Source organism: Azospirillum oryzae (assembly GCF_008364795.1).
Taxonomy (GTDB): Bacteria; Pseudomonadota; Alphaproteobacteria; order Azospirillales; family Azospirillaceae; genus Azospirillum; species Azospirillum oryzae.
The window spans coordinates 1-56636 of record NZ_VTTM01000013.1 but is presented as its reverse complement, the minus strand read 5'-3'; the positions used below and the strand labels follow the sequence as shown (position 1 = coordinate 56636).

The 56636-nt window shown below is 64.1% G+C and carries 55 protein-coding genes (1 of these 55 running past the window's edge); 24 read left to right on the top strand and 31 right to left on the bottom strand.

Going from position 1 to position 56636, the window contains the following annotated elements; all coding sequences use genetic code 11:
* The 5 genes from dmeF to FZ938_RS25665 all read right to left on the bottom strand — a co-directional run.
* Positions 1-679, bottom strand: the 5' portion of a protein-coding gene (gene dmeF, locus FZ938_RS25680) for a CDF family Co(II)/Ni(II) efflux transporter DmeF (RefSeq protein ID WP_109154877.1). The gene continues 407 nt to the left of window position 1, outside the view; only the first 679 of its 1086 coding nucleotides appear in the window; the start codon lies at positions 677-679; its stop codon lies off the left edge, out of view.
* Positions 680-688: 9 nt separating this feature from the next.
* A complete protein-coding gene (locus tag FZ938_RS30715) occupies positions 689-865 on the bottom strand; it encodes a hypothetical protein (RefSeq protein ID WP_158282510.1) in 177 nt (58 codons plus the stop codon).
* Between the two features lie 10 nt (positions 866-875).
* The gene (locus tag FZ938_RS25675; RefSeq protein WP_109154876.1) at positions 876-1142 is read right to left on the bottom strand and encodes a metal-sensing transcriptional repressor; all 267 of its coding nucleotides are present in this window, start codon (positions 1140-1142) and stop codon (positions 876-878) included.
* Positions 1143-1243: 101 nt separating this feature from the next.
* The gene (locus FZ938_RS25670; RefSeq protein ID WP_109154875.1) at positions 1244-2293 is read right to left on the bottom strand and encodes a DMT family transporter; all 1050 of its coding nucleotides are present in this window, start codon (positions 2291-2293) and stop codon (positions 1244-1246) included.
* Positions 2294-2485: 192 nt separating this feature from the next.
* Positions 2486-3757 (bottom strand): type II restriction endonuclease, encoded by a 1272-nt coding sequence (locus FZ938_RS25665; protein WP_174757574.1) that lies wholly within the window; start codon positions 3755-3757, stop codon positions 2486-2488.
* A 122-nt stretch (positions 3758-3879) separates the two neighbouring features.
* On the opposite strand from FZ938_RS25665, the gene FZ938_RS25660 reads away from it, so the two are divergent.
* Positions 3880-4179 (top strand): DUF305 domain-containing protein, encoded by a 300-nt coding sequence (locus FZ938_RS25660; protein WP_486187578.1) that lies wholly within the window; start codon positions 3880-3882, stop codon positions 4177-4179.
* A 469-nt stretch (positions 4180-4648) separates the two neighbouring features.
* Here FZ938_RS25660 and FZ938_RS25655 read toward each other — a convergent pair whose 3' ends face one another.
* Together FZ938_RS25655 and FZ938_RS25650 are read right to left on the bottom strand one after the other, a co-directional pair.
* Complete coding sequence (locus FZ938_RS25655) at positions 4649-5557, bottom strand: SWIM zinc finger family protein (protein ID WP_109154873.1); 909 nt, start codon at positions 5555-5557, stop codon at positions 4649-4651.
* Between the two features lie 77 nt (positions 5558-5634).
* The gene (locus tag FZ938_RS25650) at positions 5635-7137 is read right to left on the bottom strand and encodes a DEAD/DEAH box helicase (protein WP_109154872.1); all 1503 of its coding nucleotides are present in this window, start codon (positions 7135-7137) and stop codon (positions 5635-5637) included.
* Here FZ938_RS25650 and FZ938_RS25645 point away from each other — a divergent pair.
* The 7 genes from FZ938_RS25645 (at position 7136) to FZ938_RS25615 (ending at position 12783) form a co-directional block, all read left to right on the top strand.
* Positions 7136-7849, top strand: a complete 714-nt coding sequence (locus tag FZ938_RS25645; protein ID WP_109154871.1) for an IS6 family transposase — start codon at positions 7136-7138, stop codon at positions 7847-7849. The genes FZ938_RS25650 and FZ938_RS25645 overlap by 2 nt on opposite strands.
* A gap of 272 nt (positions 7850-8121) precedes the next feature.
* Positions 8122-8802, top strand: a complete 681-nt coding sequence (locus tag FZ938_RS25640; RefSeq protein WP_098736711.1) for a winged helix-turn-helix domain-containing protein — start codon at positions 8122-8124, stop codon at positions 8800-8802.
* Positions 8786-10201, top strand: coding sequence for a sensor histidine kinase (locus tag FZ938_RS25635; protein WP_136706020.1), 1416 nt, complete (start codon positions 8786-8788; stop codon positions 10199-10201). Before FZ938_RS25640 ends, FZ938_RS25635 begins: the two co-directional genes overlap by 17 nt.
* Positions 10202-10205: 4 nt before the next feature.
* Positions 10206-10877 carry a DedA family protein gene (locus FZ938_RS25630; RefSeq protein ID WP_136706019.1) on the top strand — a complete coding sequence of 224 codons (672 nt, stop codon included), beginning with the start codon at positions 10206-10208 and terminating at the stop codon, positions 10875-10877.
* 84 nt (positions 10878-10961) lie between these two features.
* On the top strand, positions 10962-11570 hold the full coding sequence (locus FZ938_RS25625; protein WP_136706018.1) for a phosphatase PAP2 family protein: 609 nt from the start codon (positions 10962-10964) through the stop codon (positions 11568-11570).
* A 7-nt stretch (positions 11571-11577) separates the two neighbouring features.
* Positions 11578-12210, top strand: coding sequence for a DedA family protein (locus FZ938_RS25620; protein WP_246799106.1), 633 nt, complete (start codon positions 11578-11580; stop codon positions 12208-12210).
* 219 nt (positions 12211-12429) lie between these two features.
* Positions 12430-12783 (top strand): PepSY domain-containing protein, encoded by a 354-nt coding sequence (locus FZ938_RS25615; RefSeq protein WP_136706017.1) that lies wholly within the window; start codon positions 12430-12432, stop codon positions 12781-12783.
* Positions 12784-13025: 242 nt separating this feature from the next.
* Here the strand turns inward: FZ938_RS25615 and FZ938_RS25610 are convergent, their stop codons facing one another.
* The 3 genes from FZ938_RS25610 to FZ938_RS25600 all read right to left on the bottom strand — a co-directional run bounded on the left by FZ938_RS25610 (position 13026) and on the right by FZ938_RS25600 (position 15230).
* Positions 13026-13427 carry a hypothetical protein gene (locus FZ938_RS25610; protein WP_136706016.1) on the bottom strand — a complete coding sequence of 134 codons (402 nt, stop codon included), beginning with the start codon at positions 13425-13427 and terminating at the stop codon, positions 13026-13028.
* Positions 13428-13461: 34 nt separating this feature from the next.
* Positions 13462-14256, bottom strand: coding sequence for a COG4705 family protein (locus FZ938_RS25605; RefSeq protein ID WP_211101165.1), 795 nt, complete (start codon positions 14254-14256; stop codon positions 13462-13464).
* 755 nt (positions 14257-15011) lie between these two features.
* On the bottom strand, positions 15012-15230 hold the full coding sequence (locus FZ938_RS25600) for a transposase (protein ID WP_136706015.1): 219 nt from the start codon (positions 15228-15230) through the stop codon (positions 15012-15014).
* 300 nt (positions 15231-15530) lie between these two features.
* On the opposite strand from FZ938_RS25600, the gene FZ938_RS25595 reads away from it, so the two are divergent.
* Genes FZ938_RS25595 through FZ938_RS25580 form a run of 4 tightly spaced genes read left to right on the top strand, consistent with a single transcriptional unit; the run spans position 15531 to position 18661 of the window.
* Complete coding sequence (locus tag FZ938_RS25595) at positions 15531-16070, top strand: iron transporter (protein ID WP_109154158.1); 540 nt, start codon at positions 15531-15533, stop codon at positions 16068-16070.
* A complete protein-coding gene (locus tag FZ938_RS25590) occupies positions 15955-16428 on the top strand; it encodes a cupredoxin domain-containing protein (protein ID WP_343287128.1) in 474 nt (157 codons plus the stop codon). Before FZ938_RS25595 ends, FZ938_RS25590 begins: the two co-directional genes overlap by 116 nt.
* 29 nt (positions 16429-16457) lie before the next feature.
* The gene (locus FZ938_RS25585; protein WP_109154156.1) at positions 16458-17291 is read left to right on the top strand and encodes an FTR1 family iron permease; all 834 of its coding nucleotides are present in this window, start codon (positions 16458-16460) and stop codon (positions 17289-17291) included.
* A complete protein-coding gene (locus FZ938_RS25580; RefSeq protein ID WP_109154155.1) occupies positions 17246-18661 on the top strand; it encodes a 4Fe-4S binding protein in 1416 nt (471 codons plus the stop codon). Before FZ938_RS25585 ends, FZ938_RS25580 begins: the two co-directional genes overlap by 46 nt.
* Before the next feature lie 553 nt (positions 18662-19214).
* Here FZ938_RS25580 and FZ938_RS25575 read toward each other — a convergent pair.
* The 3 genes from FZ938_RS25575 to FZ938_RS25565 are packed head-to-tail and all read right to left on the bottom strand — an operon-like array spanning position 19215 to position 23143.
* Positions 19215-20546, bottom strand: a complete 1332-nt coding sequence (locus FZ938_RS25575) for a TniQ family protein (RefSeq protein ID WP_109154154.1) — start codon at positions 20544-20546, stop codon at positions 19215-19217.
* Positions 20547-20549: 3 nt separating this feature from the next.
* Entirely contained in the window at positions 20550-21476 is a 927-nt protein-coding gene (locus FZ938_RS25570) for a TniB family NTP-binding protein (protein ID WP_199231002.1), read from the bottom strand.
* Positions 21473-23143 carry a Mu transposase C-terminal domain-containing protein gene (locus FZ938_RS25565; protein WP_109154152.1) on the bottom strand — a complete coding sequence of 557 codons (1671 nt, stop codon included), beginning with the start codon at positions 23141-23143 and terminating at the stop codon, positions 21473-21475. Before FZ938_RS25565 ends, FZ938_RS25570 begins: the two co-directional genes overlap by 4 nt.
* 39 nt (positions 23144-23182) lie before the next feature.
* On the opposite strand from FZ938_RS25565, the gene FZ938_RS25560 reads away from it, so the two are divergent.
* Together FZ938_RS25560 and FZ938_RS25555 are read left to right on the top strand one after the other, a co-directional pair.
* Positions 23183-23470, top strand: coding sequence for a hypothetical protein (locus FZ938_RS25560; protein WP_136706014.1), 288 nt, complete (start codon positions 23183-23185; stop codon positions 23468-23470).
* Positions 23471-23489: 19 nt separating this feature from the next.
* On the top strand, positions 23490-24734 hold the full coding sequence (locus tag FZ938_RS25555; protein WP_149201208.1) for a tyrosine-type recombinase/integrase: 1245 nt from the start codon (positions 23490-23492) through the stop codon (positions 24732-24734).
* A 112-nt stretch (positions 24735-24846) separates the two neighbouring features.
* Here the strand turns inward: FZ938_RS25555 and FZ938_RS25550 are convergent, their stop codons facing one another.
* Positions 24847-25143, bottom strand: coding sequence for a hypothetical protein (locus tag FZ938_RS25550; protein ID WP_136706012.1), 297 nt, complete (start codon positions 25141-25143; stop codon positions 24847-24849).
* A gap of 445 nt (positions 25144-25588) precedes the next feature.
* On the opposite strand from FZ938_RS25550, the gene FZ938_RS25545 reads away from it, so the two are divergent.
* The 3 genes from FZ938_RS25545 to FZ938_RS25535 are packed head-to-tail and all read left to right on the top strand — an operon-like array spanning position 25589 to position 31000.
* Positions 25589-26386 carry an ImuA family protein gene (locus tag FZ938_RS25545; RefSeq protein WP_109154150.1) on the top strand — a complete coding sequence of 266 codons (798 nt, stop codon included), beginning with the start codon at positions 25589-25591 and terminating at the stop codon, positions 26384-26386.
* Complete coding sequence (locus tag FZ938_RS25540) at positions 26364-27848, top strand: Y-family DNA polymerase (RefSeq protein WP_343287127.1); 1485 nt, start codon at positions 26364-26366, stop codon at positions 27846-27848. The genes FZ938_RS25545 and FZ938_RS25540 overlap by 23 nt, the downstream gene beginning before the upstream one ends.
* Positions 27845-31000 (top strand): error-prone DNA polymerase, encoded by a 3156-nt coding sequence (locus tag FZ938_RS25535; RefSeq protein WP_109154148.1) that lies wholly within the window; start codon positions 27845-27847, stop codon positions 30998-31000. Before FZ938_RS25540 ends, FZ938_RS25535 begins: the two co-directional genes overlap by 4 nt.
* Before the next feature lie 332 nt (positions 31001-31332).
* Here FZ938_RS25535 and FZ938_RS25530 read toward each other — a convergent pair whose 3' ends face one another.
* The 4 genes from FZ938_RS25530 to FZ938_RS25515 form a co-directional block, all read right to left on the bottom strand.
* Positions 31333-31914 carry a hypothetical protein gene (locus FZ938_RS25530; RefSeq protein ID WP_136706011.1) on the bottom strand — a complete coding sequence of 194 codons (582 nt, stop codon included), beginning with the start codon at positions 31912-31914 and terminating at the stop codon, positions 31333-31335.
* Positions 31915-32025: 111 nt separating this feature from the next.
* The gene (locus FZ938_RS25525; protein WP_109154146.1) at positions 32026-32406 is read right to left on the bottom strand and encodes a hypothetical protein; all 381 of its coding nucleotides are present in this window, start codon (positions 32404-32406) and stop codon (positions 32026-32028) included.
* Positions 32407-32508: 102 nt separating this feature from the next.
* Positions 32509-32925, bottom strand: coding sequence for a hypothetical protein (locus tag FZ938_RS25520; protein ID WP_136706010.1), 417 nt, complete (start codon positions 32923-32925; stop codon positions 32509-32511).
* Between the two features lie 17 nt (positions 32926-32942).
* Positions 32943-33419, bottom strand: coding sequence for a hypothetical protein (locus tag FZ938_RS25515; protein WP_109154144.1), 477 nt, complete (start codon positions 33417-33419; stop codon positions 32943-32945).
* A gap of 55 nt (positions 33420-33474) precedes the next feature.
* On the opposite strand from FZ938_RS25515, the gene FZ938_RS25510 reads away from it, so the two are divergent.
* Positions 33475-33705: a hypothetical protein gene (locus FZ938_RS25510; RefSeq protein ID WP_109154143.1), complete on the top strand. Its 231-nt coding sequence runs from the start codon at positions 33475-33477 to the stop codon at positions 33703-33705.
* A gap of 444 nt (positions 33706-34149) precedes the next feature.
* Here FZ938_RS25510 and FZ938_RS25505 read toward each other — a convergent pair whose 3' ends face one another.
* On the bottom strand, positions 34150-38682 hold the full coding sequence (locus FZ938_RS25505; protein WP_109154142.1) for a strawberry notch-like NTP hydrolase domain-containing protein: 4533 nt from the start codon (positions 38680-38682) through the stop codon (positions 34150-34152).
* 486 nt (positions 38683-39168) lie between these two features.
* On the opposite strand from FZ938_RS25505, the gene FZ938_RS25500 reads away from it, so the two are divergent.
* Positions 39169-39705: a hypothetical protein gene (locus FZ938_RS25500; protein ID WP_109154141.1), complete on the top strand. Its 537-nt coding sequence runs from the start codon at positions 39169-39171 to the stop codon at positions 39703-39705.
* A 100-nt stretch (positions 39706-39805) separates the two neighbouring features.
* Here FZ938_RS25500 and FZ938_RS25495 read toward each other — a convergent pair whose 3' ends face one another.
* The 9 genes from FZ938_RS25495 to FZ938_RS25455 form a co-directional block, all read right to left on the bottom strand.
* A complete protein-coding gene (locus FZ938_RS25495; protein WP_109154140.1) occupies positions 39806-40588 on the bottom strand; it encodes an XF1762 family protein in 783 nt (260 codons plus the stop codon).
* A gap of 246 nt (positions 40589-40834) precedes the next feature.
* Positions 40835-41518 carry a hypothetical protein gene (locus FZ938_RS25490; protein WP_109154139.1) on the bottom strand — a complete coding sequence of 228 codons (684 nt, stop codon included), beginning with the start codon at positions 41516-41518 and terminating at the stop codon, positions 40835-40837.
* Positions 41519-41666: 148 nt separating this feature from the next.
* Entirely contained in the window at positions 41667-41897 is a 231-nt protein-coding gene (locus FZ938_RS25485) for a DUF4314 domain-containing protein (RefSeq protein WP_158282479.1), read from the bottom strand.
* The gene (locus tag FZ938_RS25480; RefSeq protein ID WP_109154137.1) at positions 41894-42859 is read right to left on the bottom strand and encodes a hypothetical protein; all 966 of its coding nucleotides are present in this window, start codon (positions 42857-42859) and stop codon (positions 41894-41896) included. Before FZ938_RS25480 ends, FZ938_RS25485 begins: the two co-directional genes overlap by 4 nt.
* 280 nt (positions 42860-43139) lie before the next feature.
* Positions 43140-43724 (bottom strand): hypothetical protein, encoded by a 585-nt coding sequence (locus tag FZ938_RS25475; protein WP_109154136.1) that lies wholly within the window; start codon positions 43722-43724, stop codon positions 43140-43142.
* Positions 43721-44137, bottom strand: a complete 417-nt coding sequence (locus tag FZ938_RS25470; protein ID WP_109154135.1) for a hypothetical protein — start codon at positions 44135-44137, stop codon at positions 43721-43723. The genes FZ938_RS25475 and FZ938_RS25470 overlap by 4 nt, the downstream gene beginning before the upstream one ends.
* Positions 44137-44877 (bottom strand): hypothetical protein, encoded by a 741-nt coding sequence (locus tag FZ938_RS25465; protein WP_109154134.1) that lies wholly within the window; start codon positions 44875-44877, stop codon positions 44137-44139. Before FZ938_RS25465 ends, FZ938_RS25470 begins: the two co-directional genes overlap by 1 nt.
* 109 nt (positions 44878-44986) lie before the next feature.
* Entirely contained in the window at positions 44987-45355 is a 369-nt protein-coding gene (locus FZ938_RS25460; protein ID WP_109154133.1) for a hypothetical protein, read from the bottom strand.
* A gap of 166 nt (positions 45356-45521) precedes the next feature.
* The gene (locus FZ938_RS25455) at positions 45522-46781 is read right to left on the bottom strand and encodes an ATP-dependent DNA helicase (protein ID WP_246458191.1); all 1260 of its coding nucleotides are present in this window, start codon (positions 46779-46781) and stop codon (positions 45522-45524) included.
* 641 nt (positions 46782-47422) lie between these two features.
* Here FZ938_RS25455 and FZ938_RS25450 point away from each other — a divergent pair.
* From FZ938_RS25450 to FZ938_RS25440, 3 genes are all read left to right on the top strand, one after another.
* Positions 47423-48031 (top strand): hypothetical protein, encoded by a 609-nt coding sequence (locus tag FZ938_RS25450; RefSeq protein ID WP_109154132.1) that lies wholly within the window; start codon positions 47423-47425, stop codon positions 48029-48031.
* A gap of 120 nt (positions 48032-48151) precedes the next feature.
* Complete coding sequence (locus FZ938_RS25445) at positions 48152-49336, top strand: ATP-binding protein (protein ID WP_109154131.1); 1185 nt, start codon at positions 48152-48154, stop codon at positions 49334-49336.
* A gap of 897 nt (positions 49337-50233) precedes the next feature.
* Complete coding sequence (locus FZ938_RS25440) at positions 50234-50701, top strand: hypothetical protein (RefSeq protein ID WP_109154129.1); 468 nt, start codon at positions 50234-50236, stop codon at positions 50699-50701.
* A gap of 54 nt (positions 50702-50755) precedes the next feature.
* On the opposite strand, the gene FZ938_RS25435 is transcribed toward FZ938_RS25440, so the two are convergent.
* Together FZ938_RS25435 and FZ938_RS25430 are read right to left on the bottom strand one after the other, a co-directional pair.
* A complete protein-coding gene (locus FZ938_RS25435) occupies positions 50756-51043 on the bottom strand; it encodes a hypothetical protein (RefSeq protein WP_109154128.1) in 288 nt (95 codons plus the stop codon).
* A gap of 91 nt (positions 51044-51134) precedes the next feature.
* Positions 51135-52190 carry a phosphoadenosine phosphosulfate reductase domain-containing protein gene (locus tag FZ938_RS25430; RefSeq protein WP_109154127.1) on the bottom strand — a complete coding sequence of 352 codons (1056 nt, stop codon included), beginning with the start codon at positions 52188-52190 and terminating at the stop codon, positions 51135-51137.
* Between the two features lie 191 nt (positions 52191-52381).
* Here FZ938_RS25430 and FZ938_RS25425 point away from each other — a divergent pair, with 191 nt between their 5' ends.
* A complete protein-coding gene (locus FZ938_RS25425; RefSeq protein WP_109154126.1) occupies positions 52382-52867 on the top strand; it encodes a Ros/MucR family transcriptional regulator in 486 nt (161 codons plus the stop codon).
* Positions 52868-52896: 29 nt separating this feature from the next.
* Positions 52897-55224, top strand: coding sequence for an SF1B family DNA helicase RecD2 (gene recD2 / locus FZ938_RS25420; RefSeq protein ID WP_425529379.1), 2328 nt, complete (start codon positions 52897-52899; stop codon positions 55222-55224).
* Between the two features lie 439 nt (positions 55225-55663).
* On the opposite strand, the gene tnpC is transcribed toward recD2, so the two are convergent.
* A partial coding sequence (gene tnpC, locus FZ938_RS25410) for an IS66 family transposase (RefSeq protein WP_149201207.1) occupies positions 55664-56636 on the bottom strand: 973 nt, incomplete at its 5' end.

The following is a 56636-nucleotide window of genomic DNA, read 5'->3' as shown; positions in this document are numbered from 1 at the left end:
CGAGGACGGAGGTCGCCGCGTCCGCCAGGACATGGACATAGGCCGACCGCATGTTTAGATCGTGCGCGTGGTGACCACCATGCCCATGCTCATTCCCATGTTCATGCCCGTGAGGATGGTCCTTATGGCCGCCGTCATGGCCGTCGGCATGATGGTGGTCGTGACGGCGGTGGTCTTCATGGGCACCGTGGTCGTGATGGTGCCCATGTCCGTGGTGATGGTGCTCACCGCCCAGCAGCCAGGCGCTCCCGAGATTGACGGCGAGGCCCAGAACCGCGATTGCGATGGCCTCGCCGTAAGCAATGGGCACCGGGTTGACGAGACGCTCAACGCTCTCGTAACCGATCAGCAGGGCAATCATCGCCAGGATGATGGCGGAGGCGAAGGCCGCCAACTCGCCGAGCTTGCCGGTACCGAAGGCGAAGCGCTCGTTGCGGGCATGACGACGGGCGTAGACGTAGGCGAGTGCCGAAATGCTGAGCGCCGCCGCGTGCGTCGACATGTGCCAGCCGTCGGCGACCAGGGCCAGCGAGCCGAACACCGTACCACCAACGATCTCGCCGACCATCATGACCAGGGTCAGCGCGACCACGATCCAGATGCGCCTCTCGTTGCGGTCGTGATGCTCGCCGAGGAACTCGTGCCGGTGCGTCCACGTGTCGATGGAATGGGAGTGCATGACGGGGTCCTAGTGAAGCAGGGAAGGCCGGGTCCAGAAGTCCACCGTCACCGCCGCTTCGGAGGCCGGAACATTGGGATGGTGGAACCGGAAGATGACGAGGCCGGCTTCGCGGGCGTGGCCTTCCGGCTCGCCCCGCGCAACCAGTTCGGCGAAGACGCGCTCAACGGCGGCGCGGCAGCACATGGTCAGGCTCCTACAGGTACTTGGCGATTTCCCGCAGCTTGACGAGACGATCGCGGTCCTCGCGCGGCATCGGACCGACGATCTCTTCGAGATGATGGTCGATGTGATCCAGGATGAGGACGCTCTTCGCCTTCTCGAGGGCCTTGATGACGGCCTGAAGCTGCTGGGCGATGTCGATCCCGTCACGCCCGTCCTCGACCATGCGGGTGATGGTGGCGAGATGGCCCTCGGCCCGCCGCAGGCGGTTCTTCAGATCGGGGTTGTTGGCATGGCTCATGGCCTGACTCCTATCCCCCTGGAGGGGATGAGTCAACCATGCCTATGCACGGCGTGCAACCCGGTCCGCCATCCATGGGAAAGCGGAAGGCTCTTCCTTCCTTAATGCGTGTGGCGGTGGTGGATGTCGGGGTCGTGCCGGTGGGTATGGACAAGCGGCCGGTGCCTGTGCGGATGGCTGTGCGGCTCCGGCCCTTCCCAACCCTCATGTTCATGCTGGTGATGCTCGTCATGGACGTGGCGGTGCTCATGATCCATCGGTTCGTGCCGGTGTTCATGTTCATGCCGTTCGATGAGATGGAGGTACAGCCCGACGCCCATCAACGCGGCGGCGACGACAAAGCGCGTGGTGACCGGTTCGCCAAACGCCAGGATCGCGACGGTGGCACCGGCAAAGGGGGCCAGCGAGAAGTACGCTCCGGTCCGCGCCGATCCCAGATGGCGCAGCGCCAGCACGAACAAGGTGAGCGAGACGCCGTAGCCAAGGAAGCCGACCACCGCCGCCGCGAGGAACGCACCTGCGGACGGCAATGTGCCGCCGATGGACCAGGCGAGGATCACGTTGACCGTCCCAGCGACGGCGCCCTTGAGCATGGCGATCTGGAGCGGGTCGGCGCTCGACAGCTTGCGGGTCAGGTTGTTGTCGATGCCCCAGGCCAGACACGCCCCGGCGATGGCCAGCGCCCCCCAGCCGATCCCCTCCGGGCCGCCGCTCCACGACAGCAGCAATGCCCCGGCGAGGATCGCCGCCGCCCCGAGGGCGATCCGCCGGTCGACGTTCTCGCGGAACACGACCCAGGCGATGCCGAGCGTGAAGAGACCCTCCAGGTTCAGCAGGAGCGAGGCGGTCGAGGCGGGCGTCGTGCTCAAGCCCACCATGAGCAGAATGGGCCCAGTAATGCCTCCAGCCGCGATCACGGCGACCAGCCAGGGCAGGTCCCGAAGCGTCAACGGCGCCTCCGACGACGGCCCAGCCCACAGCCGGCGCACAGTGTGGAGCACTGCCAGCCCGACGCCCGAAGCGAGGTAGAGCAGACCGGCGAGCATCCACGGAGTGATGTCGCCGAGCAGCGCCTTCGCCAACGGCGTGCTGGCGCCAAAGAGCGCAGCCGAGAGCAGCGCGTAGGCGATACCTTGCCAGCGGTGGGTCATGTCAGTTCCCCCCAGACGACATCAACCGGAACAAGGTGGAGATGGCCACCGCCGTTTTCGACCTGAATGGTCGTATGGCCAATACCGCAACGCCCCGGCTCGGCAGTCGCGAGTGACGCCAGCAGACCAAGGCCCACCACCTCGCCATGGCAAAGGGCGAGTTCAGCCACTAAAGCCGGAACTATAATCCGCTCAGACCAGGGTGCGGGCGATGGCGTTGATCGCTTTCATGCCAGTGCCGAAGCGGGCGATGGATTCTCGGTGGCTCTCGAGTTCGCCGTATGGCAGGTAGCGCACCTGGAGGTCGGCGACGCGGCTGAACGCCGGTCGGGTCAACTGGGCGCGGACCTCGTCCTCGCGGCCGTTCGGCGCCACCAGGAACATCCCTTCCAGGGCATGTGCCTCGGTGCCGAGTGCCAGATCGAGCATGCGGACGACGCCCGAGTAGATCGAGGTCGAGTGCTCGACTTCGAAGGCAGCGGCAACATGGGCCTTGCCCCGGTCGAGCCACAGGACGTCGATGAGCCGGATGGCGTCGGCACCAGGCGCTTTCTCGATCGCCTCCGGCAGCCGCTCAAGGCAGCCCTCGCCGAGCTTGCCGCCGTCGTAGGCCCGGCTGCGGTCGTTGGAGGCGATCCATACATCGTAGCCCAGCGCCTTGCCCAGATCACGCAGCCAACCCTGGATTTCGGTGTGCGTGCGGTCACCCTCGCGCTCGGCGGCCGCAGCCTTGGAAGCCTTGGCGCTCTCCTCACGCACCTTGGCGAGGTCGGCTTCCCACACGGTGCGGGCGGCAGCATCGTTGGTGCGCGGCGGCGCGGCGTAGCGTGCGGAGCCGACGTCGAACAGCAGTCCGCCGATGGCCCCGAGATCGTTGGACAGCAAGTCGCGGTATTCGGCGTTCAGCGCCAGGATGCCCTGGCGCATCGCCAGGAACTCGTCCCACCGGCCGAGCTTTACCTTGGCGCCGGTCAGAGCGTTGTAGCCGTTGACGATGGCCGTGTTGAAGGTCGGCACCAGGGTCGGGTGCAGGAAGTACAGGAGGTTCGCCACCGCCGGCCCAAGCCCCTTGATCTGCTTGGCGTCGATCTGCCGGATGGCGGCGAGGATTTGCGCCTCAACGTTGCAGCAGACGCAGGCGTCGAGTAACCGCCCGAAGGCGCGCTGGTTGTCCGGGTTCTCATAGATGTCCGGGATGCGCAGCTTGGGTTTCCACAGGAAAGCGTGGTCCGCTCCCTTGAAGATCTGGCGCTGCTCGGCGATCGAGTGAACCACCGTCTCCAGCGACGAGCCGCGATAGACGTTGCCGAAGGTGCCGGCCTCGATGTCGGTTACAACCTGCTGGATGCCGCGGCGGATTGAGCGGAAGTTCTTCACCCGCTCGTTCCACAGAAACCAGGTCCGGTACGTCGCGCCGGTATCCTCACGCCAGCGTTGGATCAACGCGCGCATCGGGTCGGACAAGGAAAGCTCCTTCGCTCAAGGTGATTGAACCCAGAGTAAAGCAGCACCCCCTCCATCGCAACTCGGGGGAGACCTCATAATTGGTTACGGCCGTGCACCAGGGAACGCAGGCACATCAGGGCATGATGCAAAGGGGCTTGATGTCCAACTCCCCGGGCTCCCAGGCGATGATGGGGGCGATGCAGAAGATGCAGCAGTCCATGATTGCGCAGCCCATGACCGGCGATATTGATCACGACTTCGCCTCCATGATGCGGAAGCATCACCGGGGGGCTGTCGACATGGCGCGAGCCGAACTCCAGAACGGACGCGATCCTGAGTTTCAGAAGATGGCGAGGAAGATCATCACGGACCAGGAGAAGGAGATCCGGCAACTCGACCGCTGGCTCGCCCGCCATCCGGGCAAGCCGCCTCAGAGCTGATGGCGGCGACTTATCTGATGTCTCCGCATTGGTCCAGGTGGAGAGCTCGGACGAATTTCAGGGCGCGTTCGGTTCCAGCGATCCAGGGATCGGGTCAAACCTCGCGCACGCCTTCTTAGGGGGGCGGCGACGCTTAGTCTGCTCACGCTTGCTGATGGCCGCAAGCCGCACCTCGACGTAGGAGGAGAAGTTCAGCCGCTCCCCATGCGGGTGCTGGACCGAAACTTCCACACTTTCAGGGCGTCCTCCGCTCGGTTCTGGGGTCAAACGTCGATCGGTGGAAGCCCCAACTCTCGGTGGTTGCGCGCCCCAGACTTGAACCTGCGAACCTACCCGGGCCAGATCGCCGGTTGGTCCCTCGACCAGTCCGCTCACTAGAGCGATCCTGGAGGCCAACCTCGCGGTGCCACCTCTGGTGCGATGGGCGATCGCATCGGATGCACCGCCACCGGCCGCCTCGACACAATGGTCACGGCTCGTAGATGTCCGCGGGGTCCCACACGGCCCCTCGTTTGCGGCGTCGGGGGCGTTGATCGGCCTGCGGCGCCGCGGCTGCCCCCGATGCCGCTGGCACCTCCTTGACCTTCCTGCGCGACCTCACCTTCTTGGCGGCGTCCTGCGGTGACACCGCGTCCGAGACCGCCATTGCCGGCGCACCACTGTCCCGGCGTCGCCTCGTCGCACGCGGCTTGGACGCCGCTGCATCTCCGCCCAGCGGTGGCAGGCTTTCCCCTCCAGCCATGTCGAGGCCAAACAGTACCGAAAGATCCTCATCCGCAAGAATGTTCGCAGCCGCAGGCTCGATGCTGGTCAAAGGTACTGCCGGGTCCACGCTGGCCAGCAGGTCCTTCTCGTCCACATCACGCAGCCGGAACAAAAGCTCGGGCGTTTCATCCAGCCGCGCCCCGATGCCATAGAGGGCCGCCGCGACGTGCTTACACATCCACGCCGCGTCAGGGCAAGTGCACGAGAACCGGATTTCCGAGGGCGTGGGGAACAGCCCAGTTTCCTGACGGCAGAGTCGCTCCATCACCGCTTTGGAAAACCGCCCCTGGAGCAATTCGACCAGGGTGTCGATCCCGCCGGCGCATCCCTGGCACAGTGACTGCCACCGGGCCTCGGGCAGTGTCGTGATGCTGATGGTGACCGTGTAGATCGCCGAGCCGCTGACCATCGCCTTCACCTGCCGTGGCGCGATCTGCAGATCAACCACCGAGCCGTTGCGCACATAGGTGCGGCCGCGAAGCAGGCGATTCTCGTAGTCGCGATAGCTCTCCAGGTTATCGCACCACGCCTTGCCCCAGAAGGTCCGGGCGATGGTGCGCCCCTCGATCCGCACCGGTGAAACCGGATGCCCCTTCTTGCGCAGTTTTGCCATCTCGCGCTCCGCCCGTCGACGGCGTTCGGCGACCGGGACATACGGCGCCCATCCTCCATACCCATATCCCATCGGCGTCACTCCCTCGTCGCGGCGTTCAGATCAAGGGCCACCAGCCGCAGCAGGTCCTCATTTGCCATCTCGGTAAGAATGATCTCATCCGAGCCAGCGAGGAGATCATCCGACAGCCGCTTCTTCGATTCGATCAAGGCCTCGATCCGCTCCTCGACCGTGCCCTGGCAGACGAACTTGTGGACCAGCACGTTCTTCTTTTGGCCGATGCGGAAGGCCCGGTCGGTCGCCTGGTTCTCCACCGCCGGGTTCCACCAGCGGTCGAAATGCACGACGTGCGATGCCGCCGTCAGCGTTAGGCCCGAACCGCCGGCCTTTAGCGACAGGATGAAGAATGGGATCGTCTCGTCCTTCTGAAAGGTGTCGACCAGCGCCTTGCGGTTCTTCACCGCCGTATCGCCATGCAGCACCAGTCCGGGTCGCCCGAACACCCCGCCCAGGAACGACGCCAACGGCGCCGTCACCTCGCGGAACTGGGTGAACACCAGCATCTTCTCCTGGCGGGCTGCCACCACCGAAGCGATTCCTCGCAGGCGGGCCCATTTGCCGCTGTCCTCCTCGGCCCAGGCGTTGTCGCCGAGCCACTGCGAGGGATGGTTGCAGATCTGCTTGAGCCGCATCAGCGTCGTCAGCACGACGCCTTTGCGCTGGATGCCCTCGGCCTCCTGCAGCGCGTCCGCCAAGTCGGAGACTGTTTGAGCGTAAAGAGCAGCCTGCTTACGGCTGAGCGCGCAGTAGGCGGAAACCTCCGTCTTGTCGGGCAGGTCAGCGATGACGGAGCGGTCCGTCTTCATGCGCCGCAGAATGTATGGGCGCACCAACTCCCGCAGGGGGCCATAGGGATTGTGCGCCCGTTCGGCCAGGGTTTTTGTGTAGCTCTTGAACTGCTTGGCCGTTCCCAGCAGGCCCGGATTGATGACGTCGAAGATCGACCACAGATCGCCGAGATGATTCTCGACCGGCGTGCCCGTCAGCGCGATGCGCGCCCCCGCTTTGAGAGCCTTGGCCGCCTTGGTCTGCTTGGCGGTCGGGTTCTTGATCGCCTGCGCCTCGTCCAATACGATGAGACGCCAGTTCGTCCTGGCCAGTGCCGGCACGCGCAGCAGAGTGCCATAGCTGGTGATTACCAAGTCAATCCCTGCGAACTCATCTGGCGTTATCTGCCTGACCTGATCCGCCGGCATGGCGGACGGGTGGACGATCTTCGCCCTCAGGCTGGGCGCGAAACGCTCGATCTCCGCGGTCCAGTTGGCGAGCAGGGACGCCGGCGCCATCAGGAGACTAGGCTGGCCCTCGGCGTGCTGTTGGCGCTGGACCAGCAGCAGGGAGAGAACCTGGATTGTCTTGCCGAGCCCCATGTCGTCGGCAAGGCAGGCGCCCAGCCCAAGCCCAGAGAGCAGGTGTAGCCACTGCACGCCGGCTCTCTGATACGGGCGCAGCTTCCCCTGCAAAGGTACCGTCAAGTCCACAGTGGCGGTGCGGCTGGGGTACGGGTATAGGGTTGCCATGACGACGCCTCGTGACCCCCGCTACGTCGGCTACCGCTTCCCCGCCGAGGTTATCGCGACGGCGGTGTGGCTCTACTTCCGCTTCCCCTTGAGCCTGCGTATGGTCGAGGAGATGCTGGCAGCTCGCGGCATCACCGTGAGCCATGAGACGGTGCGGAAATGGGCCTTGAAGTTCGGCCGCGAGATCGCGGATCGGTTGCGTCGGCGGGCGCCACGCGGGGACGATAAATGGCACCTCGACGAGGTCGTCCTGACCATCGCCGGCAAGAAACATTATCTGTGGCGGGCTGTCGACCGCGATGGCTTCGTGCTCGATGTGCTGGTGCAGGGCCGGCGCGATGCCAAGGCGGCCAAGCGCCTGCTCCGCAAATTGCTGAAAAAGCAGGGCCGCGCGCCGCGGGTGCTGGTGACCGATAAACTCAAGTCCTACGCCGCGGCCAAGCGGACCATCATGCCGGGGGTGGAGCATCGCCAGCACAAGGGCATCAACAACCGGGCCGAGAACTCGCACCAACCGACCCGGCGACGCGAGCGGCAGATGAAGCGCTTCAAATCGGCCCGACAGGTGCAGCGCTTTCTGTCTATCCATGACCCGATCGCCAACCTCTTCCACCTCCGCCGCGACCAACGCCCCGCCTCCGACTACCGCGCCGCCCGCGCTCAGGCCTTCGCCACCTGGGCCGAAGTCGCCGGTGCGCCGCTGGCCGCTTGATCCTCCGATCTCTGGGCATCCGTGGCCGAAATGCGCCAGCCATAAGGTCGGTGCCAACGAGTTGACGGTGCCCATAGAGGGGCAGATGTCCCTCGTGAAATGATAGCGGGAAAGTTGAAGGAGCTGTTCATTCCATCCGCCTCGGGAGGTGCCCAGGTTACAAATCCGTATAGAATCAGTGACCGCCCATTAAGACGACTTCGACTATCTTGTTTGACCGGCTGTGAGGATCAGAGACGGACATTTCGAGGAGGGATCGGGGGGCTGCGCCAATGAAGATATTGATCATTGAAGACGATCCGGAAACGGCGGGCTATCTCCAGACCGGTCTGCGAGAACAGGGGCACAGCGTTGAATGCGTGGGCAACGGGCGCGACGGCCTGCTTCTCGCCGCGGGACAGCCGTTCGACGCTTTGGTCGTCGATCGGATGCTGCCGGGCCTCGATGGACTCTCGGTGCTGAAAACCTTGCGCGGTGCGGGAGTGAAAACGCCGGTGCTGTTGCTCACCGCCCTCGGTGGGATCGGCGACCGGGTGGAGGGGCTGGAGGCTGGCGGCGACGACTATCTGGTCAAGCCCTTCGCCTTTGCCGAGTTGCTGGCCCGTCTTAATGCTCTGGTGCGGCGTCCGCCGCTGAACGACGTCCCCACGGTGCTCCGGGTGGCCGACCTCGAAATGGACCTCCTGAAACGCTCCGTGACCCGAGGAGGCGCATCCATCGATCTGCAACCGCGCGAGTTCCAGCTGCTGGAGTATCTGATGCGCAATGCCGGGCGCGTGACGACCCGCACGATGCTGCTGGAGCATGTCTGGGACTTCCACTTCGACCCCAAGACCAACATCGTCGAAACCCACATCAGCCGCCTGCGGGCCAAAGTGGACCGCGGCCGCAGCAGAGAGCTGATCTGCACGGTACGCGGGGCCGGATACACCCTGAATGACGACCCTGCCTAGACTGTTCCGGACCGCCAGTTTCCGGCTGGCCGCCGCCTTCGCTCTCATCTTCGCGGTGTCGGCGCTGATACTGGGGGGAGTGGTCTATTGGACCACCCACGCGGCGTTGGAACAGCAGATGAACAGCCGGATCATGGCCGATCTCGACCGGCTCCGCGGTGAATTCCAGGCCGGCGGGCAGGCGCAGCTCGCTGCCGAGGTGCGGCGCACCGCTGGCCGTCCCGGCGCGCTGCATGAACTCGTCGCCGATGCAGGCGGCGCCATTCTGGCCGGCGATATGACGACGGTTCCTCAGCCGGGCTGGAGCACCATCGAACCGCACCGGATGCCCAGCGACGAGAGCGAACTCGTGGGGATCCGCACCCTGACGGTCCGGCTGCCGGACGGCACGCTGCTGGCGGTCGGTGACGATCTTGAATGGATAGAGGATGCCGACGAGGCGATCTTCCACGCATTTTCCGTCGCGGTGCTGGTAACGCTCGGGCTTGGGGTCGCCGGCGGCGCTCTGTTGAGCGTGGCTTTCCTGCAGCGGGTCGATGCCATCTCGCGCACGGCGGAGGCGATCATCGCCGGTGATTTGGCCAGCCGCATCCCGGTGCGGGGAACCGGCGACGACCTCGACCGGCTCTCGGATACGCTGAACCGCATGCTCGGCCGCATCGCCGATCTGATGGAGGGGTTGCGGCAGGTGTCCAACGACATCGCCCACGATTTGCGCACTCCGTTGGCGCGGCTGCGCCAGCGTCTGGAGCGGGTGCGGGCGACCGCCGCATCGACCGACGACTACGCGGTCGCAGTGGACGCGGCCCTGGCGGAAACCGACACGCTGCTGGAGACCTTTGCCGCGCTGCTGCGCATCGCCCAGATCGAGGGCGGCGCTCGACCGCCGGTTCGCGACCCGGTGGAGCTTCACGTCATCGTGGAGACAGTGGTCGAGGCCTTCACGCCCTCGGCCGAAGAGGACGGCAAGGTCCTGGTCAGTCCACGGCTCGACCCGGCGGTGGTTGCGGGCGACCGCGAATTGCTGACCCAAATGCTCGTCAATCTCGTTGAGAACGCCATTCGGCACACCCCGGCCGGAACGCGCATCGAGGTGGCTCTGGCCGCCGGTCCAGGAGTGGCGCGGCTGACGATCGCCGACGACGGTCCCGGTGTGCCGGCGGAAGAGCGCGGACGCATTTTCCGCCGCTTCTACCGGCTGGAGCGGAGCCGCACCACCGATGGCAGCGGGCTTGGTCTCAGTCTGGTGAAGGCCATCGCGGACCGTCATGAGGCGACGGTGTCCGTGACGGACAACGGCCCGGGCCTGCGGGTCTCGCTTGACTTCAATCTCCGTGACGGCTTGTCGGCCCGGCCGGCCGGGGAATGCCCCCCGGTCACGGCGCAGCATTCGAGGTGACGCGATGTCTCTCCCGCTCCACGGCCTGATTCCCCAACTTCTGACCGGTTACGGTTATTGGCTGATCGCTGGCGTGGTTGCGCTGGAGAGCATGGGTCTGCCCCTGCCGGGAGAGACGACGCTGATCGCCGGATCGATCCTGGCGGCGGCCTCCCCCGATTTCCGGATCGAGTTCGTGATCGGCGCGGCGGCTGCCGGAGCCGTGGTGGGTGACAATGTCGGCTTCCTGATCGGTCGGCGCTATGGCTACCGGTTGCTGGTGCGCTATGGGTCGCTCTTGCGGCTGACCGAACCGCGGCTGCGGCTCGGCCAGTACCTGTTCCAACGGCACGGCGGCAAGGTCGTGCTGCTCGGGCGGTTCGTGGCGCTGCTGCGGGTGCTGACCGCGCTGCTCGCCGGCGCCAACCGTATGTGTTGGCGTCGCTTCCTGGTCGCCAATGCCTGCGGCGGGCTGCTCTGGTCCATTGCGTTCGGCCTGGGCGGCTGGAGCTTCGGGCAGGCACTGGAGCGCTATCATGGCCCCCTGGCGGTCGGTGCCGGCGGCATCGCCCTGCTCGCCGGGGTCTTGGGGTGGCGATATGCGCGGCGTCATGAAGAACGCCTGCAACGTGCCGCAGACCGGGCCTTCGCCGATCCCCGCCAGTCTCCCGAACTCACCCGAACGCTCCAGCCCTAGCCTTCGGCGTCACGCGCGAAGGGCCCCACACTGCCCATCTGTCTGCCCGGCCTGTCATCGCATCGAAACAAGTGGACCTCGCTCATGGAAGCTTTGAATCGGCATCTGTTCCTCCTGCTGAACGCCCCGCCCGATCCGCAGACCATGCTTCTGCTGCTGGCGCGCTTCCTGGCGGATGACGTGGTGGTGCTGGCGGCGGCGCTGATCGCGGTGCTGTGGGTGTGGGGACGGCACAACGGGCGTTCAGCCCTGGTCGGTGCGGGCTGCGCCCTGCTGACGGCGGCCCTGATCAACACGGTGATCGGCGCTATCTGGCAGCATCCGCGCCCCTTCATGATCGGGTTGGGGCACCAGCTGATCCCACATGCGGCCGACTCGTCCTTCCCCAGCGACCATGCGACCTTCATGTGGACGATCGGGGTCAGCCTGCTGCTGCGCGGTTCCTGGCCGCGGCTGGGTTGGGGAATGATGGCCTTCGGCATGGGCGTCGCCTGGGCTCGCATCTATCTCGGTGTTCACTTCCCGCTGGACATGGCTGGAGCGCTTCTGGTCGCCGCCACCGCATCGCTGCTGGTCGTTCCGGTCCGGCCCCTGATTGATCGTCTGCTGACGCCGGCCATCGTCCGGCTTTACGAGGGAGCCGTGCGGCGGCTGCATCTGCCCGCTGCCCTATTCCCGCTGGACCGCAGGTGAGGACGTGGTGGGGCATCTTCTCGAAGCACTCGGATCGATCATCGTATCGGTCATCGCGACGCTGGGTTATCCCGGCGTCGCGATGCTGATGGCGCTGGAGTCCGCCTGCATTCCGCTGCCGTCCGAGGTCATCATGCCCTTTGCCGGCTATCTCGTCTCGACAGGACACTTCAACTTGATGCTGGTCGCCAGCGTCGGGGCGATCGGCTGCAACCTGGGATCCGAGATCGCCTATGCGGTGGGGCGGCGGGGCGGACGGCCGCTGATCCGGCGCTGGGGCCGCTACGTCCTGCTCGACGAGCATGACCTCGATCTGGCGGAGCGCTTCTTCTCCCGGCTCGGCGGCCCGGCGGTGCTGGTGGCCCGGATGCTGCCGGTTGTGCGGACCTTCATCGCCCTTCCCGCCGGAATGGCCGGGATGCCGAGGCTCCGCTTCCATCTCTACACCTTCATCGGCTCCTGGCCCTGGTGCTTCGGGCTGGCCTATGTCGGCTACGCGCTGGGAGAACGTTGGAACAGCGACCCGACGCTGCGGGACTGGATGCATCGCTTCGACATGCTGGTGATCGTCGTGATCGTAGCGGCGGTGGCCTGGTTCCTATGGCGGCGACTGCGCTCTCCGGCAAAGCCGAACCGTTGATCGACCCGGTTACATGACGGCACTCCGGTCCGAACTGGGCCGTACCGCTGGCGATCTGCCAGTCTTGGCTGCCCGATCCAGAGGGTCTGCCGCCGGTCATGGCGAGAATGCGGCCTCGATCTTACCAATCCGTATAGCGCTCGCCAAAGGCCGGTAAGTCAGCCCCGCCTAGGATTGCCTGTCACCGGGGCATGATGCCCCGCAACAGGAGCCAATCGTATGAAGACCGTCATGAAGACCGCATCCGCGATCTGTGCGGCGCTGCTGGTGGCCAGCATCGGCTACGGCGCGCAGGCCGCCCAGAAGACCCATGAAGACGCCCGTGACCTGTCGGCGCTGTCGCAGGCGAAGATCTCGTTGTCGCAGGCGGTGACCGCCGCCGAACAGGAAACCGGCGGCAAGGCACTGTCTGCCGACATCCTGCAGGAAAATGGAAAGGTGGCCTTCGGTGTCGAGGTCGCCAAGGACAAGGCGACCGAGACTGTGGTCGTGGACGCAGCCTCCGGCAGTGTTGTGAAGCGTCATGTCGCACAGGGCGATGCTGAAGAGCAGGAAGACAACGACGCCGAATGATCTTGATGACGTCTGTGTCTGGCCCGGAAGGAGACTTCCGGGCCATTTTCTTTGGATCGGCACCGGCTCCAGCGCCCTTGAAGGCATGTCGCACATGCCGGCGGCCCCCTCCCGCACAACCACCGCCGACACATCGAAAAGGCGCGATGGGAATGCCCACCGCGCCTCTTTCCTTCGGAATGTCCGGCTATTGTGTCGTCAGCCCCGTCAATCCGGCAGCCGCTGGTCGGCGCGATGGTCACTCAGCCATGTGTGCCGTTGCTGTCCATGGTATCGAGCAGGGTCGTCAAAGCCTTCTTGCACGCGGCCACCGTCGGGGCGCTATCGCGCAAAGCCGACAGTGCCCCGTCGATGGCTTTGTCGACCGCATGCCACTGGCTCGGTGCTCGGGGCTTCAGGCCCGCTTCCGCCTCGTCCCATGACGTTTCAAGATCCTTGATGCGGATCGTCGCGCCCGCAAGGTCCCCTTTATCGACCAGGGCCGCCGTATCGACGACAATCTTGCGGAAGCCCGAGATGTCGCCCAGTCCGGCAGACGCTTCGGCCTGCGAAACCGCGCCTGCTACCGGCATGAAATATGTGACTGCCACGGCACCCGTGGCAACGAGCGCAACAGCGGTGAGTGCGATCCAGGAGTGTTTCATCGACGATCTCTGCTTTGCATGAAGGGAAGGATCATCAGGCCTCATCGCCCACGGATGCATTGCGACGCTGAACAGCGGTGACGCTCACCATCGCCACCAGGGCCACGATGACGACCAGGAAGACGGCGCTGGTCATGATCGTGCCGAGACCCAGACCACCGTACTGCTGGGCCTGCGACAGGAAATCGCCCAGCGATGCGCCAAGCGGTCGGGTCAGCACATAAGCGATCCAAAAGGTCAGGATCGGGTTGGCGCCGCGGTAGTAGGCGAGCGTGACCAGCGCGATCAGCCCGCCGAAAACGAGCACGCCGAGCTGGAAACCGAGTTGGAGCGCCTCGGTCGCAAGATCGCCGGCCGCCGTGCCCAGAGCGAAAGTGAAGAGGATCGCTGTCCAGTAGAACACCTCGCGACGGCTGGTGACGATGGTGTGGATCGACAGCGTCCGTTCGGCCGCATACCAAGTGGCGAAAATCGCCGCCAGGGCCACCGCGAACACCGTGGTGCTGACGTAGAGGCTGACATTCAGGCCGTCCGTCAGCGCATCCGTGATCTGGGTCCCGACAACGCTGACCAGCACGACGGTCAACCAATAGATCCAGGGCACATAGGCCTGCGCCCGCAATTGCAGCAGCAGCGCGCCGCCCAGCAGCATGGCCATGATCGCACCGGTCAGGCCGGTCCCCAGGCCGACATGGACGGCCAGATAGTCGGCCCCGGTTTCACCCACCGTGGTGGACATGATCTTGATGATCCAGAAGATGAGCGTGACCTCCGGCACTTTGTTCAGCATACCGGCGCCGGACGCCCGTGCGTCGTGTGTCGCGTGCATTGGATGGCTCCTTCGCATGTTCGCGGTGAATTCGCGGCTCGGAAGAAGCCTAGGGTCGGCAAGGTTCGTCGGCGGTGGACCCGATGTTGAAAAATCCCAATGTCGGAAGTGGGTGCCGCCGGATCATACGCCTCCCGAAAAAACAGAGCTTGGTGGCGTCTCTTTTCCTTACCGGAAGCCCACAGAAATCATGCAAAATCCCAATGTCTGGCCGAAGGAGGTGCAGGCTTAGGTTTTTCTATTTCAGATCATTTGCATTTTAAGGATGCTACCGCTCCACAGTCCGCACCAACACGAACCATCAAAGACGGGAGGGACGGACTTACTATTTGCGGGATTATCTGGAGGATCGTGTCGACGATGCGAGGATCAGTGTTGCTCCGGCAGCCGCTTGGCAGCTTGCGCAAGGGCGTTCGGGCCGAGGTGGCCGGCCTGGATAAGGGAGCGATCGCCCCGACGCTGCCCGCTGGCGAACTGAGCGGCGGCTCATCGAACTGGAGCTAATCAAGGGCGCGAGCCATGGCAACGTCCACATGTTCGCCCGCCGGCGCAGTGAGACCAATGCCGTCCTGATCGCCATTCACGGAGACCAGCGGTGATGCCGGCGCAATGGATGACCAGTGTGCTCTGCTGGTTCTCGCTTTTGATCGATACGAAGCGCATGGTGGGGCGCTGAACGGCCGCGCAGATTGCCGGAGCGTCTGCCCAGTCGTTCTTGTAACGCTTGACGAAGGGCTTGACCGACTACATCGGCATCAAGTGGCCCTATACCCGAGCTTGCTGATTTCACGCGCACGGCGATGCCCGCGAGCGCATGCTTCCATGCCGATCACCCAGGCCGCCAAGCTGGCAAAGAACGTCAGCACTCCACCGCGGTGCAGCCGCTTGGTGAACACAATGTTGCCGCGCTCGTCCACACCATGAAGTTGGAACTCCATCTTGGCAAAATCGAGGCCGATGATCGTGGGTTCCATGGGAAGGACCTCCGCTTCCAGAAGGCCGATCCTCATCAGGTGGTGTCCCTCACCAGAAACAGGCGGCATCCATCCCAACAGAGCCCGACCGGTCACAGTTCCTGGTCCGTGGAACGTTGAAACCGGGAGCGGACATCGGTCTCACCACAGCGTTGCCACCAGGGAGAACGACGTACTGGGCGGCTTCTTACTGCGACACCATGTCGTACTATACATTTTCCCAATGTCGCGATATCCCCGTTGACCCACCGCCGCGAATGCGGATGATTTGCAATCACAAATCCAACGGGGTGTATCCACATGATGCTTAGAATCACAGTGCTGGCTTCGATCCTCCTCACGGGAACGGCATTTTCCGTTGCGGCGAAAGAATACCCTGTGGGTAAGCCGCAGACGCAAGAGGGGCTCGATGTCGCGGCTGTCTATCTGCAGCCCATCGAGATGGAACCAGCCGGCATGATGCGGCTAGCAGCCGACAGCGACGTCCATCTGGAGGCCGACATCAAGGCCACCAAAGACAACAAGAACGGCTTCGCCAAAGGCGACTGGGTGCCCGATCTGGTCGTCGAATACACGTTGACGAAGGACGGTGCGGAGGTGGCCAAGGGTCCCTTCATGCCGATGGTCGCCAACGACGGCCCGCACTATGGCGACAACGTCAGGATGGCGGGCAATGGCAGGTATCAGCTGATCCTCAGGATTTCTCCGCCGTCGGCGAACCAGCATGTCCATTTTGGTCGCCACGTGGACAAAGAGACTGGTGTCGCTCCCTGGTTCAAACCGTTCGAAGCAAAATATGACTTCGTCTATGCCGGTACGGGTAAAAAAGGTGGCTACTAATGCCATTGTCTCAAGCTGGTCCTGTCGCCTGTTTTGTGTGGCTCCGATCTTGGTCGGGGCCGTTTCCGGACTTTCCGGGCAGGCGTACGCAGGCGATCCCGTCTTCAGGATCGTCTTCGAGGACGGCAAGATGACGCCCCTGCGCATCGACGTCCCCGCCGACACGCGGATCGAGCTGCAACTCGTCAACACCGGCAAGACGCCGGCCGAATTCGAGAGCCTGCCTTTGCGTAAGGAGAAGGTCATCGCTCCGGGGGTGACCACGGACATGGTGATCAAGGGGCTCGATCCCGGCGAATACCCGTTCTTCGACGACTTTCATCCCGACGCGCCGCCTGCGGTGCTGATCGCCAAGTGACGGGCCACGCAACGAAAGGCGGGCGGCACATGTATGGAAATGTGATCTTCGTGGTGTGGCGGGAAAGCGTCGAGGCGCTTCTCGTCGTCGGCATCCTCAACGCCTGGCTCGCGGTCAATGCGCCGGAGGCTCGCCGTGCCCGTGTCTTTCTGTGGTCGGGTGCCCTCGCCGGCCTCGTCGTCGCTGGGGCGCTCGGTGGGACCTTCGTCGCTCTGGCGGATGTCCTTTCCGACACCGCTATCGGAATTTTTCGCACCGTCATGGTTCTGGTCGCGGCCAGCCTGATCCTACAGATGGTGGTGTGGATGCGACGCCACGGTCGCACCATGAAGCGGGACCTCGAAGGTGCGCTGGGAGAGGCGGTGACCACCGAAAATTGGTGGGGCGTCTTCACCCTGGCTCTCATCGCATTGACTCGCGAGGGCTCGGAGGCGGTGGTCTTTCTTTACGGCATCCTTTCCGCCGATCTCGGGGATGGGCGTCTGCCTGCCACCGGTGCGGGAGGTCTCGGTCTCCTCGCCGCATTCGCCACCTATGCCCTACTTCAACTCGGCAGTCGTCGCCTGTCTTGGAAGGTGTTCTTCCGCGTCACCGAGTCGATGCTCCTACTTCTGGCCTGCGCACTGCTCGTCTCCGGCGTCGATGGTTTGATCGATCTCGATGTTCTGCCTGCGCTTTCGCGCCGGCTTTGGGACAGCTCGTGGCTTCTGTCCGACGGCGGATCCCTCGGCGGCTTGGTGGCTGGTCTCACCGGATATCGCGCCCGTCCGATCCTGACGGAGCTTCTCGCCTTCCTTGCTTATTGGAGCTTTGTGCTATGGCTGATTGCACGACCCCGTCGGCAACGCACCGTAGCGGCCTGAAACGGGCGCTGTCCGACCTGGGTGATTGGATGGCCCGGTCGCGGCGGCTGATCATGGGAGTGCAGTGGACGGTGATCGTCATCTATGCCGTCCTGATCATCGTTCCCACGCTGCTGCCGTTGCCGACGAACGTCGACCGCATCTGGTCCCACATCACCATCTTCGCCCAATTCGTGTTTTGGGGGATTTGGTGGCCGGGCGTGCTGTTGTCGATGATCCTGTTCGGTCGGCTGTGGTGCGGCGTCCTCTGTCCGGAGGGGGCGCTGTCCGAACAGGCCGCCACTTGGTCGCTGGGTCGCGCCGTGCCGCGCTGGGTCACTTGGAAGGGGTGGCCCTTCGTCGGTTTTCTCGGCACAACCATCTACGGCCAAATGATCTCCGTTTACCAGTATCCGGCTGCCGTCCTGGTGATCCTCGGCGGTTCGACCGCCGCCGCTATCGCCGTCGCTCTGATCTGGGGACGCAACAAGCGCGTCTGGTGCCGCCATCTCTGTCCGGTTAATGGGGTGTTCGCTCTAGTTTCGAAGCTGGCGCCGGTTCACTATCGGGTCGATCGCGACGCTTGGGGGCGTTGGCGGAAGCCTGCTGACAGCCATCGTACCGTCGTCAATTGCGCACCGCTGGTGCCGCTGCGCACGCTGGACGGCAATGCGCAATGCCACATGTGCGGGCGATGCAGCGGCTTCCGCGACGCCATTGCACTCGACCACCGCCCCTTCAGCCATGAGATCGTTCACGTCGCCGGCCGTGAGGCCAAACCCTGGGAGACGGCGCTGATCCTGATCGGTCTTCTGGGTGTCGCCGGAGGCGCCTTTCGTTGGACGGGAAGCAGCCTGTTCATCGACCTGAAGATGTGGTTCGCCGAAACGCTGCTGTCGCTTGGGGCCGATCGCCTGCTCGATATGGTGATGCCCTGGTGGATTCTGACCAATTACCCTGCAAACAACGACGTTATGAGCGTGCTCGATGGCATCACGCTGTTGGCCTTCATCGGCGCGGAGGCGCTGTTCGCCGGCCTCATCTTCGCGGGCGGCCTCGTGCTCGCAACCCGCATCGCCGGCGGATGGTCGTCCGTTTGCTTCCACCATCTTGCCCAGGCCCTGATCCCGGTTTCTGCCATCGGCGTCATTCTTGGGCTTTCGATGACAACGGTGATGCTGCTGCGTACCAATGGGTTCTATCTCGGTTTCATCGACCCGCTGCGGGCCGTCCTCCTGGCCGGCGCCACCGTGTGGTCCGCTTGGCTGTCGGCCAGAATCGTTGAGCTTCATGCGACCTCCCCATCCCGCCGGCTGCTTGCTACGGGCATGATGACGATCCTGTGCATTCTCGCTGCAGTGAATTGGGGGACGCTCTTCTGGACCTTATGAGCGGGCGGCAGTCCGAAATGATGTTTCCACGCTTCATGAAGAGGTCTTCACGATCAGAAATTTAGAATCTACTGAAGGAGGGATCATATTCAACTTCTTATGGTCCCGACCACCCGCGCCGAAAGACCAATCGCTTGGTCTCGATCAGAAGTTACCGGTTTTGAAGAATCCGTTTCAACACCAGGGTCGCCGTCAGGCGCATCACCCAAGGCAGAACTTAGAGGCGTTCGTCGTGCAGCTGTTGGAATTTGCTCAGGTTGGAGTAGCGGTCCATGACCGCGAGTCACCCAGAGGGCTGGTCGCCATGAGAACGAACCCCCGGCCTCCTCGATGACCAGTCTACGGCGCGAGACGGGCCCTTGGGGCTTGAGCATGGTGGTCGGCACGCAGAGTGTGCGCAATGGGAGCTCCACGAGCGCGGGATCACCGGAAGCCAGCACGCTTATGGGGAACCAGTATGTCGATGGGCTATGCGGTAGGCAGCCAGGGCAGCCTCCGACAACCGTTGCAACGTGCGTCTCCGCACCGCTGGCGGGGCATGGCGCACAGCCAATCACTCGGGGCTCGAAAGGATCGCTTCCGCCAGACGCCGGTAATGAGCGGCATCCTGCAACCCAATTATCCGCAGCGTGGATGGTGGAGGGTCCGGTGTCTCTTCCGGAAACGGCTTGCCCGCACCTGAGCCCCCCGCCTTCTTGCGCTGAACGGAGGCTTTCCGGCCATGGTGGGCAGACCGCCTTACAGACGCTTCGCCAGCAATCGTTTCCAATCGCTGTCGCAGAAGCTCCGGCCACTTCGCGCTCTGGGCAACCAGCCAAGCCCGTTGGTCCTCTCCGAGCCAGCAGAAGAGCCAATCCAAGGAGGCGACCCACCGATACGATCCAAAGCGGGGCTCCGACACCAGAGCGCTGGTTTCTTCATCCAGCAGAAGGGCCACCACAGCGGCCAGCAGGCTTCGTCGCCGCGCCATCGGCACGCAGCATGCCCAGTATCGCAGGTCGTTTCTTGGTTTGAACTTCCCAGGCGATGGAAAAGCGTCGCTGTCGAATGCATTGATCGCATGCTCGCGAGGGTAGGCGCTCTGGCCCGCCGTCAGCGCGACAATCAAGTCTTCGGTCGCTGCGATGAACGCTGCTGGACGCGACCGCCCCATCCATCGAGCCCTGGGCGTCCGGCGGCTCAGCGCCCGACAAAGGTCCGTCTCGAAGGCCATGACCACACTCCACGCGCGGCTGGTCGGAGTGTTGTCGGCAGACGTACTGGCGGCGCCATCCTTTGGACCTGCCGTCGCATACTCATCAAGCGGACGATCGCAGGCTCCACAACACAGTCGGGTTCCGCCATCGGACGGTACAAATCGGAGGGTGCTGGCCGTTTGACAGAATGGACAGAGATGGCGCAGCGGCAGACGGTGTCGGTGACAAAAGCCAACCGCCGCATACGCCCAATGACGACGCAGGTAAGCATGCCGGCCGGCGGCGTGATCTTCGCTCAGGCAGAGATCGCACCACCCTGGAGCCAGAGCATCCGCATAGCGCTCGGTTCCGTTGGTCGGATCCAGAACACCCCAGTCCCAGGCGAACCAATGGCGCGGCCAAGTCGGGTTGGCCGTCTTCAAAGCAAGGGTCGAAAGACGGTCGACGGGAAGCCGGGCTGCCGAGGCAAGTGCAGCAATTTCCTGGTGAGCCGGCCGGTAATCCAGACCGTTCATAGTCGGCATGGTTTCCGCATCGTCACCCGGTGTGGTTAGAAGCCCCCGCAAGGCACCGCCGTCGAGGTCATATCGGCAAGCGACCCGCGACAGCCACGACGACAGCAGCTCGTCTTCCATCGGCCGGGGGGCGAGCGGCAGCACCGTTTGGGCCAGGACTGATCCCAGTGTCATCGCCTACACCGCCACCGAAGACTTCCGTCCCATGCCGCGTTGCGCCTTGACGGTCATGGAAACCAGCGGAAGCACGAGATCCTCGGCGGTGAAACTCTCTTCATCAATCATCTCCCGGCCGCTCCGGATCGCAGCGATCGCCACGGTTTCGATCAGCCGGAAGACACGCACCGTGATGCCATCCGTCATCGACAGCACGCGCCGGCTGACGGAGGCGCTGCCAAGGGACGACCGTTGCCGCAACGGCAGAATTGCCGCGAGGCTGGCGAGCAGGTCGCGGAATGCCTGATCGTCTCGCCAATGCGCCAACTCAAGCGCGTCGAACCGGTCGGCAAGCTGCTGATCGGTCAGCAACGCCATCCGAGCCTCGTCGGTGCCGGCGCAGACCAAGGGGATGCGCAGATCATTGGTCAGGAATCGCAGCGTGTTCAGGAAAATCCGCTGTTGACGGTAGGTGCCGGCCAGCATGGCATGCACCTCGTCGATGACCAGCACCCGAGCGTTCATCTCGCCCAACAGACGCCGACACAGGTTGCGGGCGCCACGCACCGTTCCCGCTCGCCGTTGCGGCACGCCGAGAGCGGTCAGCAGTTCGTCGTAGAAATCCCCCTCGTCCGGCTGCGTCGGCATCTGGAATGCGACCACCGGCATCGTCGTCACCCCCGTTCCCTCGTTGAAGACCGCCGGATGGTCCCGCACGAACTTGCGGATGATCTTGGTCTTGCCCATGCCGACATCGCCGAACAGCAGCAGGCACGGCATGCGGTCCCGCTTCGGGTAGGTGAGCAGGTCTTCGAGCTTGCCGAGCGCCGCTTCTGCCCTCCGATGGTTGATCCAGCGGTCGGCCCGGATCCATTCGATGCGTTCATGGTCGGCCAAGCACGCGTATTCGCGATAGGCCGGATGGAGGTGCTCGAAGACCTCGCTCATGACCATTCCTCCACATCGTAGGGCATCAGGGGCTGATCGGTCGGCGGGCCGTCGTCAATGGGCGAGGGTGGTGAAGGCTCCCTCCGCTCTGGGGTTGCGCTCGCCGCCTCAGACCCGGCAAGTGCATAGGCGGTACGCTGCACCGTTTGTCGGGCGGCTTTGGTTCGTGCCGCAGCCTCGGCGACCAGCATGCGTTGGGCCTCGATCGCATCGAAGATCATGGCCTCGTCGACCGACCGGCGTCCCCGTTCCCGCAGCACCCGCATCGCCTCCAGGTGCTCCCAGCGTGTAATGCGCGGCCGGCGCAGATCGCGGTAGCGGATCGGCCAGTGCTTTCCATCGGGAGCTTGGAGAAACACCCGCGACAAGTCGCGTGGGTCATATTTGACCGGCATCCGGGAGTCCGATTGTCCGGCCCATACGCTCAGAATGCTGTCCCAGTAGTGGATGTTGAAGATCCGGATGCCCTCCCGCGTCACCTTCCGCTTCTCGAACGGCAGGAAATCGAACAGGAACCGCTCCGGGTCGGCCGGATGACGCACCGGGGTGGGCCGCTGGGCAACGGCGTCCTCCCACGCCGTCATCGGCGGAAGCTGAAGAGCGCTGTGAATGCTGGCGTGGTAGACGCCCACGATTTGAATGGCGAGCCACGCCTCCAACTCCGGCAGCGTCATAACCGCCGTCTTCTCCGGGTCGTAGTCGCCCTTCTCGTCGATGTTCGAGAAGGTGGTTCCCGGCAGCAGATGGACGGCGCCCATCATTGTCCCGATCAACCGCTCGATGTGGCCCCCGAAATGCGGGGTCGCCGGAGGCCGATACTGTTGCTCGATGCCGTACTCCCGACAGCCGCGCTCCAGAGCCTTCGAATGGAAGTCCTTACCGTTGTCCATGTGCACGGTTTCCGGAAGCCCTGCGACCGGCCAAGGAGCCGCCACCCCGCGTTCCGCCAGCCAATCCGCCTTCGGTAGCACGGCGTGCCGCATGGCCATGGCGACGGAGGTCGCCGATGGAGCCTCCAGAGTCAGATAGAATCCCACGACCATCCGGCTTGCGACGTCGATCATCAACGTCAGCCAAGGGCGTCCAAGGGGCAGTCGGTACATCTCGTCGACGACCATGACATCGACGCGAGTATGGTCGATCTGGACGACCTGGAGAGCGTGACCCGATACATACTCCCCGAAGACGGGACGGAACTGGTCACGGGCTGCTTTCGGTCCCTCCCGCGCCTTCACCAGAGCTTTCCGGCCCTGCCAATCAATGCGGACACGCAAAGCCTTCACCGATGGCGTCGAAAGGCCCCGCGCCTTGCATTCGTGCTCGATGTGCCGCCGCAACCCGGCCACCGTGGGATGCTGGCGTGTCATGTAATAATCGCGGATTGCCGCTTCGATGACGCTCTCGATCTCCGGCTCCAGGCAACGGAACCCTCGGGCTGGACCCGGCTTCGGTGGAATCAGGGTACTTGTCACCGGCTTCTCGCGATAGAGCGCCACGAGCGCATAGATGCGGCTCCGCTTAAGCCCCAATATGGCAGCGGCATCGGCGACCTCCGCCCGCGTCAAACGCTCGCGCTCTGCCAGCGGCCGGACGACGCGCTCTCGGCGCTCCGCCTCGTGCCACTCTTCGTCAGTGGCCGATTGATGATCGGGTTTGCTCTGCGGCATAACCGCCACCGTGACGACGTTCTGTATCGAGATTGTCCGGTGATCCTGGACATCAATCCGGTGATCCTGGTTTATTTTCCACCGATCCTGGGAAACGCGGGCGATTTGAAACTGCTTGAATCTGAGTCCAGCGATCCCGGAAAATCGACAAGGCAGTTGGTGCGAAAAGCCGGTGCCGGCCAGCGAAATAACCTTTACTGGATGAGGACCAACGGAAATCCAGATCGCATCTCAACAGCCTCCCCCGTCCACCGTTCCGTAAGCCGGTTCATGCAAAATGCTGCCAGTTCATGCGAAAAGTCCGGAGCTGTCGGCAACCGTCCCTAAACCTCTGACCGCCTGATCCATGACCTCCCAGCCGCTCCTTCCCGTCGTAACCGGGTCCAGAGACGACAATCCTCTTGATCGCGCTCTCGCCCTCGACGGCGTGATCCTGCCGCACGCGCCGATCGCTCTCGCAATCGCACGACGCTTGGTGCCCTGGTGGCGGGCGCTTCAGCGCAACGCGCCCGCCAACACCGTTCGCGCCCTGTGGGCTGATGCCCGCCATTACATCCGCTGGTGCGGACTCAACGGCCGCGTTGCGGTTCCTGCGGGGCCGGAGACGGTGATCGCCTACCTGACGGCACTCTCCAAGAACGGCGGCCGCGACGGGCAGCCGGCCGCCTACGGAACGGTGGCAAGGCGGAAGTCCACCATCGCAACTCTTCATGAGGCTGCCGGCCTGCCGGACCCTTGCAAGGACCGGCTGGTGCGGCTGGAGATGAAAGGGTTCGCTGGCCGCCTCGGGCGGCGCCCTGCCCAGGCGGTCGGGCTGCGCCGCGAGGACGTGCAGGAGATTCTCGGGGCGCTCAATCGTGAAGAGGGGCCACAGGCGGTGCGTGATGCGGCGCTGATCGCCGTCGGCTACGACACGTTGCGCCGCCGGGCCGAGCTGGTGCGGCTGACGGTCGCCGATGTCCAGGCTGAACGCGACGGCAGCGGCCGGCTGTTCGTGTCCCGGTCGAAGACTGACCAAGGCGGGCAGGGCCGCTGGTGCTGGTTGGGCCCCGACACTATGACCCTGCTGCAGCGGTGGCTGCGTCTGCGCACCAGTTTGCTCGACGAGGCCCTGGCAGAGGGAGAGCAACTGGTGCGCCGCTGCAGCCGCGGGGACACCGCCCGGCGTGAGAAGCTGGAGCGCAGGCAGTCCCGTTTGGAATGTTGTCGCGCTGTCCTGTGGCTGCAGATCGGCACCGACCGGCTAACCCGCGGGACGGACGTTGTGCTGGGACCCTTGGCGGTGTCGGGGCCGGACCCTGGCAAGCGGGTCGGCGAGATCTTCAAAGCGCGAGCCAAGGCTGTGGGGCTGGAGGGCACCGGCGTGCCGGGGGAGGGGGCGGTGTCAGGCCACAGCCTGCGGGTTGGCGCTGCCCAGGACCTGGTGGCCGCCGGGTTCGGCCTGCCCGCTATCCAACAGGCCGGCGACTGGACCTCCCCCACCATGCCCGCCCGTTACGGTGAGCGCATCGCCGCCGGCGCCGGCGCGATGGCGCAGCTGGCGGAGAAGCAGGGGCGTGGAAATTCCGAAACCTCCGACGATGAGGCTTAAAGTGGTTAAGGGAATCAGGTACGCTTAGTGTCTGCTAAGGCGAACCTGATCCCAACGCGTGGGCTAATCGAAGGGCCCTTGATACAATCGAGAAGTGGGGTAAACAGCGCCGTTAGACGTTGAAGATCTTAGCAATGCCCAGGATGATCGAAAGCGCAACAGCGCCAGCGGCGATGGTAAATACGTTCCCAAGCCAGTTCAGGACAAGGCCACCCGCGACATTGTCTGCCTTGGTGTTGCCCAGCAGGCGGCGCGTCCATGATCCTATCCGGGGCAGAGATACCGATACCACCAGGAACAGCGGGTTTACGACGATCGTGGCGACGAACAGGTTTATCCACTGCTCGCCGCCCATGCCGATTTCCGGCAGCCCTACCATGAGAATGGCCAGCCCGAACACATAGAGCATGAACGAGCCCAAAAGAGGCCACGTCACGGCTGGAGTCGGAGCCGGAACCGTGGGCGAAGTGGTATTCGAAGTGCTTCCGCTGCGGCCCCTCCACCAAGCCAGCAGCATGCCTAACAGGGGGACTGACAGGGCACTGAGCAGATAAGTCAGCAAGTTCGCGAGGATGCCGCTCCCGACACTGTTGCCGCAGACCGACGCTAGAAAGTTCATTTGCTATCTCGTCTTATCATTTTGCCAAATTGGGGCCGACACATCGTGCACGCCGCAAACCCCATCACATACTTCCTCGACAAGGACATATGCTGTGCGACATAGCGCCGCGCTTTAGCGTGATGGGTAGCGTCTGGCAACCTGAAGCCGAAGGCCAAAAACCAAAGCTTGACAGTGCTCCTGTTTTTGGAGAACAAAAAGGGAACATAATCCTTCTCTCTCTGTCTCAAGAGACATGCATCCTGAGCCGCGCCCAAGCATCGCCCTACAAGACCTGCGCAACCGCATCCATCAGCTGGAGATTGGCGGACGGCGCACGGTGCGCGTGCTGCCCTTCGGCATCAGCGAGGTCGACGGTCGGCTGCCAGGTGGCGGGCTGGCGTTGGGGGCCGTCCACGAGGTGGCCGAGGGAGGTGACCTGGGCGTGATCCACGCCGCGGCGGCCACCCTGTTCGCCGCGGGCATCCTGGCCAGAATGACCGGGCCGGTGCTCTGGTGCCTGCGGGCGTCGGACCTGTACGCCCCGGCGCTCTGCCAAGTCGGGCTGGATCCAAACCGGGTCATTTATGCCGAGGCGCCGGATGAAAAGACGCTGCCTCTGCTGGTGGAGGAAGGGCTGCGCCACCGCGGGCTCACGGCCGTGGTCGGTGAACTGGCCAAGCTCCCCATGGTGGCGTCCAGGCGCATGCAAATCGCCGCCGAGCACTCCGGCGTCACAGCCATCATCCTGCGCCGATGGCGCAGCCCGGCCGCCGCTTCCGCCGAGATCGGCCAGCCGACGGCTGCCGTCACCCGTTGGCGGGTCTCAGCCCTGCCGTCCAGCCCACTGCCAGCGCCAGGGATAGGCCGCAGGCGATGGCGGGTGGAACTGGTGCGGTGCCGTGGGGGCGTGGCAGGTGAGTGGGACATTGAGGGCTGCGATGAAGAGGGTCGTCTCGGTCTACCTGCCCACTTGGCCGACGGATCGGCTTCGCGTCAGGGCACGCTCATCGAAGGGACAGCGCGAGCGGTTGGGCTCCGGTTCGGCACTTGAGGCCGACGAGCCGGCCGACAAGCCCTTCGTCGTCGCTTCGACCGGCGCGCAGCGCGTCATCACCGCGGTGGACGTCGCCGCGCATCGGCTCGGCCTACGCCGGGGCATTCCACTCGCGCACGCGCGGGCGATGGTGCCCGACCTGACGGTTGCCGACGCCGATCCTGACTCCGATGCCGAGGGCTTGCACAGGCTGGCCTTGTGGGCGCTGCGCTACAGCCCAATGGTGGCCGTGGACCCGCCAGATGGCCTGTGGATCGACATCACCGGTGCCAGCCACCTGCTGGGTGGCGAGCGCCCGTTGCTCGACGATCTGATCCGCCGCCTTGCCGCGATGGGCGTCACCGCGCGAGCTGCAATCGCCGGCACGCCCGGCGCCGCCAATGCGCTCGCTCGCTTCGGCCATCGGCCAGTGTCTGTGATCGACGATGGGCTGGAGGTGGTGTCCGCGTTGCCGGTGGCCGCCCTCCGGCTGGGGTCTGAGATGACCGTCGAACTCCGACGCCTGGGCTTCGAGACCATCGGCGATCTGGAGGCAACGCCGCGTGCGCCTCTGGCCCATCGTTTCGGCACATTGCCCGGCCGGCGGCTGGATCAGGTCTTCGGCCGCGTTGCCGAACCGATCATGCCTGTCGTACCGGTCGAGACTGTCCAGGCACGACGCAGCCTGGTCGAACCTATCAGCACGGCTGAGGCACTCCAGGCCGTCATCGCGGCGCTGGTGCAGGACCTCTGTGGGCAGTTGGAACAGCATGGGCTGGGCGCCAGGACGCTGGACCTGCTCTGGCACCGCGTGGACGGCACAATGCAGGCTATCCGCGTCGGCACGGCGAAGCCGGTGCGCGCAGCTCCACACCTCACCCGCCTGCTTGTTGAGCGCATCGACAGCGTCGATCCGGGCTTCGGCATCGAGATCGCCATTCTGACCGCGACGCTTGCGGAGCCATTGTCGGCTGAGGAGGTCGGCCGGCTGGTGGCCGGGGAGACCGATCCCGGGACGTTCGACGAGGTGGCCACCATTGCAGGGCTGGTTGATGTGTTGGGCAACCGGATCGGCCACGACCGGGTTTTCCGGTGCGCACCGGTGGAGAGCGACGTACCGGAGCGGTCGGTCACGCGCATCCCCGCCCTGGCGCCGCCGGTACCAGCCGGTTGGCCCTCCAAGTGGCCGCGGCCGGGACGCCTGCTGACGCCACCGGAGCCGATCGAGACGATGGCCCTGATGCCTGATCACCCGCCGATGGCTTTCACCTGGCGCGGCGTGCGCCGGCTCATCAAGCGAGCGGATGGGCCTGAGCGAATCCATGGCGAATGGTGGCGGCGTGACCGCGAGATGGCGGCCGCGCGCGACTACTATGCCGTCGAGGACCATACGGGCGAGCGCTTCTGGCTCTACCGATCCTGGGAAGGCTCCCCGGACACCGGGCCGATGCGATGGTTCATCCACGGGCTGTTCGGATGAGCGCGGCCGAACAGGCGCGGGATCCCGGTGGCTCGACATACGCCGAGCTCCAGGTGACAACCCACTTCAGCTTTCTTCGCGGGGCCAGCAGCTGCGAGGAGTTGTTCTCGCGGGCGGCGGCGCTGGGAATCCCCGCGCTGGGCATCGTCGATCGGCATTCGCTGGCGGGCATCGTCCGCGCCCACGAGGCGGCGCGGCAGACTGGCGTCCGGTTGGTCATCGGAAGCCGGCTTGACCTAACTGACGGTACGGCCCTGCTGCTGTATCCCATGGACCGGGCGGGCTACGGTCGGCTCTGCCGTCTGCTGACGCTCGGCAAAAGCAGGGCAGGGAAGGGGGCCTGCGATCTGTCCTGGGAGGACGTCGCCGATTGGGCCGAGGGCTTGCTGGCCATCCTGGTGCCGGATGAACCGGACGACCGCTGCGCCCGGCAACTGGCGCGGCTGCGCCATACCTTTCCCGGCCGGTGCTACGTGGCCCTGACGCTCCGCCGGCGACCGGGCGATGTCCTGCGGCTGCACCTGCTGTCAGAACTGGCCGCGGCCCACCGTGTGCCGACCGTGATGACCAACGACGTCCTCTATCACGCGCCGGAACGGCGCATCATGCAGGACATCGTCACCTGCATCCGCAAGGGCTGCACCATCGACAGCGCTGGGTTCCGGCGGGAGCGGTACGCCGACCGCTTCTTGCAGCCTCCGTCAGAAATCGCCCGCCTCTTTGCCCGGCACCCAGAAGCGGTGGCGCGGACGCTGGAGGTCGTGGAGCGATGCCGGTTCGGGCTGGACGAGTTGCAGTACCAATACCCGGAGGAGGTCGTGATTCCGGGGCTGACGGCGCAGCAGTCGCTGGAGCGGCTGACCTGGGAGGCGGCGGCACAGCGCTACCCAAATGGTGCCCCTGAGAAGGTGCAGGCGGTGCTCAGGCATGAACTGCGGCTGATCGACCAGCTTGGTTACGCACCCTATTTCCTGACCGTTCACAGCATCGTTCGCTTTGCCCGTTCCCGCGGCATCCTGTGCCAGGGCCGGGGGTCAGCCGCCAACTCAGCTGTCTGCTACGTGCTCGGCATCACCAGCATCGACCCAGAAAAGCACAACCTGCTCTTCGAGCGCTTCGTATCGGCAGAGCGCCGTGAACCGCCGGACATTGATGTCGATTTCGAGCACGACCGCCGTGAGATCGTCATCCAGTGGATCTACGAGACTTACGGCCGCCACCGTGCAGCTCTGACGGCGGTGGTCACCCGGTACAGGGCGCGTGGTGCCGTCCGCGACGTCGGCAAGGTGCTCGGGCTCACCGAAGACGTCACAGCGGCACTGGCAGGGCAGATTTGGGCTTGGTCGGATGAGGGTGTCGAGGAGCAGCACGCGAAGGAGCTGAACCTGAACCTCAAAGACCGGCGTCTGCGTCTGACGCTGGAGCTTGCCCAGCAACTGATGGGCACGCCCAGGCACCTGTCGCAGCACCCGGGCGGTTTCGTTCTCACGCAGGATCGGCTGGACGAACTCGTCCCCATTGAACCCGCGGCGATGGAGGACCGGCAGGTCATCGAATGGGACAAGGACGACATCGACGCGCTGAGGATCATGAAAGTCGACATCCTGGCGCTGGGGATGCTCGGCTGCATGCGCCGGGCCTTCGAGCTGCTGGAGGAGCACAAGGGCATCCGCATGGACTTGGCCGGCATCCCTGCCGAGGACCCGGCGACCTACGCGATGATCCGGCGGGCCGACACACTGGGCGTCTTCCAGATCGAAAGCCGGGCCCAGATGGCCATGCTCCCCCGCATCAAGCCGCGGACCTTCTACGATCTCGTCATCCAGGTGGCGATCGTCCGGCCCGGTCCGATCCAGGGCGACATGGTGCACCCCTACCTGCGCCGCCGTGAGGGGCTGGAGCCGGTGGACTATCCCACGCCGGAACTCAGGGCGGTCCTGGGATCGACGCTTGGCGTTCCGCTCTTCCAGGAGCAGGCGATGCGGGTGGCTATCGAGTGCGCCGGCTTCACCCCCGGCGAGGCCGACCAGCTGCGGCGGGCTATGGCCACCTTCAAGCTCACAGGTGGTGTCAGCAAATTTTCGAGTAAGCTGGTCGACGGCATGGTGGCGCGCGGCTACAGCCGGGAGTTCGCCGAGGGTACCTTCAAGCAGTTGGAGGGGTTCGGGTCATACGGTTTCCCGGAAAGCCACGCAGCGAGCTTTGCGCTGATCGCCTACGCCTCCTCCTGGATGAAGTGCCATCACCCTGAGGTCTTCACCTGCGCTCTCCTGAACGCTCAGCCCATGGGCTTCTATGCGCCGGCCCAAATTGTTCGGGATGCGCGCGACCACGGTGTCGAGGTCCGGCCGGTCGACGTCAACGCTTCACGTTGGGACTGCACGCTGGAGCCGGTGGGGCAGGGCAGGTTGGCCGTCCGCCTCGGACTCCGGCTGGTGAGAGGGTTGGCCAACGCCGCCGGCGCCGGGATCGTCGCCGCCCGCGAGGATCGTCCCTATGGCGACGTTGAGGACCTGTGGCGCCGGGCGGGTGTGCCGGTCGCGGCACTACGCCAGCTGGCGGCCGCCGATGGCTTCGCCGGTATGGGGCTTACGCGTCGAGAGGCTGCTTGGGCCATCCGGGCGCTCCGGGATGAGGCCCTGCCGCTCTTCGCGGCCGCCGGGGCTGCGCAAGAGGCGGTGGAGCCGGAGGTCACCCTCAGGCCCATGAGCGAGGGCAGGGAGGTGGTGGAGGATTACACGATGACGGGCTTGAGCCTGCGCAGTCATCCTGTTGCTCTCCTCCGCCAGGACCTGCGAGGGCAGGGCAGCATCACCTGCGCCGATCTCCCTCGCGCGCGGGACGGACGCAGGGTGACGGTGTCTGGCCTGGTGCTGGTCAGGCAGCGGCCGGGATCGGCCAACGGGGTGCTATTCCTGACGATTGAGGATGAAACCGGCATCGCCAACATCATCGTTTGGAAGAAGCTCTTCGAGCAGCAGCGCCGCATTATCCTGGGAGCCAGCATGCTGGCGGTGAAGGGCCGCGTGCAGATCGAGGGCGAGGTCATCCACCTGATCGCGGAGCAACTGGTCGATCAAACGGACCTACTGCGGTCGGTTGGAAGTAAGGAGATGCCGACGCAGCCTGCCGGCAGGCCTGCACGGGTGTAGCGTCACCAAGGTTCAGGCTGCTTTGTTGGGCCAGGGCCATGGCATGGTTTGGCTAACGCTTTCGACCGGCAGGCCACAGCCGGTGTCGACAGCCACGAGGCGCAAGCCAGCAGCGTCTGGCAGCCCCTCCACCAGTTGGATTGCGCGCTCGGCCGACATGGCCCGAACGTGCCAGACCACGGTGGGGATCTCTGAACTTTCTGGAAACCCCTTAACCCCAAACAGGCGCATCAAGTGCTCCATCATAGGTTGGTTACTGATGCGACTGTACTGTAGCTAGGTCTGTCGATCGATGCACACAAAGTTCTCGTTCTTGATCATGCTTCGCCGGTCTAGCGCTTTGCTATGTAACCCAGGTGCCATACCCGATACCCTTCATCTTCGCTATCATGACACAGAGGCGCTCTGACGGCTTTATTCTCGAAGAACCAGCACGGGTATGTTTTTCCTAACGTATGTTGCCATTCTTTTTTTGCCATCGGTAGCCCAATGGTCTCTGCGACTTCTGCGGCAATCATATCTTCGTCTCTAACATCTATCCAAATATACCTGATCGACTGAGCCTTCCGCCCCTTTGACAACGGGGAGAAATCGACGCTGTAAGGGGAATAAAGGTTACGCGCGACACATTCTAAATTTAGGCGGTCTTGTGTCTTGCCATTCACACGGTCTTGATGCAGTCGCTCTCTAACTTCATCACACCGTACTTCGGAAAATACTCTGCGAACGCTCTCCTCAGACATTCCTGGGCGCACACGCTGCAAATATTCCTTTGCGTATCCGTCGGCCAGCGCGTGAGGAATATTCAATGCGATCAGCAGAGCCGGTAACACAAAGAGCCGCAATGCCACCATCACCTCCAACGTGGAAATAAAACACACATAAGAACTATTATGGAAATAGTCGCTAATCATGCGACATCGCATATTGGGCCGACACTATTCCAGATGTAGCTTCGCCACGCGATAAAAAACGGGCCGCTGCATGGATTCAGCGGCCCAAGTCTAGCGAGGATGGGGTGGGTTCTATACAGCAGGCTGGGATAACGCCGGCTGAACGAGCGCTGCAGGCGGGATTGCCCAAGGCCCGGAAGCGAGATCCTCTTCCCACCGTTCCCATTTGCCAAGTGCCTGGGACACCCGCTCTGCGGTCAGGTAGTACGTGTGCCGGTCCTCAATGCTCAGCTCTGCCGTCCCATCGCGCAGAAACCAGCGCAGATGCTTCGCCTGCCACTGAAAGGGGCCGATCTCGTACTGGCGCCAGATTGACCCAGCGATCTCGGCCGACAGGTACTGGACCAACTCGGCATCAGCGGGGCGCTCCCGGTGAAAGGTGCCCTTGAGGAGTGCTGTGACTTGGCCCCGGGCGTGGGCTTCGCTGATTGGGTTGGCGAGGGATTTCCTCATCGGCGCGCTCCCGAGTGTCGAGCCACGACGATACGGCAGAAGGCTGCGCCTGCGCGCCGGAGAAAGGCAGCGAAAATCATCGCCTTTCCGATCCGTCATCGTTCAGGAGGTTTTGGCGTCCGGCGGCGCGATCAGCTCATCGGCAAGATCGAGGACGTCATCCCACTGCGGCCTCGTCGATTTGCTCAGGCGATGCCGGACGGCCAACTGGTCAAGCGTAACCTCCTCGTCCTCGTATTGGATCGGCACGTTTGCGGAACGCACCAGGGCGCCGGTGATGCCGCCGTCGGCGCGATCCTTCCAGACGAGCAGGGCAAGCCAGCGGTCGCCCGCCGCGTTTTGAACCTCGAAGGCGAACAGCTTCTCGGGGCCAGGGCGCTCGGAGTTGGCCCACAGCCCCTCCCCTGCATCCCCGATCATCTCGTGCACGAAGCTGCCGTATCCGGACAGTGCGGCCAGCAGGGCGGCCAGATCGTCTTCGAACGGACGCATAGCGTTCTCGGTGTTTAAGCTGGACAACGACAGGTCTCCTTTGCTCACGCGCCACGGCGGGGGCGCGGGTGGATGAAGGGTTGGGCGACCGCGTGAGGAACGAACACCATCGCTATGTCCCTCTTGCCGTCGCGGTGCCGGCGGTGAATGCGATGCAGACCGTCGATGACCTGCGTGGTGCCGCCTGCCATACCAACGGTGAGGATCGGCACCTCAGCTTCGGCGGGTGTCATGGTGGCGATCCGGCGTTCATCGCGCTCGAAGAGGGCGACATGGGTCAGCAGCGCCTGATCCAATGGAACCAACTCAGGGGGGAACTTGGATGGTGCGGAGCTCACCAGCGCCAGCAAGCCCTCAACATCGTAGATCTGATCCTCGAAGATGAAGCTGCGGCCGGTGATCTCGGGGATGTCCTCGTCCAGCACCAGAGCCCGGTGCCGCTCCTCCAGGTGCCGGCGCAATCCGTCCTCCGTCTTGTACGGACGCCGGCACTGAGGACAGATCAAGTTGCTCGTGAGCATGGTTGAACCTCGGGTGTGATGACGGTTCCGGCCCGTACCCCAGCCGGAGAAGGTGTTGTGCCGCGACGCCGGGCGCGGCCTGGATGAGCCGCACGATGAACTCGTGGTCTTCCTGCCCATCCAGCAACTCCACCTGCAGAGCCCGTCCCAAGCGCAGATGCGACAGCAGGAGTTCGCGCCAGTCCGCTGCGGCCTGTTCGATGGTTCCGGCGTCGGTGTCCGACCGGGAGGCCCCCAGCCGGCATTCGAGGAAGCCGTCGAGAGTTGGAAGCGGCGGCTCGGTTGACCTCACCCCCTCTGCCGGAGGCTTGGGCCTGACCAGGGCGAGGAAGCGTAGGAACGCGACCAGCTCTGTCGATGACGCGGCAGCAAGCCTCTCCTGACGGCTGATCGTGGACCGCGCTACCGGTGTGCCGCCCAGAAAGTGCAACAGCGCCGCCATGCCAAGCTGGGATTCAATCCCAAGTGCCTTGCGCAGGGCTCGTAGCTCAGGCCCGCTGGCCTGCCCCAGGCCGTAGTTCGTCGCCATGTTTCGTATCCATTCCTATCCAGGGTCGGGGTCCGATCCTGGCCGGCTCCCCTGCCCGCCTCGCCTTCCCGCCGCACTGGCGTTCGACCGCGACATTCGAGGGACGGGGGTGGCGGAGAGGGGGCGAGTTGATTCCCTCCCCTGCTCCTTCGGGGAGCCGGCGGAACCTGCCCGAAGTGCCGGACAGGTTCCTTTCCCGACTTAGGCCGCTTCCGCTGCGTCGGCGTCGTCCTCAGCCACCGGCGCTACGCGGAGAAGCGCGGTCATCACCGACGCATCGGCGGTCGGGACGAAAAAGCGCGTCGCGTACTGGACAATTTCGCGCCGGCAGCCAAGGTCGGCCAGACGCTTGATATCCGACGGCTGGAACCCGACGACCTCGATCCGATACTCGCCGTTGACGCGGGCGCGCTTGAGCTTCCACCCGTTCACCAGATCCAGCCGCACATCGGTAAGAACCGCGTCAATGGCCTCTTCCGGGGTCCAGGCCGTATTCAGATCGGCGCCCAGCTTCGCCAGGGTGGAACGCACGCGTCCGGGATGGATCAGGCGACCAAGGTACTGAGCGCCCGTTTCATCGATCACGCGGAAGACCCGGCCCCCGGCATCCAGGCGGTCCCAGACAGGGAGCAGAACGCCGCAAATGAGGTTCAGATCGTAGCCTTGCAGTTCCTTCGTCGCCCTCGCCTGTTCAAGCCACAGGGTTTCGGCCTCGCTGCTGGACAGGATGGCGAAGGCCTTAGCGGATGACAGATTACGGGCTTCCTCGAAGCGTTCCGAGTAGGGGCCGATAAGCCGGACTTGTGCGATCACGCTCCCTGCGTCGTCCGTCCGGGCGCGGGCCGTGGCGACCGCGAACACCGCCCCCGTGGCGATCTCGCGGACAAAGCCGGTAACCTCCCGCTTCTTGCCACCCATCCGTCCGTCGGCAACGGCATGGAAGGAACGGGGCGTGCGGCGGTGCCATGCCCGGAGGTGAACGTAGTAGGTTTCCGCCTTGGACGACGGCTCGACGTACACGGTCCGCGGCGGGCTCACCACTTCGATGCGATCTGCCCGGTATTCCTCGACGCCCTGGTTATAGACCCCGGCATCAATCGCGGCCTGAACTTGCTCATCAAGGCGATCTTGGAACTCATCAAAGAGCGCGTTCTGGTCGGCCACCTTCAACGCCAACAGGCGGTTGAGGAATTGACGCACCGGAGGGAAGCTGTTGCGAGTGAGGTTCCCTTCCTTATCGGTCAGGCGGAGCCCCAGCTTGCGCTCAAACTCAGCCATGGTGAGCCCGGCAACCGAGCTTCCAATGTGCAGTTCGAGGATGATCTGATTGATTGCCGCCGTGCCGTACTCGCCTTCCAGATTGTCCCGCTCCGACATCAGCCCTTGGCTGCCGGTGTCGCGCTGCCCCTTCGTGAGAGCGCCAAGCGCCCCCAGCCGGCGGGCGATGGACGTAATAAACCGCAGTTGGCCGCGAAGATTGGTCGTGACCAAGATGTATTCCGGGGCCTGCGCTTGATCGGAGCGGTGGGTGCGCCCCAGGGCCTGGGTGCATTCTTTCGCATTCCACCCCGCCTGCAGCACGTAATGACGGCGCAGGCGACGATTGGGGATCTGATTGGACGCGTGAAAATCCACGCCCGTGTTGGCGGCATTGCTGAAAATCAGAATGCGCTTATTGTCGTTGGCGAACGCTTCCATGTCGGCGAGGCGGGCGCCCTCGCTCCGGGCTTGGATCTGGCGCGTCGGCAGACCGGTTTCCGGATCGGCCAGGGTGACGACCCGGCGGGAGCGGCCCGTAATCTCGGCCACGGTTTCCACGCCGAAATGGTCGATGATGGCTTCCAGCGGCCCGTGCGGCACCTTGAGGGAGCCGACGCGGGCCAGCATATCGTCACGCATCATGACCGCTTCTGCGCACACGACGCGGTTCCCCGCTTCGTCGATTACGGGGCGGGTCCGCGTGTTGCCCTCTTCGTCGGTGTATTCCTCGTAGGCGTGAATGGGGAACGACGCCTCCAAATACTGCATCAGAATGTCACGAGGCGTCAGGTCCAGATCGTCGAGAGCTTCCATGGCGCCCTCCTTGGACAGGGCGCGTTCCTGCTGGGCTTCCAGGGTATTCACGAGTTGGACGACCACGGCATGACCGGCGGCTATGTCGCGCTCCATTTCACGGACCGCTGTCGGCAGCTGCATGGACGTGAGAACCTGATTCCAGAAGCGCTGGTTGGCCCCCCAGAATGCCGACAGGGCGGCGCTGCGGGCGCCGGCGTCAGACTTAGAACCCGCTGAGTCCATGGCGGCATCGAGGTTGGAAAGCACGATTTGCCAGGCATCAGCCAAGGTATCGTAGGTTTCCAATTGAGCCGGGGCCAACTCGTGAACCAGCCGCTCAAACTTCACGTCGGCGTACGACAGCGAGCGGGCCGAGAACAAGCCCATGGCCTTCAAATCACGGGCGACGATCTCCATTGAGGCTACGCCGCCGGCCTCGATGCGGTACACGAAAGCCTCTTTGGTGGGAAACGGCGTGCCCGGTCCATAAATGCCGAGGCGATCAGCGAAGCAGAAATTGCGCACTTCGGATGCAGCCGTGGCCGAGATATAGACGACACGCGCCTTTGGTAGCAGACGCTGAATATCGATTCCTGCCAAAGCCGTTTGAGACGCTTTCGTGCGGCCCCTCTCCCCCTTTTCATCCATGGCGTTGCCCATTTTGTGGGACTCGTCCATGGCAAGAACGCCCTCAAAATCTGAGCCCAGCCAGTCGACAATCTGCTGGACCCGCGATTTACCGGGGCGGTTCGACCGCAGTTCTCCGAACGAAACGAGCATCACGCCATGCGCGGCCTTCACCGCCTCGCCCGCCGGGGTGGCGCGCAATGGGAACACCAGGGCCGGATCGCCACCCAAGGCCTTGAAGTCGCGCTTTGCGGCCTTCAAGAGTTTGGTGCTGTCCTTCGTCAGCCAAACATGGCGTTGAACGCCCTTGTGCCAGTTGTCCAAGATAATCGCGGCGATCTCGCGCCCTTTGCCCACCCCTGTTCCATCGCCGATGTAGTAAGCACGGCGCCACGGAACACCATCGGTATGTGCTTCCAGCCATTGAGCGTGCGCTTGACCTGCGTAGCAGACGACTTCCAACTGCGCAGCCGAGATTTTTCCTTCCGCGATCACGTCTTCCGGGAAGCTGGGCACATACCAGATTTCCGGCGGCGTGACCGCCGACATGGCCCAGCTTTCCACGAGCTTTCCCGGATGCGGGGCCGGCGTGGGCAGGCCCAGCTTGGCAGTGTCCAGGCGGGCCGGACGGTAAGCGGCAAAGCGGCTGTCCGCGCCGTCACCGTCGTCGTCCACCTTGGACGTACGGCGCACCGGGGCCAGGAGGCGGATAAGCTGTTCCAGGGTGTCCGCCTGCCCAATGACCGGCGTGGTGTTGTTCGCCGGAACCTTGTCGATCACCACGACGCGGGTTTCGATGCTGGTTCCATGAGCCTTGTAGAGCGCACCACCCACAAGCAGGTTGGCCCGCACGGCGTATTTGGAGCGGATACGCGTGATCCACGAGCCCCGATTGCCGATGGCCCCGGTGTTTTTGCCGGTGATGCAGACGAGACGGCCACCGTTCGGCAGCAGCTTTAGCGCGGCCTCGACGTGTTCGCCGGCCACCGACAGGTCCTTTTTGTCGCCCGTGCGGATCGACCGGCTAAAGGGCGGGTTCATCAGAACCACGGTAGGCGTCAGCTTGCCCGCGAAGATGTTGTGGACCTGTTCGGCATTCTCGCCGGTGGGCTCGTAGCCGAGCGCCCGCAGAACCAGCTTGCGACGGTTGGCGATTTCGTTGACGTGGACCTTAGCTCCGGCGTTGGAGGCATGCACCGCAAGCCCCCCATTCCCGGCGCTGGGCTCAAACACAACGTCGCCTGCAGTCACGCCCGCGGCCCAAGCCAGCGCGTAGGCGTAGGCGGGAGGCGTCGAGAACTGTTGCAGCGCCAGCATTTCCCCATCGCGGCGGGTCTGAGTGGGGAACAGAGCCGCCGCCGCCTCGATTTCTGACGCGATCCGAACGGCGCTGTCCGCATCAACGTCCAGCTTCCAGACGGCAGAGTTGGCGCGAATATGGCGGTTCATCGCCAGTTCCGACGCCTCATAGGCGTCCTTGGCAACGTAAGCGCCCGCGCCCATGGTTCCGCCGAACGCTTCGTCCGCCAGTTTGAAAAGCTCCGCCGACGACATGGCCGCCCCGGCGTTGATCCGTTCCAAGAGGCGATCGGCGAGCAGAGCGTAGCCGCTCACCATCGTTTCATCGCAAGCAGCCGACGCGGGCGGCGGGGGCTCTTCCGGAGCGCAGTCGTTGGCCGGGGGAGCCCACGCCATTGCGGCCAGCGCCGAGGCGTCCAGCGTGCGCACCGTGGACGCCTGTTGCGCCAAGAGATCGCGGCGGTACTTCACCACGCCCACGATGCCGGCGTTCTCATTTGCGAGCTTGAGCAGCACCTTACGCAGGTATTCGCCGGCGGTGTTCAGAACAGGCATTGGCGATGCGGCATGGGCGGGGTCCACAACAAGAACCTCACACCGAATGACCTCGACGTTGAGAGCCGTGAACATGCCGGCGGGCGTGCAGCGAACCTCAATGCCGAAGCCGCGAGGCAGCGTGCCGGCCTGGACGGCGGCACCGACGCTGGAACGGTAGCGGTTCATGACAAGCGAAAAGTCGGGAGCGGATTGCATGCGGGAGCCTCTGCGGGCGGAGTGTGGGGAACACAGCGCCGTTATATCGTACAGAGCGCAGCCATGCAACGATAAATGAAGCGTAACGCTACACTTTAAGCTCCGCCATCTACAAGCGTGAGGTATCTTCAATGTATCGGTCGGACGCGGAGCAATAGTAATGCGTTTTAGGTGGGGTGGTGGCAAGGCGCGCTTCTAATGCAATACTTGATGTCCGAGTCAGACGCTGGCTTGCCCAGTCATCCCTGGTTAGGGCGCCGCCGGCAGCGCCAAGGCGCAAGCTGCGTCGGATCTGGCGCAGGTCACGCATGGGCGAAGGCGGCAGAGCATCACCTAGCGGCAGCTAGTCGTCTGCAGCCCAGAGACCCGCTGCGGCGACTGCGGCAATCTCCGCAACTCTCCATCGCCCGTTCTGGAAGTCCCTCCTAACGGAACCGCTTATCTGAGGCTCCGTTCAGATGAGGGCGTTAACACAAGGATCGAACTATGTCGCCATCGCATCGCAAGATCATGATCAACAGGGCACCGGTGTTGACGCTGTGGGCTGCAGTGGTCGCGGAACGGCTAGGTCTGGACCGTGATGAGGCCCTCACTATGGGAAAGGCTCTATCGGGCCTCACAGCGCATGCCAAAGGTGTCCGGCTGGGAATTTTCGAGCCGACCCCAGAGACGGTGAGCGATCAGCGCAAGGCGCTCCAAGATGGCGAAGAGATCCACCTTCACCTCATGGGACGGTCGGTCCCCGCCGTGCACACCAAGGGCGGCTTGCGTGCGGTCCGTCAAGGCAAGCCGATCACGCCGGCGAGCGTGAACCGGTACTTGGCCGGGAAGTTTGGGGACGACCTGGAGGATGTGCGTCAGGCCATGACGGTGCTGGCCCACTCATTGCCACCGGCGGACCTCGCACGGCAGGCGTTCCGGATGTATGAGGCGTTCCGGCCCGAGGTGAAGGCCGGCACCGCCGGGTGGGGCGCCGAGGGCGAGTTGGACTTGGCGAAGCTCGCCCCGGCTGCCCGTTCGTGACGGACGATATGCTCTGTGTATGGCCGGTCTCCCGACGTCGTGCTTCGACGCCGAGAAGCCGCGGCGAGCCAGACCCGCGGAGTATGCATGCGCTGCTCCCTCAGTCTTGGAGTGCCGGACGTGCCGCCTTGAGGTCGCGTGCCCAGCGGACCTTCGGTACCAGGGGCGTTTTGTCGACCCTCTGGCGGCTCCGGCTGTTCCAACTCTTCGGTCGGGTTACGTGCTCGGGTTTCCAGCGGGCGTAGCGGAGGCTCATGCCGGATTCCGTCGAGAGCGTGTATGTGATTATGCGGTCGAACCCCCTCCGGGCAGCCTCAGAGGCCGCCCAGGCATAGAGGGTCGAGCAGGCCTTGTACCGAAGCGTGTCCGGGAGGCTCCGATCAACGCACAGCCGGTTAACCTCCACCCAGGCCGTCTGCGGCAGCATCCGGGCCACTGGCCGTCCAACTGAAACGACGCCTACCAGCGTGTGACCGTTCCAGATGCCAGCGCCATACCGCCAACAGACGGGAGGCGGGCAGTGATCGTGGTGGCGCTGGACGAAGGCTTTCATCCTGGAAAAGGCGATGGGCGCGACTTCCAACTCGCAATCCAAGAGTAGCTGCCCGTCTTGATCGGCCACCCGACGCAGCCGCTCAGCGCCCAGGTGCTCCGCCGCTTGCAGGTTCTGCAGCAGGGACGTGCGGAAGTCCGGATCGGCCATCTCATAAACCAGTTCCTCATAAAGCAGATGGCAGCAGGTGGAGATCATGAAGGAGTGATCCGACCAGATTTCGGCCAGTTCCACGACCTGCGGCTCGCCGCAATGGATGCATGTCGGGATGGTGTAGTCGCGGTCGAAGTCGATGGCGAGCTGGCGATCAGCCTTGGAAAGCATGTTCATTGGCAGAGTCCGGGTGTAGCGGCGGCTGTGTGGCGGCGCTCTGGTGTCGGGGGCGGACGAAGACGGCTAGGGCGGCGCGATTGCGCGGAGGCCCGTGAACCAACAGGTGGTCGCGGCCCTGATCGGCTTGAGGTCACGGAGACGGGTGACGGACAGGGCGCGAAACAGGGGCGAGCGAAAGGGCCTGCACTCCGGCCGACGGGCCGGCCGTTTAGGTGGCGAGATTGCTGCGATAGATGCCGGCCGTCACGGCAACAGCTCCACCTTGTCGAGCCGGGTCACGCAAGTGTTCCAGTACGACTTCCACACCCCGTCCGGAATGAACCAGGAGTAGGGGCTGTTCGGATAGCTGCAGCTCTTGCACTCGCCAGCGAACGGTGGGGTCGACAGAGTTCCGGTCATCCCCTCCGTGCTGGACAGCGAGAAGCCAGGCTCCCGATGGACCACGCGTATCCGGGTGCCCGGCGTCTTTGGGGGAAGCCGGAGCAGCACGAACCAGTCGCTGGTTCCCGGCCCGTCATGGCCGGAAAACACATGGGTCCAGCCAGGGGTGAGCGGCACCTCGCCCTTGACCGGAATGGCGTAGGGATGCCGGTCGAGAATGAGGTGCCAGGGTTGAACGGGCGCACCTTCCATGGCGGCATATCCGCTCCCCTGTCGGACGGCGGCGACGCACTCAATCGGAGGCACATCCGCGATCAGTCCCGCGCGGCGGAGGACCGCCAAGCCGCGCGCCGACACCGGCCAGGGCTTGCCGTCGCGCTCGTAGTAGGCGGGTTTCACCAAGACGCCCGTGCCGTGGAGGTCCAGCAGACGGTCTGGCGGTACCGTGCCTGTGCCGATGATGGAGCAGGCGGGATCAGCATGGATCCCCGCGAGCGTGTCCAACTCGGCAGCGCACAGGATCGGGAGAGGGGATAAGACGACCATGGAGTGCTCCGGTGTCGCGGTCGGATTCCCGGTGCGGGAATGGCAGCAAGCGGGGGGGACGCAGGTGCCGCTGGTGGGCTCAGGCGCTGGCTTCAAGCGTCAAGGAGCCAAGGACGGGGGCGCGCTCCAGGGAACGCGCCCGCAGCGGTTAGGCGATGATCTCGAACTCGTCTTCCGGCAGGGCGAGCATCAAGGACCTGCCATTGTCCCAGTCGACACGGATTTGCCCATGCCCCGGTGGTCCGAACTTGAACATGTTCACGGCTTTGACCGTGCCGGTGGCCCCCGGCTCAATTGGACAGGGATCGGGTCCCATCTTCAGCAGGCGGATGCGGTCTTCGGCGTTGGGCAGAACACCTTGAGTGACGGAGACGCTCATACCGGGCCTGCCGCACCAAGCTCGGCGTGGAGAGCTTCGTCGGACTTGTCGGCGCAGGATGGGCATTCGCCATCGAAGGCATCATCGCCGGTCGCGCCGGGGCCGTGGCAGGTGCGGCAGACGTCTTCATCGTCATTGTTGGTGCTGGCATCCTTGTCGCCGCTCACCACCGCAAGGAGTTTCGTGATGTCTCGCTCCAGCCCGATGAAATCGTCGACCTGGGGGGTTGGCGTCTTGTAACCAGCCATGGCGGCGATGGTCGGCAGCGCGTCATTGAGCAGAGCCAGCATATCCGGCAGGTGAACCAGCAGAGCGCGGCCGGCGGCGCTGTCGAACACGGCGCGCTCGGCCGCGGTGAGGTAGCGCATGCCATTGTCCTGCAGCGAGAAGCCATCGGGGTCGATGTCCCGTTCATCGGCGTCGGACATGGACACGACGCGATAACCATCGGCGCTGCTGGCGTCCACCTTCCAGCTGTCGATCAGCTTGCCGTTCTTGAAGGCCTCCGCAGCAGCCTTGCGCGCCAGCGCAACCAGATCTTCATCGGCAGTGTCCGCCGGCACGACGAGCGGCATGGCCGTACGGCCATAGGCCTGCATGGTCATGCCGTACTCCACCGAGATCGTGACGGTGCGGAGGGGCTTCGCTCCGGCAACGTGTTCGTCGGTCAGATCGTCGATGTCGGCGACACCAAAAAAGGCGCACAGGTCACCCGCGTCCACATCGACCTCATAAGGGCCACCGTGGGCGTCCAGTTCGGCGGTGCCTTCGGCCAGGAAGTCGTTATCCGGGCTGTCGGGCAGAGCCCGAATTTCATCGGCGTTCAGTTCCAGCACCTTGTCGGTCACGTCGATCAGGGTCGCGCCGTCGATGTCCACGGCTTGATCATTGACCCAGGCCTGCGGTCGGAACGTCGCGAACAGGCGCTTGTCGATGGAGGTGGCCGCAATTGGAGCGGTCATGGCGGGTGCCAAAGTTTCGGGTGCAGGCATAGCTGCGGTCGCCTTGCATGTTGGGGAACGAGGCAAATGTATCGTACACAGCGCATAAGGCAATCAAAAAATGCGGCGCGCTCCGGTTTTATTTGCCGCTATTCTGCACCTCTACGAAGTCTGGCTCTTACGCAGAGTGAAATCTGTATTTCCAATTGTCCATGTGGGACAGCGAACAACAAACACCAGCGGCCACGCCTTGGAAGACGTGGCCGATGCGATTTCGCTTTTCGCCCGCGATTACCGGGTTCTAGCTCGTCGGCGGTTGGGCGAGCAGCGCAAGTGCTCCCTGCCCTCTTTCTGTGAGTGCCCACGGTTCAAGCCACGCTCTCTTGCCCGGCGAGTGCCGGACGACGCCCAATGCAGCGAGGGTCCGGGCCAGACGCCAGCGGCTGTTCCGCTCCCGGCCCCAGACAAGCGGTGCTGAGGGGGCCGCCTGGATCGCGGCCAGGGTGCGGAGCTGCTCAGCGTCCAGCACCGGACGCCACGGAGCATCGGGATCGAACGGCTCCAGCTGGCGCAATTCCATCATGCGCTCGCGCGGTTTGCGCTCACGCCCGATGGGAGGGAACACGACATAGCAGTGGTCATCGAAGGGTGACCCGCAGACCCGCCGGATTGTCCCAGCGCGACCGGTCATGTGGTCTCCCATAACCCGGCTATCGTGGGTGCAGATGACGCAGCCACCCTCCCGAAACCAGTTGGCCGCTTCCGCGTAACGGGCTTTACGGTCCTTCGTGCAGAACCCGAGGCAAGCGCCAGTCTTGCAGCGGCCGTCGAAGCAATAATCCACGGCCTCAGGCGGCTGGTGACGGGCAAAACGGGATTCGGTCATTCGGCCAGCCCCTCGCGCTGGGTCCGTGACCGCACACCGAATTGCTCGAAGCTCATGCGCGTTCCGCCGATGGTGCAGAGTCGCCCATGCACCACGCTCTGGTCGACACCGTAAGCACGAGCCTCCTGCAGAACCTCTCGGTAAATCTGCCGATCCAGCGTCGGAGCGGCTTGGCCATCGCGCCAGATAAGGAAGTGGCCGATCCGCCAGTCCCGCGTCACGCGCCGGCCAAGCGCCCCGTCGTACACCCGGCGTCGGGTGACGACGACGGCTACGAGCCAGCGGCCTTCAACAAGGGCGTCGGGTGCCGCGATCCATGACGCCAGTGCGGCCCGCGTAGCCGTCGGCTCGACCATCGGCATGTCGTCGCCTGGAAGGCACCAGACAGGAGATGAGGGGCTCTGCATCGCCATCAGTCCTCCGCTTTGCGCAGTCTGGCCGTCATGGCGTTCCAGTTCGCGAAGTGCGCGGCCGCGGTGACACCGAAGGGCCGTTCCGTCACATGCCAGTCCAGCCAGTCATCCGTCTCGCCGGGAACCGGGTGCGCGCAGCCGAACTGCTCGGCCCAGGCCTTTGCGTCGTCGAGCAGCTTCGTTTCCCACTTGGTGCCCTTGGGAGCCTTCGGGTGGGTGGCATAGCCGTTGGGACCTCCCTGACCGCGATTGTCGGCGAGTAGAACCGGCTTACCGTCATAGGTGATCGTCGCCGTAAAGCACGGGGTCTCCTCGCTCAGAGCCTTGACCTCGCGGTAGTTCGTAACGGCCCATCTGTCCATGTCCGACGGCGGATCAACCGGCAGGGGGTGGTTGGACCGATGGTAGAGGTAGGCCGGGCCACGGCTCTCCTGACGCCCCCCATCCAGGACGACGACGACATTCTCTCCGCCCTTGCTGACGACGCCGTACACCATCGCCCCCTCATGTTCGTATTCGACGCGGGCTCCCTTCTCGAGCGTCAGGTTCGCCAGGAAATCGTGCAGCTTGGACGGGATGGGCACCTTGGACGGGGTGAAGACGGCGGGACCACCGGTGAAAATCTCCAGATCGTCGGTGACGACGGAAACCTTGGCCGCGATCTTGAACACGACGGCGTTGACCGTCTGCTTGGTCTTCGGGTGGGTCAGGCAAACACGGTCGCCCTTGCTGTGTGGCATGGTGCGGTTCTTTCCAGGGATGAGGGGCTGTTGGGCGGTGTGGGGAGCGGTGGGATGCGGTCGGCGGCTGATGTCGGGGAACCGAGAAGGGGTAACCGCCGACCGGCATTTACGCGGCTCGGACGGGGGGAGCCTCGACCGGCCGAACCCTCATTGAGGTCAGGGAGGTAGCTACGGGCAGGCTCGGGATCGGGCGGCGGCGGACACTGAAAGGTTCCAGGCCCGGCGGCACAACGGTTTCCATCACGAGGCGGAAGTCCGCCACCGGCAGGACGATCTCCTCGCGCGTGTCTTCCAAAACCACGCGACCAAACCTCATACCGTCTTTGGTGTCGAAGCTGCTTTTCAGAATGCAGCGCCGCCCTTTGTGTTCGCCTTCCTCAATGATCCAGCGAATGTTCGTGGTTTGCCAAAGCGGGAGCTTTTGCGGGCCGAAAAGGTCGGATTGAGAGCCGGGCGGCGGATGAATAGTGGGCATCGGAGCCTCGGACGTGTTTGGGGAACACAGCAAAAGTATCGTACAAAGCGCATGGCTGCAACAATATAATGCGCCCTGTACGATGTTTCCTGCGGGCCGAAGCTGGTGCAAGCCTTGGCGTTTTTGTTGTGCCGGTAGGACGAGGAGCGACGCGAGTTCGTGCAGATCAGGCAGCGAGCTGCAATTCGCAGTCATCGAACACCGGCATATTCCACCGGCCGCCAAGGTCTTCTCTCAGGAGGAGCACCAGTTCATCGCTGGCGCGAGTGACCGCGGTATAAAGCCAACGCCAGCGGTCATCGCGAAAGACTCGCGAGTCGTCAATGACCGTCACGCTGTCCCATTCACTGCCCTGTGCTTTGTGGACAGTCAGGACATAGCCAAAGTCGAATTCTTCAATACCTTTTCTAATCTTAGGGCGGGTGATGCTGTGATTAAAGTGCTGTTGGAACATCCATGGCGACGTGGGTAGGTCTTTGCGTCTTTTCGCCTCATCCTCGATCAGGACCGACAGGTTGAAGACGCCCTCCCCTTTCTCAAAGCCCTGCTCGGCGTCGGCCGTCATGATGCCCATCATGCCGTTGAAGAGCGCTGCGTCGCGGTTGTTCTTGCAGCACATGACGGGCTCCCCCCGCATTGGCATCGGGCCGGAGAACCCGTGCAGCGCACGCAGGCGGCTCGTGTAGGCAAAGCGGACTTTGTGAACCCCGCACAGCGTCTGCGTCGTACGGCGGGCGACGAGGCGCTGGGTCTGGGGGGTGAGCGGGAGAACGTGGGCCGAACCGGCGGACCCGAAACGGCGCGGCAGCTCGCCATTGCGGATCATGGTCGCCAGCCGGATGATCGGGCTTTCCTTGGCCTGCCGGTGGATCTCGCGCAGGAGGAAGTCGGGGGCGCTCTTCGTAAATGCGCCGGCACCGCTTATGGGCGGAAGCTGGTACGGGTCGCCGAGGACCAACACCTTCTTGCCGAACATCAGGATGTCGTTGGCCAGCCTCTCGTCGATCATTGAGCATTCGTCCAGCACGATCAGGTCCGCCTCTGCGGCCGGCCCGTCGATACGGGATACGAAATAGATTTCCCCCGTCTCTTCGTCCTCGCGGGGCTCGTAGATCATCTGGTGGATGGTCGTCGCGTCCTTGACCCCCTTCTTGCGCAGGATGTGCGCAGCCTTCCCCGTATAGGCCCCGGACGCCACCTTCTTGACCTTGTTCCGCTCTTTGAGGCGTTCGATCACCTTATTGGCCGTGTACGACTTGCCGGTGCCGGCGCCGCCGCCGAGGAAGTAAACCTGCGGCGCACGCTTGTCGCTGTACCAGTCCTCAATCGCACGGATTGCGGCGAACTGTTCGCTGCTAGGCGAGGTTTCGTCATAGATGTTCTGCGGGATCATCGCGGCGGCCATTCGTTTGACCAAGGAGAGCATGGTGGAAGCTCCATAACGGCTTCATGTATTTAAGCCTGTTTCGGGCTTTGTCGCAAGATGCGAGCGCAATCAACCGAATTTTTATTGACCGTTGTCTGAGTAATACGGTAGAATGTCCGCCCTTGTTCTTTCAAAATCGCACTCAGACAATGAAGCTCAAGAGCCTTGCCTTCGCCGCCTTCGCGCTACTGACGCTTGCCGGATGCACGCCGCTCGTGGTCCTGATGACGCCCTCCCCGCCTCCTGGCTTGCGGTCGTCAGACCAGTCGCCGGTAGAAGTGCAGCGTCAAGAGCCTGCCTCTGGCGGTCAGGGGCAGGCCCCGCTCCAGCAATCCACCCGGTAGGAGTCTCCCTTAACCGGGCGTTTAACCGCTCGAGCGGGAACGGAAGCCGACTCAGGGTGGGCTTGATCGAAATCTGACAGACGCTGATGGTGCTGAGAAATACGTCATTGTCTGGCTCACCCACCCCAGCGGCTGCAGCCGGCACGCTCCCTTATTCACATTTTGCACCGAGGTACTGGACAATCTGAACACTTCCGTGTCGGAGTTCCGTGAAGGAGAAGACTCCGCCGGACGCTTTGCAAGCGGATGTGCCCTGGCCGCATAGTGCCGGCGTTTACCCGCAGACAGAGATGAACGATGACCGAGCCGAGGCATCCCACCGAGAACCCGTACTGGCACGAGTTTGACAAGCCGCACGTCGTTGACCGCGACGAAATTCGGAGCCTCTGCCTCGAGTGCCTGCACGTCGTGCTGGCCAGCGTCGCCATGCCGGCGCTCTGGGTCGAGGACGACGTGGAACCCGCTTGGGAGTTCCCAAACCTTGCCGCGTTGCATCACAGAACCGCCGAGGCCGAGCTTTCCCGAAGCCTGCTGAAGCTTGCAGTTCTCGTCCGAACGTTCGACGACCAGTTCAGGGAATCGCCCGGTTACCTTGATCACAGGAGGAGGATCGACGACGAGCAGGGCCCGTTCGGACAGTTCTACGAAGGCAGCGGGGAACTGGGGATTCGCGATAGCTGCAACAAGATCATTCACGCCACCGATTTCCGTCCGGTCTACGACAACGGGAGCGCCCCTCGAGACGAGGGTGTGTGGGCGATGAACGGCACCGTCGAGCTCACCAGCCGCGACCGGCAACGGGGATGGTCAGTGGGACTAAACGTGTTCGCCTTCCTGGAGGCGGCCATCGACCTAACGTCGTTTGGGTGCCCGCAAGAACTGCCGGCGGACGCAGCTGGGCCGTAAACGCCGGAGACTTCCATCCGCCGGGTGACGTGACAGCCGTGCGGGAGAATCGCGTGAACACTCAGGACGCCTCCGCTATAAGTGACGCCTCTTACCAGGACGGATTGCTGGAGTCGTGCATTGGATCCCTACTGCAACCCGTATCGCCCAGGGGCCGGCACGCGCCCGCTGATCCTTTCGGGCCGTCAGGCCGAAATCGATGCGGTCACCAAGCTGTATAAGATGGTGAAGGGAGGCGCACCGCAGCGTTCGATAATGTTCTACGGCCTCCGCGGCGTCGGGAAGACCGTCCTGCTGAACGAGGCCGAGCGCATAGCTGAGGAGGAAGGCTACCGCATCGAGCACATGGAATTGGCGGAGGGGATCGACTTTCGCGGTGAGATTGCCAAAGCCGTCCGGAAGCTGCTTCTCCGGGCCAATATGTTTGAGCGGGCCAAGGACTTCGGGATTTCCGCCCTCCGGGTGCTGAAGGCTTTCACCGTTGGAATCCCCGACGGGCCGGAGTTCAGGTTCGACGTCGATGCCGCGCTCGGACAAGCCGACTCCGGGGACCTAAAGTCCGACCTCACCGACCTGTTCGTGGCGCTTGGCGAGGCGGCGCGGTCATCCGGAACGCCCGTCGGACTGCTGATCGATGAGGTGCAGTACCTCGACGATGCCGGCCTCGCTGGGCTGATCGCCGCCAGCCACCGGATCTCGCAGAAGGCTCTGCCCATCGTCTTCATCTGCGCCGGGCTGCCGCAGATCGCCGCCCTTTCCGGCGACGCGCGATCGTACGCAGAGCGGCTCTTCGACTTTCGACCTGTCGAGAACCTGCGCCGCGCCGCCGCAGCCGAGGCCCTGGTCGGCCCGGCCCGGGAGCGGGACGTCCACTTTGCCCCGGACGCCGTGGAGCACATTCTAGACATCACAGAAGGCTATCCGTACTTCATTCAGGAGTTCGGTAAACACGCTTGGGAGCAGGCCCTCGCCAGCCCGATCACCAAGGTTGACGCCGAGATCGCACGCTTTGAGGCTACGAAGGCCCTCGATGCGAGCTTCTTCAAGGTCCGCATCGACCGGGCGACGACCGGCGAGAAGAGATTCCTCGCCGCCATGGCGGAGATCGGCAGCGGCCCCTACCGCATTGCCGATGTGGCCGCCCACATGCACAAGAAAGTGGATCAGATCGGCCCGGCGCGTGCGACCCTGATCCGCAAGGGGTTCGTGTACGCCCCGCAGCATGGCCTCATCGACTTCACCGTTCCCCAATTTGACCAGTTCGCACGCCGGTTCTTCGATCTTGACGAGCCTGTGGAAGATTAACCACCGGGCGGTTCAATCTGTCCGCAGTCCCGGTACGCCGGGGCAGCCCCCATGCCGTGAGGCGAGTTTGCGGGCCTCGGGTCGGTGCGCCGGGCATAGCCTCCCGTCTGCCGAACGGTCAGGCGGCAGGCGATGTCGCGCAGCTCGCGATAGCTGCCCCGCACGTCGAGCACCCGTTCGCTCGCTTGCACACCATCCGGTCCCCCGCGTTCGTCTCCGAGGGCGTCGGGGGGCGGGGAGGTCCCCCTGGGTAGGATTGCGGCAACTATTGCCACCTGGCCTGCAGTCGTCAGACCGAGCGCCGCCAGAATTGGAGCGCCAAGAACCTGCCTCTGGCGGTCAGGATCAGGCTCCAGCCCAGCGTCACCTCCGGTAGGAGACAACGCTGGCGAGAGAGCAGCGCCTGGGCGGACCTCGCCATAACACCAAGGGTAGGATTGTCCTTTTGCGGAAAGTCGCGCAATAATAGCGAGACACAAAGGAAGGGCACTCTAAGGATGCATACTCGGTTATGCAACACATCACGTGAGCATTGTGTCCGTACGGTACGGCTAAGTGTCGACTGACGTCGCCAAGCTTGCCACTTCGGTCGGGAATCCTCCCTGGAATAGCGCGAGCGTCCGCCATGCATTTCGTCGTCGTCTATGGCCCTCCAGGTAGTGCTCTCGAACAATACGTCGCAATGATCCAACGCTCCGCTCCTGACGTCACAGTAGCGGCGATGGCGATCTCGGACGCCGTCACCCCGGAGGCAAAAAATGAAGTGCGTCGCGCCCTCCTGACCGGACGCGGTCCTGTGGAGGCCCAAGTCCTAGCGAGGGTCGCCGACTTGGTTCTGGAACGGTGCATTGAGCGCGCTGCGAGGGCCGAAATTGCGCAAGCTGAGGAGGTGCCCCAATGATCGCCGATCATGCGGGCCAGGAGCCTGCCGCCGCCGGGGTGGCCATGATGCCGGTTGGACATTTGGAGGAGTTGATCCGACGACGCCGCCTCGTGCTTGCGGTCGGCTCTTATCCGATAAACCCGTCTCGGGCGGAGATCATATCGGCCGAGGATACCGGTCTGCTGATCGGCGCCTCCCCCATTGGCGGTGGCCTTGCGGGAGCGGTGCCAATAGCGCCCAAAGAGACCACGCACAATCTACTTCGGATCGGCTCTTCTGTGGCGGAGCCCTATCTGATGACGTCGCTGCAGACGGCCAAGACGTGTCTCGACGAACTCGCCGCCAGGGCTGGCCTCACCATTGAGATTGCGGGAATGTTCTACCGATCCTCGGACTGCTACCTGCATGTGGCATTGGACGCACAGCGCCTTACCGTGATCGCCTACCCGCAAGTGCCGCCCGCTCGCGGATGCTCGAACTAGAGCGGATGTCAGCGCATAGCATCGATTTAAAGCGTTAGAGGATCGCGTGGGTTCTCAGTCGTATTTCTTGGCGTCCAAGCGCGACAAGGGCTCGAGGCTCCGGCGCTCGTTCGCCTCGTCGACCGCCTGGTTGAATGCGCGGCGCATGATCCAGATGTCGCGCCAGAACGCCGTGTAGCGGAAACCAAGGAACGCCAGCAGGACGACCGCGATGACCGCGCCCGCGATCAGGGTCGCTGTGTGCAGCCACGGGAGTAGCTGGCTTGCCACGACCAGCATGCACATGCCGATGGCGATGGCGCACAGTGCCAAGCGGTTGCGGTGGTTGTTACGGTAGGACATCGGGCTGCACCTCTCGGCGGGAGCATACCCGGAGAGGAGGCTGTCCGACAGGGCGAAGTGAGCCCGACCAGGAGAAGGAGACCTCCGGCGGTCAGCAGGGGCCGGCGTTCTCGCCGTATGCGCCCTTCGGCAGGTGCCAGTCCGCGGTAGCCACGCGGATGAGTCCTTCGTAGGTGCGGGACATGGCGATGCGGATGGTCTCCGGATCCATGTCATGCGCACGCCCACGGTCAGCGCGCTGCGTGACCGTTTCGTCCCGCTGGATGGTGTGCCCCAGCTCGCCCTCCATCGTGGAGATCACGCCAAACATCTCGGGCGCTGCCACGCGCAGGCTGGCCCATTGCGACGGCGAGCCATAGATGCACGCGGCACAGGACGCCCGCCCCCATCCCAGGTAGTAGCAGGGATGAGCTACAACCCCATGTCGCCTGATGATCGCCCAGACATCCTCGTCGCTCCAGGCGTGCACGGATCGCCAGACATGGACTGTCCGGTTGACCCGTCTACCAGGTGCGTTGCAGCGATGGTTCTCGAACGGTAGGTACTTGGCCCGGTTGGTGCTCTCCGCTGCCCGTTCTCCGGTCATCACTAAGACGCGTTTGCCTCGGAACCTCTCTTGGTTGTTGATCGCAATAGACATTACATCCACTTTCAAACCACCACTGCACCAGCGAATGCGCAGATTGGGCGAGAGCGCTGGCCAGCGCCGCCGGGTCGCGACTTCGCCGCGCTCTCCACCGGCCACCTTCACGCCTTCAGGTGTTTCGAAGGCCACCGGCGCGATCATGGCGTTAGTCTTCAGGAGTTCACGCTTGAAGCCACCGATTCGCCAGGAGAAATAAATGCGCAACCCAAAGGCTGCAGCGAACTTGCGGCAGTAATCTGCCGTGACCGGCCAGTCCATGAAATTGCCGTGGTCCTCACGACCGTCAACATCATGGTGCCAAAGTTCAATTTTTTCAGGATCAATACCACGCTCCAGCAGGTCAAGGACCAGTGCAACGCTGTCTTTGCCCCCGCTGAATGCTATAAGGAAATGGTCATAGCTTGCCAAGTCCGGTTCGAAGAAAGGAACCGAAACTGGGCCAAGCCCAGAGATCGGAACTGAAGCGGAATCGGAGAAGATGTCCAGCGTGTACTGGAACATAGGGGACTCCGGAATTGTGGGGGAGGGCGGCGCCGATGAAAGGAAGTATATCGTACACAGCGCATAGAACAAGATAAAAAATGCTGATCTCCGAGTTTTCGTTGTTGAGTTTACACTGTGATGAATGCCGTTCTTCGTGCTAGTTTGGCGGCCCGCATCACCGTCTTGCACCGACAGTGGAGACACTTTGAATGTCCGAGCAGAACCATGAGGATCGCTTTGATCAAGCAGGCCTGGTGCAGATCACCGCCAAGATTGCGTCCGCGTACCTGAGCAACCATACCCTGGCAGTGGCTGAGATCCCTGCGGTGCTGCGCGGGATCTACGGGGCACTCTCCACCGCGAGCAACCCCGCATCGGCGCGATCGGAGGTCCAGCAGCCGGCCGTCCCCATCAAGCGTTCCGTGTCGCAAGACACGATCACCTGCCTGGAATGCGGGCAGAAGAACAAGCTTCTCAAGCGTCACCTGCGCGTCGAGCACGACCTGGCGCCCGACGAATACCGGGCGAAATGGGGTCTGCCGCCGGAGTACCCGATGGCGGCACCCGCCTACGCGGCGGCTCGATCCGAACTGGCAAAGGGTATGGGGCTTGGGCGTCGCGCTCAGACACCCGCGCCAGTGGCACCGGAAAAACCGACAGGGCGTGGCCGTGGTCGCGGCAAGGCGGCCCCCTGACATCGGGGTGATACGGCGGAGCGACTAGATTGCCGCCGCCGCCGCTGCTTGGGGGCGCCGGCGTTCCCGGCCGCACCGAACAAGCCAACGTCTTGGAGGAGCTGGATGACGGGAAAACTGGGGCGGAGCTGACAAATCTGGTCTCACGGTCGGGAATCCAGCACAATCCCGGCATGAGCGGGCAAGCTATCGCGTTATCAACGGAGTCCCTGGCCGGGCTGGTGGAGCGCGTGACCTTTCACAGCGCCGAGACCGGCTTTTGCGTGCTCCGGGTGAAAGTCCGGGGGCATCGGGACCTTGTCGTGGTGGTCGGCCATGCGGCGATGATCTCGGCCGGGGAGTGGATTCAGGCGAGCGGCAGCTGGGTCAACGATCGCACCCACGGCCTCCAGTTCAAGGCCACCTTCCTGAAGGCAACCCAGCCGACCACGCTGGAGGGCATCGAGAAGTACCTAGGCTCTGGCATGATCAAGGGAATCGGCCCGGTCTACGCGAAGAAGCTCGTTAAAGCGTTCGGCGAGGCCGTGTTCGACGTCATCGAGGCCGAACCTGCTCGCCTGCGCGAGGTCACCGGCATTGGGCCCAGGCGGGCCGACCGCATCGTAAAGGGATGGGCCGACCAGCGGGCGATCAGGGAGATCATGCTGTTCCTGCACGCCAACGGCGTCGGGACCTCCCGGGCCGTCCGCATCTACAAGACCTATGGGCAGGAGGCCATCCAACTCATCACCGAGAACCCATACCGGCTGGCCCGGGACATCCGCGGCATCGGCTTCAAGACGGCCGACCAGATCGCGGCCAAGCTGGGCATCGAGAAGACGGCCATGGTCCGCGTCCGGGCGGGCATCGGCTATGCGCTGGCTGAAGCGATGGACGAGGGGCATTGCGGTCTGCCGGTGGAGGACTTGGAGAAGCTCGCCAGCGAGCTCCTGGAGGTTGGCACCGATCTGGTGGCCGGGGCGCTGGCGGACGAGCTTCGGGACGGCGCCGTGATAGCCGACCAACTGGAGGGTAGGGGCTGCGTCTTTCTGGCCGGGCTGTACCGGGCCGAGCAGGCCATCGCCGCCCGGCTGCGGGGACTTGCGGGCGGGACGCTGCCCTGGCCCGCCATCGACATGGAGAAGGCGCTGGAGTGGGTGAAGGGGAGGACGGGACTGACGCTGGCGCCGAGCCAGCGGGAGGCTGTCCGGCTTGCCCTGGCATCCAAGGTGATGGTCATCACCGGCGGCCCGGGCGTCGGTAAGACGACGCTGGTCAACTCCATCCTGAAGATCCTGGCCGCCAAGCACATCCGCATCCTGCTGTGCGCCCCGACCGGCCGCGCGGCCAAGCGGCTCTCGGAGAGCACCGGAATGGAGGCCAGGACGATCCATCGGATGCTTGCCTTCGACCCGGCTGCCGGAGGCTTCAAGCACAGCGAGGAGAACCGGCTGGAGTGCGACCTGCTCGTCGTCGACGAGACGTCCATGGTGGACGTGCCGCTGATGAACGCACTGCTGAAGGCGGTTCCCGACAGGTCGGCCCTGATCCTGGTCGGTGATGTCGACCAGTTGCCGTCGGTGGGGCCGGGGCAGATTTTGGCTGACATAATCGCATCCGGCGCCGTGCCTGTCGTGCGCCTGACCGAGGTCTTCCGGCAGGCAGCGGCCAGCCGCATCATCGTCAATGCCCACCGCATCAACCAGGGGCAGATGCCGGACCTGACACCCGTAGAAGGCTCAGACTTCTACTTCGTCGAAGCGGTGGAGCCCGAGGACGGTGTCCGCAAGCTGATCGAGGTCGTTCGAAACCGGATCCCGAAGCGTTTCGGCCTCGATCCCGTACGCGATGTCCAGGTGCTCTGTCCGATGAACCGCGGCGGTCTCGGCTCTCGGTCGCTGAATGTGGAACTCCAGGCGGTCCTGAACCCGCCGGGCGATGTCCGGGTCGAGCGCTTTGGCTGGACCTATTGCGTTGGCGACAAGGTGATGCAGACCGAAAACGACTACGAGAAGGAGGTCTACAACGGGGACCTGGGCGTCATCACCGCAATGGACCCCGAGAACAGCGAACTGCTGATCGACTTCGACGGCCGGGAGGTCCCCTACGACTTCGGCGAGCTGGATAGGGTGTCTCTGGCCTATGCGACGACGATCCACAAGAGCCAGGGCTCGGAATACCCGGCCGTCGTCATCCCGCTGGCGATGCAGCACTGGACGATGCTCAAGCGCAATCTCGTCTACACCGGTGTTACCCGCGGGAAGCGGCTGGTCGTCGTCGTGGGCCAGCGGAAGGCGCTCGGGACGGCGGTGCGGGCACGGCAGGAGGGGCACCGGTGGTCGAAGCTGAAGGAGTGGCTATTGGCAAAAGCAGCCTGACCAGCGCGGAAATCTCTTCTTCTTTCACTGGTGCAGCACTTTCGATCCGGACGGGCTTGCCTCGATGTGCAGGCGCCCGCGCATACCCCCGCCGTGAGAACCCGACAGATCAGCCCGACCCGCGTCTTTGCGGCCGCAGGATTGCTGTGCGCAACCGCTGCATGACCGACGAGGTCGCCGTCGATCTCAGAACAATGGGAGTTGCACCTTGCCACCATCGTCCGCGTGGCGCCGTGCTGCCTGCACGGCAGCATTCTGGGCGCCCTCCTGGCTGCGCGATCTCCCGCTGGCAACTTGTTCGCCGGCAACGGTTACGGTCCATACCCAGCATTCAGGACGCCAGGTTACAGCGAGATCGCACCCGTGAATGCGGGTGGCCACGTGACGAACGGACCAAGCCGGGGACTGGTGCATCGTAAGCATCCGCTGAGAGCCGCGGTCAGGCCGCTTTCGTCTGCTCGCGGATTGCCTTCCATTCCCAGGGGAGGAGTTCGCGCAGGCGGGTTTGGGGCATGTCGTTGATGCGGGCCAGCACGTCGGCGAGCCACGCTTGGGGATCGACGTCGTTGAGCTTCGCCGTGGTGATCAGGCCGTACATGATCGCCGCCCGCTGGCCGCCGCGATCGGAGCCGCAAAAGAGCCACGCCTTCCTCCCGAGGGCGATCCCGCGCAGGCCGCGTTCGGCGGCGTTGTTGGTCAGGCAGAGCCGGCCATCGGCGAGGAACCGGGTGAAGCCGTCCCAGCGCGTCAGCATGTAGTCCATCGCCTTGGCCACGGGGGCATGGCGGGAAAGCCGGGCGCGCTCCCTCCGCATCCAGTCCTCCAGCGCGGCGATCAGAGCGGCGCCGTGCTCCTGGCGGGCCGCCAGCCGCTCGGCCGCCGGCTTGCCATTCAGGGCGCGCTCGAGATCGAAGAGGGCATCGATGCGCGTCACCGCCTCCAGCGCCAGCGGTGAGAGCGGCGGGGCATCCTTGCCGCGCTTGATGTTCGCGGCGATGTCGGCCAGCTTGAAGAAGCTGCGCCGGGCATGCGCCCAACACAGCGCGGCATGGATCGGCCCCGGCTGGCGGTCGGGGTCGTACAGCCGATTATAGCCGGCGAACGCATCCGCCTGCAGCCATCCCGTGAATCCGGCCAGGTGCCGTTCGGGATGCTCGCCCTTGCGGTCTCGCGAATAGTGGAACAGCGCTGCCGGTGGGGCTTGGCCGGCGAATGGCCGGTCATCACGCACATACACCCACAGCCGCCCTGTGTCGGTCTTGCCCTTGGCCAGCACGGGCACCGGCGTGTCGTCTCCATGCAGCCGCCCGGCCGCCATCACATGCGCGGCGATCAGGTCGTGCAGCGGCTTCAGCACCACGGCGGCGGCGCCCACTTGGTCGGCCAGGGTGGACAGGCTGAGCGGCACGCCC

Coding starts and splice junctions, on each gene's coding strand:
- FZ938_RS30715 (WP_158282510.1), bottom strand. CDS start 865: ATGTGCTGCCGCGCCGCCGTTGAGCGCGTCTTCGCCGAACTGGTTGCG.
- FZ938_RS25675 (WP_109154876.1), bottom strand. CDS start 1,142: ATGAGCCATGCCAACAACCCCGATCTGAAGAACCGCCTGCGGCGGGCC.
- FZ938_RS25670 (WP_109154875.1), bottom strand. CDS start 2,293: ATGACCCACCGCTGGCAAGGTATCGCCTACGCGCTGCTCTCGGCTGCG.
- FZ938_RS25660 (WP_486187578.1), top strand. CDS start 3,880: ATGATGCAAAGGGGCTTGATGTCCAACTCCCCGGGCTCCCAGGCGATG.
- FZ938_RS25655 (WP_109154873.1), bottom strand. CDS start 5,557: ATGGCAAAACTGCGCAAGAAGGGGCATCCGGTTTCACCGGTGCGGATC.
- FZ938_RS25645 (WP_109154871.1), top strand. CDS start 7,136: ATGACGACGCCTCGTGACCCCCGCTACGTCGGCTACCGCTTCCCCGCC.
- FZ938_RS25650 (WP_109154872.1), bottom strand. CDS start 7,137: ATGGCAACCCTATACCCGTACCCCAGCCGCACCGCCACTGTGGACTTG.
- FZ938_RS25640 (WP_098736711.1), top strand. CDS start 8,122: ATGAAGATATTGATCATTGAAGACGATCCGGAAACGGCGGGCTATCTC.
- FZ938_RS25635 (WP_136706020.1), top strand. CDS start 8,786: ATGACGACCCTGCCTAGACTGTTCCGGACCGCCAGTTTCCGGCTGGCC.
- FZ938_RS25630 (WP_136706019.1), top strand. CDS start 10,206: ATGTCTCTCCCGCTCCACGGCCTGATTCCCCAACTTCTGACCGGTTAC.
- FZ938_RS25625 (WP_136706018.1), top strand. CDS start 10,962: ATGGAAGCTTTGAATCGGCATCTGTTCCTCCTGCTGAACGCCCCGCCC.
- FZ938_RS25615 (WP_136706017.1), top strand. CDS start 12,430: ATGAAGACCGTCATGAAGACCGCATCCGCGATCTGTGCGGCGCTGCTG.
- FZ938_RS25610 (WP_136706016.1), bottom strand. CDS start 13,427: ATGAAACACTCCTGGATCGCACTCACCGCTGTTGCGCTCGTTGCCACG.
- FZ938_RS25605 (WP_211101165.1), bottom strand. CDS start 14,256: ATGCACGCGACACACGACGCACGGGCGTCCGGCGCCGGTATGCTGAAC.
- FZ938_RS25600 (WP_136706015.1), bottom strand. CDS start 15,230: ATGGAACCCACGATCATCGGCCTCGATTTTGCCAAGATGGAGTTCCAA.
- FZ938_RS25595 (WP_109154158.1), top strand. CDS start 15,531: ATGATGCTTAGAATCACAGTGCTGGCTTCGATCCTCCTCACGGGAACG.
- FZ938_RS25590 (WP_343287128.1), top strand. CDS start 15,955: ATGTCCATTTTGGTCGCCACGTGGACAAAGAGACTGGTGTCGCTCCCT.
- FZ938_RS25585 (WP_109154156.1), top strand. CDS start 16,458: ATGTATGGAAATGTGATCTTCGTGGTGTGGCGGGAAAGCGTCGAGGCG.
- FZ938_RS25580 (WP_109154155.1), top strand. CDS start 17,246: ATGGCTGATTGCACGACCCCGTCGGCAACGCACCGTAGCGGCCTGAAA.
- FZ938_RS25575 (WP_109154154.1), bottom strand. CDS start 20,546: ATGACACTGGGATCAGTCCTGGCCCAAACGGTGCTGCCGCTCGCCCCC.
- FZ938_RS25570 (WP_199231002.1), bottom strand. CDS start 21,476: ATGAGCGAGGTCTTCGAGCACCTCCATCCGGCCTATCGCGAATACGCG.
- FZ938_RS25565 (WP_109154152.1), bottom strand. CDS start 23,143: ATGCCGCAGAGCAAACCCGATCATCAATCGGCCACTGACGAAGAGTGG.
- FZ938_RS25555 (WP_149201208.1), top strand. CDS start 23,490: ATGACCTCCCAGCCGCTCCTTCCCGTCGTAACCGGGTCCAGAGACGAC.
- FZ938_RS25550 (WP_136706012.1), bottom strand. CDS start 25,143: ATGCTCTATGTGTTCGGGCTGGCCATTCTCATGGTAGGGCTGCCGGAA.
- FZ938_RS25545 (WP_109154150.1), top strand. CDS start 25,589: ATGCATCCTGAGCCGCGCCCAAGCATCGCCCTACAAGACCTGCGCAAC.
- FZ938_RS25535 (WP_109154148.1), top strand. CDS start 27,845: ATGAGCGCGGCCGAACAGGCGCGGGATCCCGGTGGCTCGACATACGCC.
- FZ938_RS25530 (WP_136706011.1), bottom strand. CDS start 31,914: ATGATTAGCGACTATTTCCATAATAGTTCTTATGTGTGTTTTATTTCC.
- FZ938_RS25525 (WP_109154146.1), bottom strand. CDS start 32,406: ATGAGGAAATCCCTCGCCAACCCAATCAGCGAAGCCCACGCCCGGGGC.
- FZ938_RS25515 (WP_109154144.1), bottom strand. CDS start 33,419: ATGCTCACGAGCAACTTGATCTGTCCTCAGTGCCGGCGTCCGTACAAG.
- FZ938_RS25505 (WP_109154142.1), bottom strand. CDS start 38,682: ATGCAATCCGCTCCCGACTTTTCGCTTGTCATGAACCGCTACCGTTCC.
- FZ938_RS25500 (WP_109154141.1), top strand. CDS start 39,169: ATGTCGCCATCGCATCGCAAGATCATGATCAACAGGGCACCGGTGTTG.
- FZ938_RS25495 (WP_109154140.1), bottom strand. CDS start 40,588: ATGAACATGCTTTCCAAGGCTGATCGCCAGCTCGCCATCGACTTCGAC.
- FZ938_RS25490 (WP_109154139.1), bottom strand. CDS start 41,518: ATGGTCGTCTTATCCCCTCTCCCGATCCTGTGCGCTGCCGAGTTGGAC.
- FZ938_RS25485 (WP_158282479.1), bottom strand. CDS start 41,897: ATGAGCGTCTCCGTCACTCAAGGTGTTCTGCCCAACGCCGAAGACCGC.
- FZ938_RS25480 (WP_109154137.1), bottom strand. CDS start 42,859: ATGACCGCTCCAATTGCGGCCACCTCCATCGACAAGCGCCTGTTCGCG.
- FZ938_RS25475 (WP_109154136.1), bottom strand. CDS start 43,724: ATGACCGAATCCCGTTTTGCCCGTCACCAGCCGCCTGAGGCCGTGGAT.
- FZ938_RS25470 (WP_109154135.1), bottom strand. CDS start 44,137: ATGGCGATGCAGAGCCCCTCATCTCCTGTCTGGTGCCTTCCAGGCGAC.
- FZ938_RS25465 (WP_109154134.1), bottom strand. CDS start 44,877: ATGCCACACAGCAAGGGCGACCGTGTTTGCCTGACCCACCCGAAGACC.
- FZ938_RS25460 (WP_109154133.1), bottom strand. CDS start 45,355: ATGCCCACTATTCATCCGCCGCCCGGCTCTCAATCCGACCTTTTCGGC.
- FZ938_RS25455 (WP_246458191.1), bottom strand. CDS start 46,781: ATGCTCTCCTTGGTCAAACGAATGGCCGCCGCGATGATCCCGCAGAAC.
- FZ938_RS25450 (WP_109154132.1), top strand. CDS start 47,423: ATGACCGAGCCGAGGCATCCCACCGAGAACCCGTACTGGCACGAGTTT.
- FZ938_RS25440 (WP_109154129.1), top strand. CDS start 50,234: ATGATCGCCGATCATGCGGGCCAGGAGCCTGCCGCCGCCGGGGTGGCC.
- FZ938_RS25435 (WP_109154128.1), bottom strand. CDS start 51,043: ATGTCCTACCGTAACAACCACCGCAACCGCTTGGCACTGTGCGCCATC.
- FZ938_RS25430 (WP_109154127.1), bottom strand. CDS start 52,190: ATGTTCCAGTACACGCTGGACATCTTCTCCGATTCCGCTTCAGTTCCG.
- FZ938_RS25425 (WP_109154126.1), top strand. CDS start 52,382: ATGTCCGAGCAGAACCATGAGGATCGCTTTGATCAAGCAGGCCTGGTG.